Below are 48,091 nucleotides of genomic sequence, written 5' to 3'. Positions count from 1 at the left end.
GGCTCGCACCGGGGGGCCCCGCCCCGGCGTGACCGCGGGGGGGGGGCGGTACGGCCGCCGCCGTACCGCCCCCGCCCGCGTTCCAGGGGAATCAGGGGAATCAGGGGAACCGGGGAATCAGCAGTACAGGTTGCCGCCCGTCGGCACACCCAGGATCTGTGTGAAGCGCGTGTAGTTGTCGACGCGGCTCTGGACCTGCGCCGGGTTCCTGCCGTCGCACTCCAGGGAGCCATTGATGGAGCGGATGGTGTGGCCGAAGCCCGCCTGGTTGACCATGGCGTTGTGGCCGGTCATCGTGCCCGGGCCGCTCTGCGTGTTCCAGTACCAGAGGCCGGTCTTCCAGGCGACGGCCGACTCGCGCTCGACCCGCCACGGGTTGTTCAGCAGGTCGATGCCGAGGGCGTCACCCGCGGCCTTGTAGTTGAAGTTCCAGCTGAGCTGGATCGGGCCGCGGCCGTAGTACGCGGCCTGGCCGGCCGGACAGCCGTAGGGCCGGCCGGCGTCGCAGTAGTGGGGGTAGTTGGCGGTGTTCTGCTCGACGATGTGGACCAGGCCGCCCGTCTCGTGCGAGACGTTGGCGAGGAAGGCCGCGGCCTCCTGCCTCTTCACCGTGTCGCTCCCGGTGTTCGCGAAGGCGGGGTAAGCGCTCATCGCCGCGGTCAGCCCGCTGTACGTGTAGAACGCGTTCCGGTTCGGGAACATCTGGTTGAACTGCGCCTCGGTGACGACGAAACCGGAGGGGGACGGGCCGGGACCGGGATCGCCGCCGCCCGTGCCGCAGGTGCCCTGGTCGGCCCAGACGCCCCACTCACCGGTGGTGCCGGGCGTCTCGCCCTGGGTCCACCACTTGGCCTGCCAGTTGTGGCCGTTGTGGGAGGCGACCATGCCGCCGGTGTACACGGCGGAGGAGTTCCAGGTAGCGGCACAGGCGGCCGCCGCAGCGGAGGATGCGGGCAGGAAGACCGCGAATCCGAGGATCGCCGCGAAGGCGGCGAACAAGCTCACCATGCGTCGTGACAACGTTATCGACCTTTCCCTGTGGGGGTTCGGAGCCGTGGGAGGTGCAAAGGGTGTTGCCATGGGACGTGTTGAGCACTGAACCGGGAATGGTCTGGACCTGTCAAGGGTCTAGACCATGATTGTCGCGATGGTGGCGGACTTCGGCCGGGGACGGCTTCCGGCCGGGGACGGTCACCGCAGTGTGCGGTGTGCGAGGATCCCGCCGTGGATCCGCTGATGCCCGAAGACCCGGCCGTCATCGGCCCGTTCCGACTTCTCGGCAGGCTCGGCACCGGCGGAATGGGCCGCGTGTTTCTCGCCCGGTCGGAGGGCGGGCGCACGGTCGCCGTGAAGGTCGTGCACGCGGAGCTGGCCGCACAGCGGGAGTTCCGGCTGCGGTTCACGCGCGAAGTGGCCGCGCTGGAACGGGTCGGCGGGGACGGGACCGCGCCCCTGATCGACTCCGACACGGCGGCCGACGCGCCCTGGGTGGCGGTCTCGTACGTACCGGGGCCGTCGCTGCGGACCGTCGTGGACGACCACGGGCCGCTGCCCGCCGATTCGGTGCACACCCTCGCGGCCGGGCTCGGGCAGGCCCTGGACCGCATTCACGCCGCCGGGCTCGTGCACCGCGACCTGAAGCCGTCCAACATCCTGCTGGCCGTGGACGGACCGCGCATCATCGACTTCGGGATCGCGCGCGCGGTGGACACGGTCACGGACGGCGGGCTCACCAGCACGGGAGCGGTGGTCGGTTCGCCCGGCTTCATGTCTCCCGAGCAGGTACGGGGCGAGAAGGTCACCCCGGCGTCGGACATCTTCTGCGTGGGTGCGGTGCTCGCGTACGCGGTCACCGGACGGCAGCCGTTCGGGTCGAGCGAGAGCGGCGTCCACGCCGTCCTGTTCCGGATCGCGCACGACGAGCCCGACCTCGAGGGGCTGCCGGACGAACTCGGCCCGCTCGTACGGGCCTGTCTGGACAAGGACCCGGCCCGGCGGCCGACCGCCGCCGAACTGGCACGTACCGCACCGGGCCGCGGTGACGCCTGGCTGCCGCCCGCGTTGCTGGCCCGGCTCGGGGCGCACGCGGCGCAACTGCTGGACGCCGACACGCCGGTGCCGGGCGAGGCCACCGCTCCGGGCGACGGTCCCCTGCCGAAGGTACGGCGGCGGCGGGGGTGGCGCACCGTCCTCGCCGTCGTGTCCGCGGTGGCGGTGCTCGCGGGCGGAGGCGTGGCGGCCAGGGCGCTCTGGCCGGACCAGGATCCCGAGTCCTACGAGAAGCCCAGGGGCAGCGACAGCGACAAGCCCACGGAGGGCCCAGGCGGCGGAGACAAGGGCGAGGACAAGAACAAGGGCGGCGACGTACCGGACGTGTTCATCGGCGCCTGGGAGGGAGTACTCGAAGGCACCGACGAGCACCCCAGGTCGACCGGCCGCATCGAGATCAGCCAGGGCGAGAAGGGCCGCAAGACGGCCGTGTACGTCCAGGTCACGGGCGAACGGCTGTGCATGGGCCGGTCGGTTCTCGTCTCGGCGGACGACGACGGGATCGTCTTCGGCGAGAGCGACGTGACCACCGGCGTTCCGGCCGAGCAGTGCCTGCCCGCCGCGCACCAGACCCTCAGCGTGCGCTCCCCGGACGTCATGCAGTGGACGTCCGGAGCCGTCTCCGCGACCTTCCGCAGGGCGAAGACCGGTCCACAGGTCGTACCCGCCGAACTCGTGGGCAGGTGGAAGCAGCACTTCGACGAGATCTCCGGCGGTGATCAGGGCGAGACGTTCAACAACACCGTCACCATCACCCAGGGCCCCGTCGGCGCGCCTCTCGTGCGCTTCGAGAACTCGTACCCGAGGACCGACCCGGACACCGGTCAACCGGTCGACGGCACCGTCAACTGTGCGAGCACGGCTGTGCTGGGCGGTGCCGGCGGCCCGTTGATCATCGGGCCGCAGACGCCGGACTCCGGTTCCTGGGACCCCGAGTGCTCGCCCCTTCCCGCGCAGTACCTGCGCGCCGACCGCTTCCAGGGCAAGGAACGTCTGCTCATCCACGGGATGAGTGCGGACGGGGAGCCCGGGGAGTACTACCGCGAGTAGGTGTACGTCCGCGCGTACTGCCGGAAACCGAGGCTCCGGTAGAGCTTCCCTTCGCACACCTCGACGAGGAGTTCTTCCGGCTGCGGACCGGCTTCGTGGGGGCGAGTTCGCGCAGTACGGCGTCGGCCCGGCCGTCGTCGGCGACATCGCCGCGCACACAGCCGCCGGTGAGGCGCTGCGCGACCTGGCCCGTGAGGGCAACCGGGGGAGGGATTTCCGGTTCGTCCGGGACCTCGACGAGGTCCGTGACCGGCTGCGCGGCCCGCGCTCGGAGGACAGGACGTCCCGCGCCTGAACGGGCGGCGAACAGCAGCCGACGGAGTCCTGCGGAAGCTCGCAACCGGCCTCGCACGCACGTACGGTGACGGTCCGTGGAATGGGTGAGCGCTGAGAACGTCGTGGCCTTGGGTACCGCTGTGCTCGGCATCCTGGCCTCCGCAGGCGTGCTCTGGTACGAGCGCCGGGTACCGAGCCGCAAACGCATCGGCTACCGCATCCAGCTCGACACGCCGATCGGCAGCAACGTACGCAACGGGCGCCCCAACATCCGGCTCGGGCTGTTCAACGACACACCCGACATGTCCGACGGGACACTCGTCCTCCTGCGCATCGAGAACGACGGCTCGCAGAGCATCGCCGACAACGACTACACCGGCCGTGAACTGCACGGCCTCACCGTCGACTTCACCGACCGCTTCGTGCGCGGCCTGGCCGTCACCCACACCGAGGAGACGGAACACCTGGGCGAGCACTTCACCCCGGCCGCGGGACTGCGGTTCGTCGGCAACACCCTCTACATCCCGCGTGTCCCGCTCAACCGGGGCGAGCACTTCAAGCTGCTCGTGCTGCTCTCCGGCGGCCCGGTGGGCTGCACGGTGAGGATCACCGGCGGCATCCGGGACGGTGAGGTGATGCCCAACCGCGCGATCCTGCCCGACGACAAGCCCCCGCTGTTCAGCACCGCGGCCCGCAACATCACGGTGCTGCTGACCGCCTGTGTGGTCGCGCTCGCCGCGATCATCGTCGTACGCGACGACACCCGGCCGCCGATCGGCTGCGCCAAGGGCGAGCTGACCGTCACGGGCTCGACGGCGTTCGCGCCCGTCGTGCGCGAGATGGCGAAGAAGTACGCGCGGGACTGCGAGGGTTCGACCATCACCGTGGACGCCCACGGCAGCGCCGCAGGGATACGGTCGCTCGCCGCGGCGGGCGAGAAGGCGGAGAAAGGCTCCCCCGCCGTGATCGCGCTCTCCGACGGGCCCAAGCCGGGCGGCTTCCCGCAGCTGCGCGAGAACCGGGTGGCGGTCTCCGCCTTCGCGCTCGTCGTCAACGACAAGGTGCCGGTGAAGAACCTCTCCCTGGCCGACATCCGCGCGATCTACCGCGGCGAGATCACCGACTGGGGCAGGTTCGGCCGCCCGGACCTCAAGATCCTCCTCGTCAGCCGCGACGCCAACTCCGGCACCCGCGAGGTCTTCCAGCGCCGGGTGCTGGGCCGCAACGAGCCGGCGAACTCCTCGCGCGACTGCGTGAACAAGGACGACCCCGAGTCGGGTGTCGTCCGCTGCGAACTCGACAGCACGGAGCAGGTACTGACCACGGTGGCCAGGCTCCCGGGTGCCATCGGCTACAGCGAACTGCGCGCCGGGTCCGGCCTGAAGGGGATCCGCCGGCTCGACATCGACGGCGAACCGCCGTCGATGGAGACCATCGGCACCAGCGCGTACCCGTACCGTGAGATCGAGTACGCCTACACGTACGGCCGGCCCCCGACCGACTCCCTCGCCTCCAGCTTCCTCGGCTACATGCGGCAGGGCGGCGGCCAGGACATCGTCACCACCCACGGCCATCTGTCGTGCGCGACGCCGAAGGGGCTGCGGATCTGCGGGGAGGAATGAGCCGGATCCGCGGACGGGGGCGGGCGGCCGACGCCCGCCATATAGGTTGAGCATTCAACTCCGCCTCTCTTGCCAGGGGTTGACGAGTCCATGACGATGGAACTCATGTCGCAGCAGACTTCAGAAGGCACCAGTGGCACCAGCGGCACCACACGACGCGCCGTACTCGCCGCGGCCGCCGGGACGGTGGCGGTCAGCGCCGCAGCCCCCGGCCAGGCGGTCGCCGCCGATTCCGGCCAGAAACCGGTCGGAGCGCCCGGCAGCGGACACGGCGGCCGGCCCGCCACGGCGCAGTCCCCCTCCCGCGAGCTCCGTGCACTCCTGCGAGAGATCGACCACGACCGCATCGAGGCGACCGTACGGAAGCTCGCCTCCTTCGGCACCCGGCACACCCTCTCCGTCCAGGACGACCCGACGCGCGGCATCGGTGCCGCCCGGGACTGGATCTTCGCGGAGCTGAAGAGCTACGCGGAGGCTTCCGGCGGCCGGATGACCGTCGAGCTCCAGTCGTACATCCAGGAACCGGCGTCCCGGATCCCGGTCGCGACCCGAATCACCAACGTCCTCGCCACCCTCCGCGGTTCGGTCACGCCCGAGCGGGTCTACGTCGTCTCCGGCCACTACGACTCCCGCGTCACCGACGTCATGGACGCGACCAGCGATGCCCCCGGCGCGGACGACGACGCCTCAGGGGTCGCGGTCTCGATGGAGCTGGCGCGCGTCATGGCCACCCGCCGCCCCGCCGCCACGATCGTCTTCGCGGCCGTGGCGGGCGAGGAGCAGGGCCTGTACGGGGCCGCGCACATGGCCGGCCGGTTCACAGCCGCCGGCGCGGACGTCCAGGGCATGTTCACCAACGACATCGTCGGCAGCTCAACGGCGGACGACGGCACCCGCGACCCATACACGATCCGGCTCTTCGCCGAGGGCGTGCCCAGCTCCGAAACCCCCGAACAGGCCGCGACACGACGCTCGGTGGGCGGCGAGAACGACTCCCCGGCACGCCAGCTCGCCCGCTTCGTACGCGACACCGCCGACAACGACGCGACCGGCATGAACGTCCGCGTGATCTACCGGCGCGACCGCTATCTGCGCGGCGGCGACCACATCCCCTTCCTCGAGCGCGGCTATCCCGCGGCCCGGTTCACCGAGCCGGCCGAGGACTACGCGCACCAGCACCAGGACGTCCGCGTCGAGGACGGCAAGCAGTACGGCGACCTGCCGGAGTTCTGCGACTTCGGCTACATCGCCCGGGTGGCCAGGGTGAACGGCGCGGCCCTGTGGACCCTCGCCGCGGCGCCGGGCACGCCGCGCAACGCCAAGATCGTCACCAGCACGCTCACCAACGCCACGGAGCTGGTGTGGGGCCGCGGCACGGAGCCGGACCTGGCGGGGTACGAGGTGGTGTGGCGCGAAACCACCGCGCCCGAGTGGACCCATGTCATCAAGGTCGGCGATGTGACGCGGCACGAGGTCGACCTGTCGAAGGACAACGTCTTCTTCGGCGTGCGGGCGGTGGGCCGGACGGGCGCGAAGAGCCCGGTGGCGTTCCCGGTGCCGCAACGCTGAACGAGCGGCCGGGCGACCGAGCGGCGCCCCGCGCGTCCGTCCTCACACCCCCGACGGGGCCCCGAGGGAGCCCCGTCGGGGCACGGCCCCGACGCCGGCGGCCACGAGTTCCGCGATCACGTCGGCGTAGCAGCGTTTCTCGGGCGCAGCAGCAGCCGAGCCGGCGGCCGCGCAGGGCAGGCAGGGCAGGCAGCCGGGCCGCCGGCTCCGGACGCGTCGGCGGACAGTCGCGGTACTTCCCGACCCCTTCGTCCCGCGTGCCGGCGCGGCACGGGCCGGCGAGCGGTGAGGCGTCGAGGTGCCGGCCCCCTCGGCGCAGGGTGCGGCCGACCTGCACCACGCCGGCGTACTCGGGGTCGTCGCGGTGTCCCTCGGGGTTGACCACGCTGGTGTGGCGCATGGGCCGACCAGGGCCGGCCACGAACACGCGAACACTCTGCCGATCCTGCTACGCGACCGCACCGGCACGACGGCCGGTACCCTGCGCGCCCGCCGGCCGGGAGCGCAGAGAGAAGCGGCCCGCGGGAACGGTGTCCCACGGGCCGCCTCGTGCGCCTCGCCTGCGCTTACAGGAAGGAGTTGATCTCGATCGTCTCGGTGCGGCCGGGGCCGACGCCGATCGCCGAGATCGGGGCGCCGGACATCTCCTCCAGCGCCTTCACATAGCCCTGCGCGTTCTTCGGCAGGTCGGAGAAGGTCTTCGCCTTGGTGATGTCCTCCGACCAGCCCGGCAGGTACTCGTACACCGGCTTCGCGTGGTGGAAGTCGGTCTGCGAGTACGGCAGCTCCTCGACACGCCTGCCGTCGATCTCGTACGCGACACAGACCGGGATCTGCTCCCAGCCGGTGAGCACGTCCAGCTTGGTGAGGAAGAAGTCCGTCAGGCCGTTGACGCGGGTGGCGTAGCGGGCGATGACCGCGTCGAACCAGCCGCAGCGGCGGTCACGGCCGGTGGTCACGCCGCGCTCGCCGCCGATGCGGCGCAGCGCCTCGCCGTCCTCGTCGAAGAGCTCGGTCGGGAACGGACCGGCGCCGACGCGGGTCGTGTACGCCTTGAGGATGCCGATGACACGGCTGATCTTCGTCGGGCCGACGCCGGCGCCGGTGCAGGCACCGCCGGCGGTCGGGTTGGAGGAGGTGACGAAGGGGTACGTGCCGTGGTCGACGTCGAGGAGCGTGCCCTGGCCGCCCTCGAAGAGGACGACCTTGCCCTCGTCGATGGCGTTGTTCAGGATCAGCGTCGTGTCGGCGACGTACGGCTTGATCTGCTCGGCGTAGCCCAGCATCTCCTCGACGATGCGGTCGGCCTCGATCGCGCGGCGGTTGAAGACCTTGGCGAGGAGCTGGTTCTTGTTCTCCAGCGCCGCCTCGACCTTCTGGGCCAGGATCGACTCGTCGTACAGGTCCTGGACGCGGATGCCGACGCGGTTGATCTTGTCGGCGTACGTCGGGCCGATGCCGCGGCCCGTGGTGCCGATCTTGCGCTTACCGAGGAACCGTTCCGTCACCTTGTCGAGCGTGACGTTGTACGGGGTGATCAGGTGGGCGTTACCGCTGATCAGGAGCTTGGACGTGTCGACGCCGCGCTCGTTCAGCCCGCTCAGCTCGGAGAGCAGGACAGCCGGGTCGACGACGACTCCGTTGCCGATGACCGGGGTGCACCCCGGCGAGAGGATTCCGGAAGGGAGGAGGTGGAGCGCATACTTCTGGTCGCCGACGACGACCGTGTGGCCGGCGTTGTTGCCACCCTGGTAACGCACCACATAATCCACGGATCCACCGAGGAGGTCGGTGGCCTTTCCCTTGCCTTCGTCACCCCACTGAGCACCGAGCAGCACAAGTGCGGGCACAGGCGTACACCCCTTCCGGGCGGGGCATGTCCAAGGTCAGGGGGCCTGAGCCGCCAACCGGTGTGCCCCGGAATAGACGAAGCCCCTGGCGCAATAGCGCAAGGGGCTCTTGCACAAAGATGCTACCCGAGGAAGGACCGAGGTGTCGGCTCACGACCAGCTCCTGGTGGTCATCGACCCGGTCGCCCGCCGTATTGACGGCGAGTCCGTTCGGATCGTGAAGGATGTGTTGTGTGCCGGGGCAGCGGCGAAAATCTGCCTGCCCGACGGGCCCGAGGAATTTTGCCGGGTACTGGCCCGAAGGGGTGCCCGGCGGCCTGTCGTGGTCGGTGACGACCGTGCGCTGTTGCGTGCGGTCGCCGCTCTGCACCGGGGGCGCGGGCTCGCGGACGAGGCGCTGTCGCTCGTGCCGGTGGGGGTCGGCGCGTCGGTGGAGCTGGCCGGGTCACTGGGTGTGCCGACGGGTCCTGTGGCGGCGGCGCGGGCGGTGCTGGACGGGGTGGCGCGGTCACTGGATCTGCTGGTGGACGACAGCGACGGGGTGGTGCTGGGGGAACTGCTGATCCCGGCCTCGTCGGCGTCCTCGGCTGCCGTCGCGTCGGCTGCGCCCGCCGGTTCGGTCTGGCACACCTGCCGCTCCCTCGTCCGAACGCTGGTCCGCCCGTCCTTGCCGTCCGCAGCTCCGGCCGCGCCCACGCACCGGCTGCGGGTCGAGGCGGACGGGGTGCTGCTGATCGACCTGGACGAACCGGTCGAGGACGTCCGGGTGCGCGCGGCCGAGGGCGCAGCGGAGGTGACCGTGCACCGCTCGGCGGGCGCGGAGACGCTGCGCACCCTGGCCAAGGTGATCACGGTCTCGGGCCCGAGCTTCCGCTACCGCGCGGACGCCCTGATCCTGGGCCCGGTCCGGCACCGGACGTGGACACTGCGGCCGAAGGGCTGGTCGCTGACGCTGCCGGCCGCGTGACCGCCGGAGTGGCCCCGCGCCGGCATCGGCAGGGTCCCGGTCGCTGGAGGTACGCGAGGAATCCGGCAGCCTCGACGGCGGTCACCGCTCCGGGCGGTCCCTGTCCGGCGATCCGCGCCTCCCGACTCTCCCCCACGGAGGCGCCGGCCGCGGCATGGGCCGCCGACGGTCGGGTCCGCGCCGCGGGAGCGGTGCGGCCCTCGACGGCCAGGAGCCTTCAGGAGCCCTCAGGAGCCGAAGACCTGCTCGCGGTGCTCCCGCCAGCGCTCCAGCATGCCGACGAGCTCCACCTGCATGAAGTCGAAGAACGCGACGGTCTCCGACAGTCGGCGCCCGGCCGGGGTGTCGGGACCGAGGCTGGTGACGCCCTCGCGCAGGGCGTCCGTCCATCGCTTCAGGATCGCGTCGCGGTTGGTCAGCGCCTCGTACCACTGGTTGTTGTGCACGCGGTAGCGCTCTCGCCGTGAGCCCGGTTGGCGCTCCCGCGAGACCATGCTGACCTGGGCGAGATAGCGGATGGCGCCGGAGACCGCGGCCGGGCTGACCTTGAGCTGTTCGCCGAGCTCGGCGGAGGTCATGGCCCCGGAGTCGGAGGCGAGCAGGGCGGCGAAGACCCGGGCGGGCATACGCGTCATGCCTGCCTCGACAAGTTGAGCCGCGAAGCGTTCGATGAAGTCGGACACTGCCGCGGCGTCCCGCTCGGCCCACCTCTTCGCGTTCTGTTCAGTCACCACCGGATCATCTCCCCTGTTCACAGACCCCGACCCGAGTTTATACGCTTCCTTAACTTCACAAATTTGTGAATCTAGCGTACGTTCCAAATCATGACGAAGGCAATCACGGTCGCCGGACTGCACAAGTCGTTCGGGCGCACACACGCACTGGACGGCCTCGACCTCGCCGTCGAGACCGGCGAGGTCCACGGCTTCCTGGGCCCCAACGGCGCCGGGAAGTCCACCACCATCCGGGTCCTCCTGGGCCTGCTGCGCGCCGACTCCGGCGCCGCCCAGCTGCTCGGCAAGGACCCCTGGAAGGACGCGGTCGAGCTGCACCGGCAGATCGCGTACGTCCCCGGCGACGTGACGCTCTGGCGCAACCTCTCCGGCGGCGAGGTCATCGACCTCTACGGCCGGCTCCGCGGCGGCCTCGACAAGGCGCGCCGGAACCGGCTGATCGAGCGGTTCGAGCTGGACCCGACCAAGAAGGGCCGTACGTACTCGAAGGGCAACCGGCAGAAGGTCGCCCTCGTCGCCGCCTTCGCCTCCGACGTGCAGTTGCTCATCCTCGACGAGCCGACGAGCGGCCTCGACCCGCTGATGGAAGAGGTCTTCCAGCAGTGCGTCGCCGAGGAGCGCGACCGCGGCAGGACCGTCCTGCTCTCCAGTCATGTGCTGAGCGAGGTCGAGGCGCTCTGCGACCGGGTCAGCATCATCCGCAAGGGCCAGACCGTCGAGAGCGGATCACTCGCCGACCTGCGCCATCTGACCCGTACGAGCGTGAGTGCCGAGCTCGCGGGAGCGCCCAACGGCCTCTCCCACCTGCCCGGTGTGCACGGCCTCGCCGTTCAGACGATCGAGGGGGGCCAGGGCAGGCGCGTCAGGCTCCAGGTCGACACCGACAAGCTGGACGCGGTGCTGCGCTCCCTGACCGAGTCGGGCGTACGGTCGCTGACCAGCACCCCGCCCACGCTGGAGGAGCTGTTCCTCCGTCACTACCAGGACGACGTACGCACGGAAGAGGCGATGGTCCGATGACCGCCGCAGCGGAGACCGGTGCGGTATTCGCGCCCCGGACCGGCGGAAGCCGGCCGCTGGCGGGCACGGGCGCGCTGCTCAGGCTCGCCCTGCGCCGCGACCGGGTCATGCTCCCCATCTGGGTCGTGGTGATCGGCGCGATGGTGGTCAGCGGCGTCGGCTCGCTCGAGACGCTGTACGACACCGACGCCGAGCGGGCACAGCTCGCCGCGTCGATGTCCACGAACAGCTCACTGCGCAGCCTCTACGGGCCGGTGTTCGACGACAGTGTCGGCGGGCTGGTCGCGTGGCGGTTCGGCACCTTCGCCGCCGTGCTCGCGGCCGTGATGAGCCTCGTCATCGTCGTGCGCCACACGCGCGAGGAGGAGGAGACGGGCCGTCAGGAGCTGCTGTCGTCGGCGATGGTCGGGCGGCGGGCGGCGCTGACCGCGGCGCTGCTGACCGCGGTGATCGCCAACGCGGCGGTGGCTCTGATGATCACCGCCGGCCTGTCCGGGCAGGGCACCGGAGGTGCACTCGCCCTCGGCCTCGCGATCGGCGGGACCGGAGTGCTCTTCGCCACGATGGCGGCGATCGTCGCGCAGCTGACCGAGAGCGCGCGGCTCGCCAAGGGTCTGACGGCCGGGGTGCTGGGGCTGGCGTTCGTGCTTCGGGCGGCCGGTGACGCCGGCACCGCTGGGGGTGCTCCCCCTGGCGAAGGCCTGGGGGGAGGATCGTCCGTGCTGACCTGGCTGTCGCCGATCGGGTGGGCAGAGAACGTACGGGCCTTCGCCGACGAGCGGTGGTGGGTGATCCTGCTGATCGCCGCGGCCGTGGCCGCGCAGTGCGTCGTCGCGTTCACCCTGGCCGGGCGCCGTGACGTCGGCATGGGCTTCCTGCCCACCCGCCCCGGACCGGCCGAGGGCCGGATCGCGACGGCCGGCGGACTCGCCTGGCGGCTGCAGCGCGCGACCCTCTTCGGCTGGGCGGCCGGCTTTCTGCTCGCCGGGATCGTCTTCGGCGGCATGGCGAGCGGCGCGGCCGACCTGGTCGGCGACAACGAGCAGGCCAGGGAGATCTTCCAGCGGATGGGCGGGCAGGCGGCGCTCACGGACGCCTTCCTGGCGGCGATGATCGGCATGTTCGGGATGATCGCGGCGCTCTACGCGGTGGGGTCGGTCCTGCGTATGAACGGCGAGGAGACCTCACAACGCGCCGAACCCGTGCTCGCCAACGCGGTCGGCCGGATTCCGTGGGCCGCCGGCCACCTGGCCATCGCCCTCGGCGGCGCCGGGCTGATCCTGCTGTTCGGCGGGGCCGGCATGGCGATCGGCCACGGCGGGGAGCCGGGGGCGATCCTGGGCGCGGCACTGGTCCAGGTTCCCGCGGTGTGGACGCTCGCAGGCCTGGCGATGCTGATGTACGGCGTCTTCCCGAAGGCTGCGCCGGCGGGGTGGGGAGTGGCGGGGCTGTGCCTGGCGCTCGGGTGGATCGGCCCGGCGCTGAACCTGCCGCAGTCCGTGCTGAATCTCTCGCCCTTCGGCCACCTGCCGAAGCTGCCGGGACCGGGGATGGACTGGCCGCCGGTGCTGGTGCTGACCGCGCTGGCCGCCGCCCTGGTGGCAACGGGCCTGGCCGGCCTGCGCCGCCGGGACCTGCAGACCTGAGCCCGGACGGCTCCCCTCGGACGCGCGGCGCCCGGACCCGTAGCGGAGTCCGGGCGCCGCGTGCCGTCCGTGTGCGGGCCCCGCGGGAGAGGGTCAGAGCTCCACGCGCAGCTCCCGTACCCCGCGGATCACGAACCCAGGCTTCCACTCGGGCTCCGCCGCGAGCCGCATCGTCGGTGCCTCCCGCAGCAGTTCACCGAAGGACGCGGCCAGTTCGATGCGGGCGAGCGGGGCGCCGAGACAGTAGTGGATGCCCGCGCCGAAGGAGATGTGCGGGTTGTCGGGGCGGGACAGGTCGAGCTCGTCGGGCCGCTCGAAGCGGGCCGGGTCACGGTTGGCGGAGCCGAAGAGGAGCCCGAGCTCGGAGCCGCGCGGGATGAGCGTGCCGGCGATCTCGACGTCGTCGAGGACCCAGCGCTCGAAGAGCTGGAGCGGCGTGTCGTAGCGCATCAGTTCCTCCACAGCTGTGGACAGCAGGGAGTGGTCGGCGCGCAGGGCGGCCAGCTGCTCGGGGTGGCGGAAGAGCGTCCACCAGCCGTTCGCGGTGGTGTTGACGGTCGCCTCGTGACCCGCGTTCAGCAGCAGCACGCAGGTGGAGATCATCTCCTGCTCACTCAGCCGTCCCGTATGTCTCCCACCACCGCCCTTGCACAGAGGCCGTTCGGGCCGCACCTCTTCACCCTCCTCGTACGCGGCGATCAGTGCCGAGATCAGGTCATCGCCCGGGGCCCTGCGGCGCTCGGCGATCAAGTCCCTGAGGTATGCCGAGAATTCGAGCGAGGCGCGAACGGCCCGTGCCGCTGTCTCCTCGGACGGGTTCAGCTCGTACATCCCGCAGATGTCCGCCGACCAGGGCCGCAGCAGTGCCCGGTCCGCTTCCGGGACACCCAGCATCTCCGCGATCACCGCGACCGGCAGCGGCTCGGCGACCTCCGCGAGCAGATCGCCCCCGCCCGCCTTCCTCAGGTCCGCGACCAGCCCGGCCGCGAGCCGCCGCACGGTCGTGGCGAGCGCCTCGACGGTGCGCGGGGTGAACGCCTTGGTCACCAGCCGCCGGATCCGCGTGTGGTCCGGGGCTTCGAGGTCCAGCATCCCGTTGTCGTTGAGCGTGTGGAACGGCTCGTGCGCGGCCGGCGGGGGCGTGCGGCCGAACTCCTCGTGCGTGAAGCGGTGCAGGTACGTACGGCCCAGGCGCCGGTCCCGGAGCAGCGCCGAGACATCGGCGTGGTGGGGGACGAGCCACTGGCGGGTGGGCTCGAACCAGTGCACGCGGCCGCGGGCGCGCAGGTCCGCGTACGCGGGGTAGGGGTCGGCGACGAAGTCAGGGGACCAGGGTGCGAAGGCTGCGTCCATGCCCGGACGCTAGCCCGCCCGGGCCGGCTCCGGCGACCCTGGGCGGGCGCCTGCGGCGCTTCTCTCCCCGCCCCTTCCCGAACGGGAGGCATGCCCCGACCCCCTACGCCCTGCGGGCTTGGGGCGCAGGTTGCGGTCGACCGGGCCCGTTCGTCTGCCCCCAAACGGGCTCCACAGGAGGCGTTGGGGGCAAGGGCGGTACGGGGCGGTCAGGTGCGGAGCCGTCGGGAAGGGGGTCCGGGGCGGAGCCCCGGTTCAGGAAAGGGCGAGCGGGGCGAAAGCCCGCCGCAGCGCTCTCCGTCACGCCCTAGGAGGGCGTCACCAGCCGCGCCTCATAGGCGAAGACCGCCGCCTGGGTGCGGTCGCGCAAGCCCAGTTTCACCAGGATGCGGCTGACGTGCGTCTTGATCGTGGACTCGGCGACGACCAGGTGCGAGGCGATCTCCGCGTTCGACAGGCCCTGCGCGATCAGCACCAGCACCTCCGTCTCGCGCTCCGTCAGATCGCCGATCTGGGCCATCGCCGGGGGCCGCGGGGCCGTGGAGATGCGTGAGAACTCGGTGATCAGACGTCGTGTGACCGTCGGCGCGAGGAGCGCCTCGCCCGCCGCCACCACCCGGACGCCGTCCGCGAGCTGCCGGGCCGAGGCGTCCTTGAGGAGGAAGCCGGAAGCCCCGGCGCGCAGGGCCTGGTAGACGTACTCGTCGAGGTCGAAGGTCGTCAGGACCAGCACCTTCGCGTCGGTGTCCGTCGCGACGATCTCGCGGGTCGCCTCGATGCCGTTGAGCTCGGGCATCCGGATGTCCATCAGGACGACGTCCGGGCGCAGGGCGGCGACCTGGGCGACCGCGTCCCGCCCGTTGACCGCCTCGCCGATCACCTCGATGTCGGGCATCGCGTTCAGCAGGACGGAGAAGCCTTCACGGACCATCATCTGGTCGTCGACGATCAGGACACGGATGGTCATGCGGTCTCGTCCCTCGCAACGGGGAGGAACGCGGCGACCTCGTAGCCGCCGTCCTCCGTCGGCTCGGCCGTCATCTCACCGTTCAGCATCGTCACGCGCTCCCGCATGCCGGTGATGCCGTGACCGGCGCCGGGCGAGGGCTTGACGAGTCCGCGCGCCGGGCCGTTGACGATCCGCAGGCCGAGACCGCCGAGAACGTAACTGACCTCGACCTTCGCCGACGCGCCGGGCGCATGCCGCAGCGCGTTGCTCAGCGCCTCCTGGATGATCCGGTACGCCGACAGCTCGACGCCCTGTGGCAGTTCCCGCACCGCGCCCGTGATCGCCAGGTCCACCTCCAGGCCCGCGTCGCGGACGTTGCCCAGCAGTCCGTCGAGGTCGGCGAGCGTCGGCTGGGGCGCGTCCGGCGCCTCGTAGTCCTCGGCCCGTACGACTCCGAGTACGCGGCGCAGCTCGGTGAGCGCGGCCACCGCGTTCTCGCGGATCGTCGCAAAGGCCTGCTCCAGCTCGGGCGGCGGGTTCTCGACCCGGTACGGCGCGGCCTCCGCCTGGATCGCGACGACCGACATGTGGTGGGCGACCACGTCGTGCAGCTCGCGGGCGATGGTGGTGCGCTCCTCCAGCAGGGTGCGGCGGTCGCGCTCGACGGCGGTGACGCTCTGCTGGACGGCGACCTCGCGCTCCGCGTCCCTGCGAACCTGTGCCAACGCCACGACGAGCAGCGCGACGGCGGAGACGAACATCAGCGGTGCGGTGTCGCTGGCGTAGTAGCCGCCGAGTACGGCCTCGGCGAACAGCCCGTACGCCCCGGTCAGCAACCACATCCAGAAGGCGGCCCGCGGCCGGGTCCGCGCCGCGACGACGGTCAGGACGATGAGGTGGGAGGCAATGGTGGCCGGTGACCACGGCCACCCGCCCCAGGAACCGTCGAGGACTGCGAGGAATGGCGTCGAGGCGAGCGAGGCCCAGAAGGCCAGCACGGGACGGACCAGCGTCATCAGCACCGTGGCCGCGGGCACCGCCCCGAAGACGAGGGCGACGAGGCCGAAGACCTCGGATGACATGCCGGCGCCGATGAGCAGCACCAGCAGGGCGCCGCCCGCGACGACCGCGTGCGGGGTCCAGACGGCGTACCGGCGGATCCGCGCCGGGAGCCGCCGCATCACCGGTCCGTCGCCCGCGGACGGAGCCAGCGGCCGGTACGCGAAGGCGTCGCGGAAGAGATCCTGCCGCAGACCGCTCAGCGCCCCCATGGCCAGGCGGAACTCGGGGCTGCGGCTGTCGGTTTCGGTGCGCGGTATGCGCTGCGTGGTCGGCGTGTCGGTCACGTCAGCAAAGGTACGGCCGCGGTACGGACGCGGTCGTCACCTGTGATGCGGATCCTTCCGCGTCCGTCCCAGGTACTACTCGGGTTCTGCCGGGTCAGGCTCGGAACGCCGACGCGTGCTCGGCGGCCCAATCGGCGAAGGTCCGCGCCGGGCGGCCGGTGATCCTCCGCACGGTGTCGACGGCCGTCCGGCCTTCGGGCGGGGTGTTGCCGTACACGCCGAGCAGGAAGTCGATCACGTCCTGCGGCAACCCGGCGGCGCGCCACCTCCCCACGGCCTCCTCGGGGGTGAGCTCGACCAGCTCGACGGCCTTGCCACGGGCGGCCGCGATCGCGTCCACCTTGTCCCGCAGGGTCAGCACCTCGGGGCCCGTGATGACGTACGACCGTCCGCCGTGGCCGTCCTCGGTCAGCGCGACGGCCCCGACCGCGCCGATGTCCGCCTCATGGACCATGGCGCTCAGCCGGTCCGTGAACGGTTCGCCGACCGTGTCCTCGGTGCGGACGGACTCGGCCCACTCCAGCGCGTTCGCCATGAACTCGACCGGCATCAGCACCGTCCAGGCCAGGTCGCTCGCCATCACCGCGTCCTGGAGCGGCGTGCGGTCGCCGCCGTGCAGGACCGTGACCCGCCGGACGCCTGCCTTGCGGGCGAGTTCGACGATCCGCGGGCCGGTCTCCAGCGGGGCCATGTACTCCCCGCCGAAGGTGATCAGGTGCAGTCCCGCGATGCCTTCCAGGGCCGGGATCAGACTGTCCGGGTCGGTGAGATCGCCCTGGACGACCTCGACGACGGCCGGAAGGGACGCCTTCGCCTTCGCGGGGTCGCGCGTGAGGGCGCGGACGGCATGGCCACGGGCGAGGAGCTCGGCGACGACCTGGCGGCCGACCGTGCCCGTGGCACCGGTGACAAGGGCCTTCTGGTGGTGCGCGGTGTTCGTCATGGCATGACCGTACGAAGCCTTGCGGTCAGGCTCTGTCCGCAAGGCCAGGCGGTTCACCAGGCGAGCTGAGCGATCTCCTCCGCCACCACCGCGCACGCGTCCGCCGCCGGATCGATCAGCGGGAAGTGCCCGACGTCCTCGAGGAGCGTGAAGCCGACCGTCTCGCCCGCCTTCGCCGCCGCGTCCACGTACGCCTCGGCGACCGCCTGCGGCACCACGGTGTCCTCGCGGCCCTGGACGACCGCCGTCGCGATCCCGGTGGGCAGCAGCGCCGCCGGGTCCGCGTGCGCCGCACGGTCCTCGAAGCGGTCCTTTCCGCCGAGCAGCTGGTGCACGGCGCCGCCGCACACGGACAGCTCCGCCGCCCTGCCGAGGTCCGCGATCGGAGCCAGCGCGACGACTCCGCGCAGCAGCGGCGCCGCCGCGAGCCGCCACGGCGACCCGACGGGCAGCACATGGCGCGCGGCCGCCCACAGCGCGAGGTGGCCGCCCGCCGAGTGGCCGGTGAGCACGATGCGCCGCGGGTCGGCCTGGGGCAGTGCCGTACGGGCCAGCTCCGGCAGCGCGTCCAGCGCCGCCGCCACGTCGTCGAACGTCTCCGGCCAGCGCCCGGCCACCGGACCGGTGGCGTCCTCGTCGTCGCGCTGCTGCGGCAGCGAACCGCCTCTTCGGTACTCCACGTTCGCCACGGCGAAACCGCGCCGGGCCAGGAAGTCCGCGAACGGGGTGATGTGCTGCCGGTCGTACGGAGCCCGCCATGCCCCGCCGTGCAGCACCACGACGAGCGGCACCGGGTCCCGGCCGTCACGCGGCGCGTAGAAGTCGACGACCTGGTCGGGGTGTTCGCCGTACGCGGCGGTGGCGTCCGGGGCAACGGCCGGATGCGACAGGGCCGAGGCCTCTTCGGCGGCGTCGCGAGCGGCTGCGGGGTCCGGCATGCTGCTCCAACCTTTCGGTGAGGGGGCCGAATTGGCCTGACCAGCGGGGACGGTATCAGGCCCCCGGCCCCCCGCGATCAGCCGTGCGCCTCGGTCAGGACCTCGGCGAGGACCCTGGCCGCGCGCTCGGTGTCCGCGAATCCGACGTACAGCGGAGTGAATCCGAATCGCAGCACGTCAGGGCGGCGCAGATCGCCGACCACGCCGCGAGCGATCAGGGCCTCCATGACGGCGGGCGCCCCCTCGCACGACAGCGCGACCTGGCTGCCGCGCTCGGCGTGCGCACGGGGCGTCAGTGAGGTGACCCTCCCGTCGGGGACGTACGCCTCGACGCACTCCAGGAAGAAGTCGGTGAGGGCGAGCGACTTGGCCCGTACCGCCTCCACCGAGACCCCGTCCCAGACGTCGAGGGCGGCCTCGAGTGCCAGCATCGAGAGGATGTCGGGCGTACCGACCCGGCCGCGGACCGCACCGTCCGCCGCCGTGAACCCGGAGGCCATGGCGAACGGGTCGGCGTGCGAGTTCCAGCCGGGGAGCGGCGAGTCGAAGCGATCCTGGTGGCGCTCGGCCACGTACAGATACGCCGGCGCACCCGGGCCGCCGTTGAGGTACTTGTACGTGCATCCGACCGCGAGGTCCACGCCGTGCGCGTCGAGCCCGACGGGCAGCGCGCCCGCGCTGTGGCACAGGTCCCAGACGGCGAGCGCGCCCGCCTCGTGCACGGCCGTGGTGAGCGCCGGCAGATCGTGGAGCCTGCCGGTGCGGTAGTCGACGTGGTTGACGAGCGCGGCGGCCGTACGCGGTCCGAGCGCGGTGGGCAGCTCCGCCGGGGCGACGGGCACGAGACGGCGGCCCGTCAGCCGGGCGGCGGACTCGGCGATGTATCCGTCCGTGGGAAACGTCGTCGCGTCGACGACGATCTCGTCCCGGTCGTCGCCCGCCATCCGGACCGCCGCGACCAGCGCCTTGAAGACGTTCACGCTCGTCGAGTCGCCGACGACGATCTGCCCGGGCGCGGCGCCGACGAGCGGGGCGATGCGGTCGCCGATCCGCTCGGGGGCGGTCCACCAGCCGCTCTCGGTCCATGAGCGGATGCGCAGCTCGCCCCACTCGCGGGTGATGACGTCGGCCATGCGCTCGGGGACGTGGCGGGGCAGCGCGCCCAGCGAGTTCCCGTCGAGGTACACGACGCCCGCGGCATCCGCCGCATGATCGGACACGGTGAGCGCGAACAGCTCGCGCTGCTTGGCCAGTTCGTCCGCGGCGTCCAGCCCCGCGGCCTTCTCGGCCAGGTCCGTCGAGGAGTCAGACATGGCTGCGCGCCGTCCAGAGCTCGGGGAACACGTTCTTCACGGCTCGCTTCTCCAGCCACGCCACGCCCGCCGAACCGCCCGTGCCCGTCTTGGAGCCCATGGCGCGGCGGGTGGCGACCAGGTGGTCGTTGCGCCAGCGCCAGACCAGCTCGCCGACGTCGGTCAGCGCCTCGCCGAGGCGTACGAGCTCGGTGTGCTGGTCGTCGTCCTCGTACACGCTCGCCCACACCCGCTCGACCTCGGGCGACGGCTCGTACCGCTGGGACAGATCGCGGTCGAGGACAGCCTGCGGGACGGGCAGCCCACGGCGCGCGAGCAGCCGCAGGACCTCGTCGTACAGGCTCGGCTCGTGCAGGGCCTTCTCCAGCTCGGCGTGGACGCGCGGGGCGCCGCGGTGCGGGACGAGCATCGACGCCGACTTCTCGCCGAGCAGGAACTCCATGCGCCGGTACATCGCCGACTGGAAGCCGGAGCCCTCGCCGAGGGCGCCGCGGTACGAGTTGAACTGCATGGGGGTGAGCTGCGCGAGGGGCCGCCAGGAGGCGTTCAGCGCGTCCAGCTCTCGCACGGACCGCTTGAGTGCGTCCATCGCGACGGGCAGATCGTCGCGGCGCAGGGCGCGGGACGCGGTCTCCCACTCGTGAACGATGACGGTGAACCAGAGCTCCATCACCTGGGTGGTGACCAGGAAGACCATCTCTCCGGGATCGTCGGAGCGAGGGTGCTGGAGATGGGTGAGGACGTCCGCCTGGACGTAGTCCTCGTACGGGGTCGTGCCCGCGAAGTCGAGGTTCGGGGTGTCCGAACCGGCTCCGGCGGCATCGGGATACTGCGACATTCGCTGTCTCCTGACACAAGTGTCCGGGTAGCGGTCCGCCCCTTTCCGTTGGTGGTATCGGAGCTCCGGTCCCCTGCGGGCATCATAAACAGAGGCTCCGACCCCTCCGCCAGGGGCGGACGCCAGGGAGAGGGCGCCCGCCCCGGTCCGCCGGGAGTCGCGGTCGACCGAGGGCCTGGATCAGTGGAAGGCCCGTATCGGCCGAGAGGCCGGATTCAGCCGAGGGTCTCAGCGGCCGTCTCGGACGAGTCGCGCAGGAACGTCGTGCAGCGCTCGTACTGTTCGGTCCAGGCCGACACCTGCCTGTCTGATATTTTCGCAGGTCAGGGCCCTGATGGCAGTGGGTTTCGCTGGTGCCGCAAGGGCTTGGCGAGCAGGTCGGCTCCCGGAGAGACGCCCGTCGCCTACCTCAGGATCCCGACGACGGGCACTCGCGCGATCGTTCCGTTCGGTGGGGCAGTGGTCGACGGAGCTGAGACCTGCGCATTGCGAGGACCTGCATGACCGTGACGGCGAATGCCAGCATGTGGCACAGCATCCCGTTTCCCCTGGCCGGGGACATGCTGTCTCGAACCGCGTGGCACCCGGTCCACCATGGGCTGCGCCGTCAGCTCACGCATACCGGTGGCCTGGCCACGCAGGCAGCGCCCACGGGCTACCGCCACGACCCACGGCTTGGTGCCGGCCGATGCAATCGACCTCTATCGGGAGCGGACCAGGGAGGACTCTTTTACGGTGAAGACGGTGTCACATCCGTCGCGGACGTACTCGTTGTGGGTGGCGATGACCACGGCGCATCCGGCCTCGCTCATCTCACGGAGGATGTCGACGACCATGGTGGCGTTGGCATCATCGAGGGCGCCGGTCGGCTCATCCGCGAGCACGAGGGTTGGCTGCTTGACCATGAGCCGGGCGAGGGCCACCCGCTGCTGTTCTCCGCCGCTGAGGTGGTAGATCGTCTCCTTCCCCCGCCCGCCCAGACCAACACGATCGAGGGCTTCGACGATGGTCGCACCGACCTCACGGACATCCCGAACACCTGGCCACAAGTGGCAGACTGCATCCATGACGACTCAGAAGAACCTGCTCGGCGGCCCGGAGCCGACGTACCTCCCGGAGAACGAAGAGGCGTGCCGCCTGCTGGGCGAGGAATCCCAGCCTCCGGCCGAGGTCGCTGCGAAGCACCCCACGTTCTCGCTCGCCTGGGCCATGCTCGCCGACGACGCCTTCGAGGGGGGGCGAGTGGTCGAGTCGTACGCGTACGCGCGCACCGGCTACCACCGCGGTCTGGACGCGCTCCGCCGGGCCGGGTGGAAAGGACATGGCCCCATCCCTTGGGACCACCGAGCCAATCGCGGTTTCCTGCGGTGCCTCGCCGCCCTCGCCCGCGCCGCCGGCGAGATCAACGAGAAGGACGAGACGGAGCGTTGCTGGCAGTTCCTTCAGGACAGCAGCGCCGAGGCGTACGCCGAGCTGAAGCGGTAGTCACCGCGGCAGAGTCGACTGTGCCGCCGTCACTCAGCAGGGGACGGCGGCACGGAGCGCATGATTACATGTAGCACCATTCTCCCACGGCACCGGGCCGTGGCCCTTCCAGCCGCTGCGGCGCAGCGCGTCGAGACCGCGGTGGTAGCCGGTGCGGGCGTAGGCGTACGACTCGACGACACGGCCGGCGTCGAAGGCCTCGTCGGCCAGCTGGGCCCAGGCCAGCGAGGACGTCGGGTACTTCGCGGCGACATCGGCGGGGGCGGTGCCGTTCGCGAGCAGCTCCCGGGGCTCCGGGTCGTCGGGCAGGTGGGTGGGGGGCGGTCCCCCCAGCAGGTTTTCGTTGATGGCCATGCCCTCAAGTGTCACAGAAGCGGTGGGACGGCCCGGTGCACATCCCGGCGGGGTGCGCACCTCCGGCGCTGGGCCCGCAGGACCGGGCCCTGACCCTCCGGATACAGCCGGCGCCGCAGCCGTCGGCTCAGCCTGGCATGACGACGTACGTCAGCAGGGGCGCGAGGAAGATCGGGAAGACGAGCGTGGCCGGCGGCAGCGGCCGGCGCTCGAAGTAGCGCGCGAGGACGGCGCTGAACAGCAGCGCGAACGGGTAGACGGCGACGATCGTCACCGGGGTCATCTTCCAGCGGGCCGGCGGCACTGCCGCGGTGTGCGGGACGTCGAACCAGGTCTCCAGACCGTTGGTGGTCAGCTCCGGATGCGCGGTGCGTGCCGGCGGCAGCACCCTGTCGTGCCGGGTGGCACGGTCCGCGGATGTCATCCAGTGGTCGAGGGAGTCGGGGTCGGCCCACCCGACGACCGCGTGGTGGAGCCGGATCCTGTCCTCTTCGGGCCGCAGCCATGTCACTTCCTCGTTGCCGGGGAAGCCTGCCGCCGCGTGCTGGAGCCCGTACGCCCACTGCTCGAACTCGGCCTCCTTGCCCTCGGCGACGTCCCAGGTGAAAACCACGGTGACCGGTCTTCGCACGCCAACTCCGCCGTCTCGCATGTTCACTCCGTCTTCCGCACCCCCGTGCGTGGCGACCCGACCCGTGACGGACATCCGGTTGCGACCCATTTGTCACTGTATGAGCATTGGGGGGAAAGTGCCCAGGAGGAGCTCATGCCTGCACGTCGCTCGGCCATCACCGAACGTGGTCGCACGCTCGAGGAGCGGGGACCCGGCCCGGTCGAAGTCACCCTGAGGGTCAACGGCGCCGAGCGCACGATGGAGATCGAGCCGCGTGTGAGCCTGCTCGACGCCCTGCGCGAGCGCCTGTACATGACCGGGGCGAAGAAGGGCTGCGACCAGGGCACGTGCGGCGCCTGCACGGTGTGGGTGGACGGGCGGCGCGTGCTGGCCTGCCTCACTCTCGCGATGACCTGCGAGGGCCGCGAGATCACCACCATCGAGGGGCTTGCGGAGAAGAACGAACTGCACGACATGCAGCAGGCGTTCATCGCGGAGGACGCGTTCCAGTGCGGCTTCTGCACACCCGGCCAGATCATGTCGGCCGTGGCGCTCCTCAAGGAGGGGCACTCAAGCGACGACGCCGAGATCAAGGAGTGGATGAGCGGCAACATCTGCCGCTGCGCCGCGTACCCGCACATCCGGGCCGCCATTCGCGCAGTCCGTGACGGGCCGGACCGAGCCGGCTAGTCCCTCACGGTCCGGCCCGGACAAGCGCGCAAGCACGCCGCCGCCCCACAAGCACACCGGCCGACGAGCACGCCGATCGAGCAGAGCGCGACCGACCCCGACATGTGACCGACCCGAGCACAGGGAGCCCGCCGTGCGGCCCATCACCTACTCCCGCGCCCCTGACACGGCCAGCGCGATCGCCGCCGTCAGCTCCGACCCCACCAGCGACTTCCTCGCCGGCGGCACCACCGAGGTCGACCTGCTCCGCCAGAACGTCCTCACCCCCCGCCGTCTGGTCGACATCAACGACCTTCCCCTCACCGGGATCGAGGCCACCCCCGAGGGGGGCCTGCGCATCGGTTCCCTGGCCAGGATGAGCGAGGTCGCCGCGGCACCCGTCGTCCGGGACCGCTTCCCGGTCATCGCCCAGGCTCTGGAGCTCGGCGCCTCGGCGCAGCTTCGCCACATGGCCTCCATGGGGGGCAATCTGCTCCAGCGGGTGCGCTGCTCGTACTTCCGCGACGCCGAGTCACCCTGCAACAAGCGAGATCCTGGCACCGGCTGCTCCGCGATCGAGGGCTTCAGCCGCGGGCACGCGGTGCTGGGCACCAGCGACCACTGCATCGCGACGCACCCCTCCGACGTGGCCGTGGCCCTCATGGCCCTCGACGCCAAGGTGCTCACCCAGGGGGCCGACGGCGAGCGCGCCTACGCCGTCGACGACTTCTTCCTGCTGCCCGGCGACACCCCGCACCGCGAGCACCCCATGGCGCACGGTGAGCTGATCACCGCCATCGAGGTGCCGGCCGCGCCGGTCGCCCGCACGTCCCTGTATCTGAAAGTCCGCGACCGCGAGTCCTACGAGTTCGCCCTGGCCTCCGTGGCGGTGGCGCTGTCGCTCGTGGACGACACCGTGGCGGACGTACGGATGGCCCTCGGCGGTGTGGCCACCAAGCCCTGGCGTGCCCGGCGCGCGGAGGACTTCCTGATCGGGGCGGTCGCGGAGCGGGTGAACTTCGTACAGGCCGCTCGGGTGGAGCTCGCCGACGCGCGGCCCACCGCGATGAACGCCTTCAAGGTCGAACTCGCCCAGCGCGCGATCGTGCGCGCCCTCGAAACCCTCGCGGGGAACGGGAGCCCAGCATGACCACGGCAACCCCGGCCATCGGACAGGCCCTCGACCGCGTCGACGGCCGCCCCAAGGTGACGGGTGCGGCACGCTATTCCGCCGATGTCCCGATCCCGGGCCTGACGTACGCGTACATCGTCGGAGCCAGCATCCCCAGCGGCCGTATCACCGCCGTCGACACGAGCGCCGCCCTGGCCGAGGACGGCGTGCTCGCCGTGCTGACCCACGACAACCTGCCGAAGATCGCCGCCCAGCCGCCGCTCATCCCCTCGCTCGCCGGCTCGGCCGCGCCCGGCCAGACGTTCTTCCCCATGCAGGACGACGTCGTCCACTACGCGGGCCAGCAGGTCGCCCTCGTCGTCGCCGACACCTACGAGCGCGCCCAGCACGCGGCGAGCCTGGTGCGGATCACCTACGAGGAGACCTCCTCGGTCACCACGATCGACCAAGGACGCAACCAGGCGTACGAACCCGAGAGGATCTTCGGTGGGTTCCTGCCCGGCCGCATCGAGCGCGGGGACGCCGAAGCGGGGCTCGCCCGGGCCGACGTGCGGATGGAGGCCACGTACACGTACGCCGCGAACAACCACAACCCGATCGAACCCTCGACCACCACCGCCGAGTGGCAGGGTGACGAGCTGGTGCTGTACGACGCGACCCAGGGTGTCAACGCCACCCAGATCACCGTCGCGCAGTTGCTCGGCATCCCGCTGGCGAAGATTCGCGTCATCGGTCACTTCGTCGGCGGCAGCTTCGGCTCCAAAGCCATGATCCACAACCATGCGGCGCTCGCCGCGATGGCCGCGCGCGCGGTCGGCCGTCCCGTGAAGCTCGCCCTCACGCGTGAGCAGATGTTCACGTCGGTCGGTCACCGGGAGGAGCAGGAGCAGCACCTCACCGTCGGCGCCACGCGAGAGGGCCGGCTGACCGCGATCCGCCACCACAAGATCTCGGTCAGCTCGCACTTCGACGACTGGGCGGAGCCGTCGATGGGTCTCTCCTCGCAGATCTACGCCGCCCCCGCCTACGAAGGCGTCTACCGGCTGATCCGCGGCAACACCATGACGCCCACCTTCATGCGCGCACCCGGCGAGGCGTCCGGGATGTTCGCCCTCGAGTGCACCATGGACGAGCTCGCGTCGGAAATCGGCCTGGACCCGATCGAGCTGCGCCTGCGCAACGTCAGCGACCGGGACCCCAACACCGGCAATCCCTGGTCCAGCACCGGCCTCAGGGAGTGCTTCGAGCGCGGCGCCGCCCGCTTCGGCTGGGACCGGCGCTCCGTGGAGCCCGGCTCCCGGCGCGACGGGAACTGGCTGATCGGCACCGGCACGGCCACGGCCGGATACCCCGTCTACCCGCCCGCCAACCCGCAGCGCGCCCGCGCCCGCCTCTACGCCGACGGCACGGCCGTCGTCCAGGCGGCGACCCCCGACTTCGGCACCGGCGTGGCCACCGTCATGGCCCAGGTCGCCGCCGACGGCCTCGGTATGGCCTTCGACCGCTGCCGCTTCGAGAACGGCGACTCCGACCTGCCCAGCATCGCCGCCGCCGTCGGCTCCTCCGGCAGCGGGATGATCAGTGCAGCGGTGCACAGCGCGGCCACCGCCCTGCGCAACCAGATGATCGCCCGGGCCGTAGGCGATCCCGGATCGCCGCTGCACGGCGCGGCTCCGGCCGATGTCGTCGTCCGGAACGGCGTCATGACCGCGGGGACGTCGAGCGAGTCGTACGCGGCGCTGCTGCAGCGAAGCTTCCGGCCGGACGCGGAGGCCACCGGCTCCTGGAGCCCGCCCGGCCCGGACGCGGAGTACGGCATGCTCACGTTCGGCGCGCAGTTCGCCGAGGTGGCCGTGGACCCGGAACTCGGACTGATCCGGGTGCGGAGGATGACGGGCGCCTTCGCCCCCGGGCGGGTGCTCAACCCCAAGACGGCCCGCAGCCAGCTCATGGGCGGCATGCTCTGGGGTCTGGGGCAGGCACTTCTGGAGGCCAACTACATGCAGCCGGGGACGGGGCGCTGGGCCAACTCGAGCCTCGGCGAATACCTTGTCGCGGTGAACGCCGACGCCCCCGACGTGGACGTCGAACTCATCGAGGTCGAGGACGCGGTGGTCAACCCGCTCGGGGTGAAGGGCGTCGGCGAGATCGGTCAGGTCGGCGTCGCGGCGGCCATCGCCAACGCGGTCCACAACGCCACCGGTCGCAGGATCCGCAAACTGCCGATCACGATCGAGGACATGCTCTGACCAGGACTGGGCCTGGACACTGAAGCAGGACTGAGCCAGGGCCTGAGCAGGACCCCTGAGCAGCGGCAGGCTCTGACCTCATCCGGTGGCCCTGCCCGGCCGTTCTGCGCCGCCGCCCTGCGCGGAGGCCGGCCGCGCAAGGTGTTCCAGGGCGGGCGCGCCGACCCCGCACTGCACCCTGCACTCGGGTCGGGCGCATGTCGGCGACGGCCGCCGTACCGTCGCCCAGGCGATCACCGCGCCCAGCACGAGCACACCCGCGCACATCGGCATCGCCCGCCGGAAGGTCGCCGCGAACTCCTCCGGCACCCGGTACGCCTCCGGCCCCATCCCGGCCAGCAGCGGCAGCGCGGCCACCGCGAGGAGGCCCGCCGCGCGGGCGGCCGCGTTGTTGACCCCGCTGGCGATGCCCGCCCGCGCGGTGTCGACGGACGCCAGGACGGTGGCGGTCAGCGGGGCGACCAGCGTCACCATGCCGAGCCCGAGCACCACCACGGCGGGCAGCACGTCGGCGACGTACGAGGCGTCCGCGCCGACGCGCAGCATCAACAGCATGCCGACGGCACAGAGCAGCGGGCCGACGGTGAGGGGAATACGGGGGCCGATCTTCTCCGCAAGCTCCCCCGAGCGGGCGGAGAGCAGGAGCATCAGCACGGTGGTGGGCAGCAGGGCGGTACCGGCGGCGAGGGCCGTAAAGCCCGAGACGACCTGGAGCTGAAGGGCGGCGAGGAAGAAGAACCCGCTGAACGCGGCGTACACGCACACCGTCACCACGTTCACCGCGGTGAACTGCCGCGAGGCGAAGATCGAGGGCGGCAGCATGGGGTGGGACCTGCGCCGCTCGACGACCACGAACGCGGCGCCCACGAGCACACCGGCCGCGCCGGCCCACCACGACTTGTCGATGAGCCCGTAGGTCACGAGCCCGAGGCCCAGCGCGCCGAGCACCGCGCCCAGCACGTCGAACCGGCCGTGCGCGGCCGGATCCCGCGACTCGGGTACGTGCCGCAGCGCGATCGGTACACACAGCGCGGCCAGCGGCACGTTCAGCAGGAACACCCACCGCCAGCCGGGCCCGTCGACCAGCCATCCGCCGACGAACGGCCCCACGGCCGCACCCACCCCGCCGAACCCGGACCACAGGCCCACGGCCCGCGGCCGGTCGTCCGCGTGGAAGCTCGCCTGGATGATCGCCAGCGACCCCGGCGTGAGCAGCGCCCCGCCGACGCCCTGAAGGGCCCGGGCGATGATCAGTACGGGTGCGGTGGGCGCCAGCCCGCAGGCCAGCGAGGCGAGTGCGAACCACACGACCCCGATGACGAACACCCGACGGCGCCCGTACCGGTCGCCGAGCGCACCGCCGAGCAGAATCAGCCCGGCGAGGGTGAGCATGTACCCGTTGATGGTCCACTGCAGTTGGGCCAGGTCGGCGTCGAGATCGTCGCCGATGTGCGGCAGTGCGACGTTCACGACGGTGGAGTCGAGCAGGGCCATGGTGGACCCCAGGACGGTCGTCAGGACCACCCACCGACCAGTTCCCGACGCCAGCCTGATGTCCATACGCCGATCATCCCCGCTGCTGCCGCCCGCGGCCATCGCGCGGGGCCCTGCGGCGCGCGTTGGCCTTCGCCGCCCCTGCGCGCCCCTTCCCCGGGCCCGCCCCTACGCCTGGCCGGGCACGCGGGTCCGTTCCGAGCCCGTCCGGCGTTCGAGGACGGGCGCCCGGGCTCACCGGACGGCACCGGTCACGAACCGGGGGCGGCCTGGGGGACGCCCCGGGCCGGGAAGGGGCGGGGTGGGGTGGGGTGGAAAGACGTCACACCAACCGCGACAGCGCCCGGACCAGCGCATCGGTCCCCGCCTCCGCCTTCGCCCGTGGGCAGCCCGCGTTGAGGCGGACGAAGCCGGGCGCGCCGTACACCCCGCCGGGCATGATGGCGACCTTCTCGCGTTCGATCAGCTCGCGTTGCAGCGCCTCGTCGGGCACACCGAGCGCCCGAAGGTCGATCCACGCGAGGTACCCGGCCTGCGGCGGAGTCCAGCCGAGCTCGGGGAACGCCCCGTTCAGCCGGTCCGCGATCATCGTCAGATTGCCGGCGATGTACGACCGCAGCGCATCCAGCCACTCCCCGGCCCGCCGGTACGCGGCGATGTGCGCGGTCAGCGAGAGCGCCGCGGGCGAGGCGAGGCCCTCACCCGTCTCCATCCGCCGGACGAAGGCCGCGCGCTCCTGCGGATCGCCGACGATCCCGTACGAGCCCGTCAGTGCGGGGAAGTTGAAGGACTTCGACCCGGACGTGATCACCGCCCACCGACCGCGCTCCCCCGCGAACCGCGTCCACGGCAGATGCCGGTACCCCTCGTGCACGAAGTCCGCGTGGATCTCGTCGCTGATCACGGCGACGTCGTACGTCTCGGCGAGCCGCGCCATCTCGCGCAGCTCCGCGTCCGTCCACACCCGACCCGTCGGGTTGTGCGGCGAGCACAGCAGCAGGACACGGCTGTCGCCCCGGGCCAGCTCCCGCTCAAGGCCTGCGACATCGCCGACCGGCACCCCGCGCAGCTCTCGCCCGAGCCCGTCGACCGCCTTGCGGAAGCCGTCGTACGTGGGCGTGTGGACGACCACGCCGTCGCCGGGCTCCGTCCACATCCGCAGCAGCTGCGACAGCTGGTTGAGCACGGACGGCCCGTACACGATCCGCTCCGGGTCGAGCTCCGTCCCGTACCGCGTCGCGTACCACTCGCATATCGCCGCGCGGAAGTCGCCGAGCCGCCAGTCGGTGTAGCCGAACACCCCGTGCGCAAGCCGCTCCCGCAGGGCGTCGAGCACCTGCGGCGGCGACGGGAAGTCCATGTCGGAGATGGTGAAAGGCAGCAGTCCGTCCACCCCGAAGCGGTCGGCGACACCGTCCCACTGCACACTCGCCGTACCGCGCCGGTCGACGGCGGCGTCGAAGTCGTACTCCACGATGACCCTCCGGATGACATGCCGAGGGCCCGGCACCCGCGTGGGTGCCGGGCCCGTCGGACGTTCAACGCCTACTTGAGCTTCGCGCCGGCCGAGCGCAGCGACGCGCACGCCTCGACCACACGCTCGGCCATGCCGGCCTCGGCCGCCTTGCCCCAGGTGCGCGGGTCGTACGTCTTCTTGGAGCCGACCTCACCGTCGACCTTCAGCACACCGTCGTAGTTCTTGAACATGTGGTCCGCGACGGGGCGGGTGAAGGCGTACTGCGTGTCGGTGTCGAGGTTCATCTTCACGACACCGTTCTCCAGCGCGGTGGCGATCTCCTCGGCGGTGGAGCCCGAGCCGCCGTGGAAGACGAAGTCGAACGGGTCCGCCTTGCCGAACTTCGCGGCGACGCCGGCCTGCAGGTCCTTCAGCAGCTCGGGGCGGAGCACGACGTTGCCCGGCTTGTACACACCGTGGACGTTGCCGAAGGACGCGGCCAGCAGGTAGCGGCCCTTCTCGCCCAGGCCGAGCGCGTCGGCGGTGCGGATGGCGTCCTCGACGGTGGTGTACAGCTCGTCGTTGATCTCGTGGGTGACGCCGTCCTCCTCGCCGCCGGTCGGGGTGATCTCGACCTCAAGGATGATCTTGGCGGCGGCGGCCTGGGCCAGCAGCTCCTGGCCGATGGCCAGGTTGTCGGCGAGGGTCTCGGCGGAGCCGTCCCACATGTGGGACTGGAACAGCGGGTTCTGGCCGTTGGCGACGCGCTCGGCGGAGATCGCAAGCAGTGGACGTACGTAGCCGTCCAGCTTGTCCTTGGGGCAGTGGTCCGTGTGCAGCGCGACGGTGACGTCGTACTTGGCGGCGACGATGTGCGCGAACTCGGCGAGCGCGACCGCGCCGGTCACCATGTCCTTGCTGTGCTGGCCGCCCAGGAACTCCGCACCACCGGTGGAGATCTGGATGATGCCGTCGCTCTCGGCCTCCGCGAAGCCGCGCAGCGCAGCGTGCAGGGTCTGGGACGAGGTGACGTTGATGGCCGGGTAGGCGAACTTGCCTGCCTTCGCCCGGTCGAGCATCTCGGCGTAGACCTCGGGGGTTGCGATGGGCATCTGTCCGCTCCTTGTGATGTGCGGTTTGCGTTGCTTGGCCCTGACCTGGGGGCGACGACATCGTCGCACCTATCTTTCCAGAAGCCGACGGGGGCTCCGGGGCCAAGGGGCGGGACGTTTCACGTGAAACTCCCACCCCTCGGCGAAACCGCAGGTCAGGCGAGACCGAGGTCTTCCAGCGAGTACGCGTTGACGTAAGGGAGTCCCGCCTCTGCGATCTTGGGTGCGGCGCCCCGCTCCACGATCACAGCGACCGCGACAACCTCGCCGCCGGCCTCCCGAACCGCCTCGACGGCGGTCAGCGGGGAGCCACCGGTGGTGGAGACGTCTTCGACGACCAGGCAGCGACGGCCCTTCACGTCCGTGCCCTCGATGCGGCGCTGCATACCGTGCGCCTTGCCCGCCTTGCGGACGACGTACGCGTCAAGACGCTGCCCGCGAGCCGCTGCGGCATGGAGCATCGACGTGGCGACCGGGTCGGCGCCGAGCGTCAGACCGCCCACGCAGTCGTAGTCCAGCTCGGCGGTGGCGTCGAGCATCACCTGGCCGACCATCGGCGCCGCCTGGCCATCCAGCGTGATCCGACGCAGGTCGATGTACCAGTCGGCCTCGAGCCCCGACGAGAGGGTCACCTTGCCGTGCACCACGGCCTTGTCCTTGATCTGCTGGAGCAGCTCAGCGCGTACGTCAGTCATGGCCACGAGCTTAGGCCAGGCGGCGCCACGTCCAGGTCGTGGCGACTTCGAGGGGGTCGATGGGGGTGACCAGGCGCGGGTGGGTGTTGAGGCCGTTCGGCGGGCCGGACTGCGGCTCGACGCACACCGCCTCCGCCTCCTCGTCGTAGATCACGACCCACTCGGCGCGGCTCTTCACGGTGAGCTCCAGGCGCTCCGGCCAGGTGAGGGTGACATCGACGCCGTCGGGCATGCCGAAGCAGTCGTCCCAGGGTCCGGGAGTGGGCCCGATGCGGCGGCCGGTGGGGAGGTGGTCAGCGCCGCGCTCCTCCTGCCAGTCGGCGGTGAACGCGATCTGGACGTCCTTGTCGCCGGGGAAGGCGTTGCGCAGGAACCAGGGGTGCCAGCCGGCCTGGGCCGGGAACGACACGTCGTACGTCTCGATACCGAGCTGGAGCGTGAGGGAGTCCTCGGTCAGCTCCACCGTCTGGGTGACCACTCCGCTGTACGGCCAGGGGTCGCCGAGCTCGTACATGAACACGGCGGAGGCCGGGCCGGTGCGGGCGGTGCGCCAGGCGGTGTCGCGGCCGGTGCCGTGGATGGCGTGGGGCGGGGCGTTGACGGGCAACTGATGCGGTACGCCGCCGTTGATGAACCGGCCGTTCTCGGTCCTGCCGCACCACGGGACCATGGGGAAGGACCCGTACCGCTCGCCCTGGCGCAGCAGTTCGGTCCCTCCGATCCGCAGGCTGCTGATCCGGCAGCCGTTGGCCGGGCCCATCGTCAGCTCGACGTCGCCGGCAGTGAGCCGGACGCTCTCTTCGCTACTCACACCCCGACACTACTGGGGCTCTATCTGCGGCGCCGCAGTGCCCGGCCCACCACGACGGCGGACGCGAGGGCGACGGCGGCGGCGGGCGCGAGCCAGCGCAGGGTGCCTCCTGCGGAGGCGGGCTGCGGCGCGGGGACGGGTGCGTACCGCCCGCGCGGCGGGGCATGGTCGACCTCCTCCGCGCTGCGCCCGATCATGGTCCGCCGCGCGTGGGCGGCCTCCGCCGGTGGCTCGTCGCCGTCGCCGAACTCCTCCTGGGCCATCGGGTCCAGGGCGGACGGCGGTACGTCGACCTCGAACACGGACGCAGAGTCGGTCTCGTCCACCTCGGTGCCTTCGACGCCGCCGGCACCTTCGACGTCCTCGACAGGTTCGGCCTCCGCGACGACCTCGGGCTCCTCGGCGTCCTCGGCGTCCTCGCGAGCGGACGCCTCATCCGCGTCGGCCGAGACCACCTCGTCGTTCGCCGTCGCCTCTGCCACCGCCGCTGCCGCCGCCGTCGCCAGCGACGAGGCAAAACGGTCCAGAAGGCGGGTCGCCGCCTGGGACGTGGTGTCCGCGGGAAGGTCCGCGAGGCGGCCCTCCGCGTGGGACGTCCCACCGAACGTGAGGGTGGTGCCGCCTTCCGCCGGGGTGAGCCGGAGGGTCAGGGCGAGCTTGGCGGAGCCCGGGCCGCGGGCCTCGGTGCCCTCGCCCTCGACCGCGAAGTCGCCGCCCTGCTCGGTGATCCGCAGGGCGCCGCGATAGGTGATCGTGTGGCCCGCCACACGAATCTTCAGCCGGCCCGCGAGAGGGCCCGCCGAGGCGTCGGCGTCCTGCTGGAGTCCGGGGACGCAGCGCGCAAGGCGGGCGGGGTCGGCCAGCGTCTGCCGGAGGGTCTCTGCCGGAACCGGAACGAACACCTCATGCTCCATGACAGCCGAGCCTACTCAGCCCAGGCCCGTGTGGAGCGGTTCTGCGCAGAACCGGCACCGTTCACGCCGTCACTCGGTGTACCGCGGTCGCACCAGCGTCGACTCGGGCAGCCCCCGGAGCCGCCGGTCCGCCACGCTCACCGCGCCCGCCCCCAGCGTCGGCGGCGTGCCCCTCCCCGCCAGGACGAAGCCGCGGCGCGGCAGGCCCGGTGCCCGGTACGGCACGGTCGCGAGGCCCGCCGCGCGCACGGTGGTGTCGACCGTCCAGAAGACGCGCGGCCGCTGCACAAGCGCTCCCGCGTGCACGGCGATACGGCCGCGGTCCGCCAGAACCCCCACCGCGAGGCCGTAGAACTCCTGGGAGTAGAACTTCGCGCTGGGCGTCGTCCCGGGGTCGGGCAGGTCCGAGAGGACCACGTCGTAGTCGCCGTACGCCGCCGAGCGGAGCCAGACGAACGCGTCCGCGTACTCCACGCGCAGCCGGGCGTCCCGGTACACATGACCGTTCAGCCCGGCCAGGGCCGGGTCCGTGCGCGCCAGCCGGACCATCCCCGGGTCGCGCTCGACGAGGGTCACCGAGCGCACGCCCGGATACCGCAGCACCTCGCGGGCCGCGAGTCCGTCACCACCGCCGAGGATCAGCACGCGCGTGTGCGGCCCGCGCATCGCGGGGTGCACCAGCGCCCCGTGGTACCGCGACTCGGCGCGGCCGCTCACCCTCAGGCGCCCGTCCAGGAAGAGGCCGGGCGGACCGTGCCGCGTCCCGGTCAGCACGACCTCCTGCATCCCGGTCCGCACGGCCACCCGCACCGGCTCCCCGTACACCGCCCGCCGGGCCGCCGCCTCGAATTCCCCGACCAGCACCGCCGCCGTGGCCAGCACCGCCAGCACCGTCGCGTTCGCGACGATCAGGCACCACCGGCCCCGTGCCGAAATGTCACGCCTGAACAGCCACAGCACCAGTGCCCCGCCCGCCACCGCGTTCACCGCGCCCGTCAGCAGCGCGCCCGTGAGCTGGCCGAGCCACGGCAGCAGCAGGAACGGAAAGGCGAGCCCGCCGACGAGCGCGCCCACATAGTCCGCCGCGAACAGGTCGGCGACCGTGCCCGCCGCGTCGGGCTCCCGGTCGCCGCGCCGCGACGCCCGCTGGATCAGCGTCATCAGCAGCGGGATCTCCGCACCGATCAGCACCCCGATCGCGAGCGAGAACCCCACGAGGGCGTACCGCGCCTCACCGAGCCAGGCGAACGCCGCGTACAGCACGAACACCGAGCAGCCACCGACCAGCGCGAGCGCCGCCTCCACCAGGCCGAAGCCGACGGCCGCACGGCAGCGCAGCCGCTTCGCGAGCAGTGAGCCGAGGCCCATCGCGAAGACCATGACGGACAGGACCACGGAGGCCTGGGTGACCGGGTCACCGGTCAAGTACGACGCGAGGGCGACCAGTTCGAGTTCGTACACCAGCCCGCAGGCGGCGCAGACGAAGACCACGAGAAGGACGAGGAACCGGCCCGCGCCCGGACGGACGGGCAGCCGCACCCCGCCCTGAAGCGGTCGCGCCTCGCCCTGAAGCGGTCGCGCCTCGCCGCCCCGGAGCGGTGTTGGCGCAGACGGGTCGATCATGCCGTAACGCTACGTTACGCACTCGTCGCAGCACGTCACCCACACGAGTGCAACTGCCGCAAAATGCCGCCCTGATGTGTGGAATCAACGCCCGGCGGGCACTCGCATGCCCACGCTCGTCCGGGTCACGACGAGCTGCCCCTCCTGCGGGTACGCATGCCACGTACGCCATCGCACCTGGCCGTCCAGGCGCTGCGCCACCATCGCCGTGAACGCGTGCGGCGAGCCGGGGAACGTGCCCGCGAGACCGTTCGGATGGTCCGCGACCAGCGCGAGGAGTTCCTGCGCGCGCCCCGCGAACGACCCCTTCGACAACGTCTCGACGCGCGCCGCGAACTCGTACTCCCACAGGCCGATCCGCTTGGCCACGCCGAGCGGCAGCGGCGTGCTGCTGCCGGGAATGCAGGCGACGGTCTCCGAGCAGACGCCCTGATCCTCCTCGAGGAGCACCTGATGGGATGCGCCCAGCAGTCTCAACTGCATTTTCGCGCCGCTCAGTTGGAGGTCCAGCGCAGCGAGAGCAGGGAGCGGCTCCCGACCCAGCGCCCAGGCCAGATCGGCCGCGCGGGTATCGGTGTAGGACGTTGTCAGGGTCGTGAGCATGGGTCGGCTCCGCAAACACGCGTAACGGGTAGACGGGCGGTCCAGGGCGTCCCGGAGGAAGCACAGAGGGGGGTGGGACCGCCGGCTCGGGTCCAGATGGAGGTCCGAGGACTGGACGTTCTCGACAGCGAGGGAACCATGAAGTGCGCGGCGCTCACAGCGCTTTTACCCAACTTGACGTGGTTTCCATCCCGTCGGGGGCCTTACGGTTCAACTGTTCAACAGAAAACCCGTCCGATCCGTGCGGGAGACCGGCAGATATGTGCATCGCGCGTCAACAGGACGACGCCCGGGGGGAGTTACGTTCCTCTCCCACCCGGGCGTCCTCCGCGCGCGACGGACCAGCTGCCCCGTGTCAGCTGCCTCCGCCGCAGCCACCCCCTCCGCCCCCGCAGGAGGAGGAGCCGCACGACGAGCCCCCGCCGCAGCCGCCTCCGCTGCCTCCGCTGCCCCCACCGGCCCACCAGCTGCCGCGGCCGGAGCGGCTCCGGCCACCCCGGCCGGTGTTCCTGACCGCGAGACCCATGGCCCCCAGCAGCACGATCCCCGCGAGCACAATGATCACTGCTTCCATCGTCCTCACCGTCCCCCTTCGTTCTCGCTCCTTGCGTGTGAGGGGGATGCCCTCCGCCCCGGCGGCCCAAAGAAGACTTGAGCAAGTCCAGAGGTTGCGCGCAGGATGGCCGCCATGACCTCCAGCGCGCGCCCCCTGCTGAACCGCCGCCTCGCCGAATTCGGAACGACGATCTTCGCCGAGATGTCGGCCCTGGCCGTGCGCACCGGCGCGATCAACCTCGGTCAGGGCTTCCCCGACACCGACGGCCCGGAGGAGATCCGGGAGGCGGCGGTGCGCGCTCTGCGCGACGGCCGCGGCAACCAGTACCCGCCGGGCCCCGGCGTCCCCGAACTGCGCACCGCGATCGCCGGGCACCAGCGGCAGCGGTACGGGCTCACGTACGACCCCGACACCGAGGTGCTGGTCACGGCGGGGGCCACGGAGGCGATCGCGGCCGCGCTGCTCGCCCTCGTCGAGCCCGGCGACGAGGTGATCGCGCTGGAGCCGTACTACGACTCGTACGCCGCCTGCATCGCCATGGCGGGCGGGACCCGCGTGCCCGTGACGCTGAGGCCGCGCACGGTGCCACGCGAGGGAGTCGCACATCGACGCTTCCAGCTGGACCTGGACGAGCTGCGGGACGCCGTCACCGCCCGCACCCGGCTCATCCTGCTCAACACGCCGCACAACCCCACCGGCACCGTCCTGACCCGCGAGGAGCTGGCGGCGGTCGCCGAGCTCGCCGTCGAACGGGATCTGCTGGTCGTGACCGACGAGGTGTACGAGCACCTCGTCCTCGACGGCGAGCACACGCCGATCGCGAGCTTCCCCGGGATGCGCGAGCGGACGGTGACCATCGGCTCTGCGGGCAAGACCTTCTCGTTCACCGGCTGGAAGGTCGGCTGGGTGACGGCGGTCCCCGGGCTGGTCACCGCCGTCCGCTCGGCCAAGCAGTTCCTGACGTACGTCTCCGCCGGGCCTTTCCAGTACGCGGTCGCCGAGGCGCTCGCGCTGCCGCAGGACTACTTCGACGGGCTCAGGGACGATCTGCGCGCCAAGCGGGATCTGCTGGCATCCGGCCTCGCCGCGGCAGGCTTCGACGTGTACCGGCCGTCCGGGACGTACTTCGTCACGACCGACATCCGGCCGCTCGGCGAGGACGACGGTTTCGCTTTCTGCCGGGCATTGCCTGACCGCGCCGGTGTCGTGGCCATCCCCAACGCGGTCTTCTACGACCACCGGGAGCAGGGCGCGCCGTTCGTGCGGTTCGCGTTCTGCAAGCGCGTGGACGTGCTGGAGGAGGCCGTCGCGCGGCTGAAGGGTCTCGCTACCCCCTGAGCGGGGGGCCGTCAAGGCGGCACTCGTACGCACCGCCCAGCCGGGCCACGGTTCACCTGGACGGCCGCGCAGCACTCGCGCCGCCTCCACCTGCCGCTGATCGTCGGGTTGACTGACCGATCACGCGCGCACGGAGGTGTCCCCTGTCCGCCGAGACGCTCGACAAAGCCCCGTCAGTCGATGCCCGGCCCGTTCCCCGCTGGCGCGCCGCGCTGCACCGGGCGGCCCCCGCGCTCGGGATGTTCGCGGCGGCGCGGCTCACCGGGATGGGCCTGATGGCCCTGTGGGCCTGGCACATCGGCAAGTCGCCGCGGGCCCTGCTCGCCACGTCGTGGGACTCCGACTGGTACGTCCGCATCGCCGCGCACGGCTACGGGCGCACGCTGTACTGGCCGGACGGCGCCGTCCAGTCCGACCTGGCGTTCTTCCCGCTCTACCCCGCGCTCGTGCGGGCCGGGACGACGGTCCTTCCGGTGACCGGGGGCACGGTGGGCCTTGCGTTGTCGTGGCTGGCCGCGGGCGCCGCCGCGTGGGGCATCTACGCCGTCGTCGAGCGGCTGTACGACCGGGCCCTCGCGACCGTCCTCGTGCTGCTGTGGGGACTGCTGCCGCACGCGATCGTGCTGTCCATGGCGTACACGGAGCCGCTCCTGACCGCCTTCGCGGCGTGGTCGCTCTACGCCCTGGTGACCCGCCGCTGGCTCTGGGCGGGCTCTCTGGCGGCGTTGGCCGGGCTGACCCGTCCCAACGGGATCGCGGTCGCGGCGGCGGTCGTCGCCGTCGCGGCGTACGAGCTCGTCAGACGCAGGGGGAAGAACGGACGGCGGCGGATGTGGGCGGCCGCCGCGCTGGCGCCGTCCGGGTGGCTCGGCTATCTGCTCTGGGTGGGGGCGCGCCAGGGGGATCCGCTCGGCGGGTACTTCGCCGTGCAGGAGGGCTGGACGTCGCGGTTCGACCTGGGCCTCGGCTCCCTGCAGGTGGTGCGCTCGATGGTCACCACGCCGGTGTTCTTCGGCTTCCCGATGGCACTGGTCATCGTCGGGGCGGGGGCGCTGCTCTTCGTGCTGTTCGTCCTGGACCGGCCGGCCCTGCCCCTGCTGGTGTACACGGGTGTGCTGGTGCTGATCACGGTCGGCGGCTCGGGCTTCTTCGAGTCGAAGCCGCGCTTCCTGCTGCCGGCGTTCCCGCTGCTGCTGCCGCTCGCGTCCGCACTGACGAAAGCCCGGCCGAGAGCCGCGATCACGGTGATCGCGGCCCTGGCCGGGCTGTCGTTCGGCTATGGGGCGTACCTGCTGACGCTGGGCCCGATGGCGCTGTAGCGGTACGGCCCGGGGTGGGCCTCAGGAGGCGTCGTCGGCCGGCTTCTCGTCGTCGCCGCCCGCGGGCTCGAGGCCGAACTGCTCCACGAGCCACTTGTCGAACTCGATCGAGGCGCGCACCCAGCTGACCGTCGACGACACGAAGTGCTCCAGGCTGACGCCCGTGCCGATGAGCATCTGCGCCTCGCCGATGAGGCGGACGGAGGCGGGCTCGCCCTCCTCCTCGTGGGTGTGCGTGTAGACCTTCGGCCACAGGGTGCGGCGGTTCCAGTCGTCGATCGCGTCGAGGACCTTGGCCCGGTCCTCGATGGCGTGCGGGCGGTCGTAGAACGTGCGCACCGAGAAGACCTGCTGCTCGTCCTCCCCGCGGAACATGAAGTACGTGCGGAATTCCTCCCACGGCGCCGCGAGGTCACCCTCGTCGTCGACGACGTACTTCAGCTCCATCTGGTCGAGGAGCTGCTTGACCAGGTCCTGGTCGGGAATGACCGGGCCCGCCGGTGCTTGGGCCTGAGGCTGGGGCTGGCCCCCGAAATTCGGAATCGAGGACGGGTCGATGCTCACGGGGTGTTTCCCTTCGTACGGATGCGGCCATCCTCCCCCATCCCGGGCGGTGACTGGCAACCCCCACCGGGCCTTCGGCGCGACGTGTCCGGATCGAGTCCCCCGGGCCGCCGCGGGACGGGGGCGCGGGGCGGTGCCCCGCGCCCCGGGCGTCACTGCGCCCGGCCCACGATCAGGCCGCCGTCGAAGCGGTCGACGCGGACCGTGTCGCCGTCCTTGATCTCGCCGGAGAGGATCTCCTTGGCGAGACGGTCGCCGATCGCGGTCTGGACGAGCCTGCGCAGCGGACGGGCGCCGTACGCCGGGTCCATGCCTTCGTCGGCGAGCCACTCCAGGGCGGCCGGGGTGACCTCCAGTGTCAGCCGGCGCTCGGCGAGACGCCTGGCGAGGCGGTCGATCTGGAGCTCGGCGATACGGGCGAGCTCGTCCTTCGACAGGGCCGAGAAGACGACCAGATCGTCGAGGCGGTTGAGGAACTCCGGCTTGAAGCTGGCCCGCACCACTTCCAGGACCTGCTGCTTCTTCTCCTCCTCGCTGGTCAGCGGCTCGACGAGGTACTGGCTGCCGAGGTTGGAGGTGAGGATCAGAATGGCGTTCCTGAAATCCACCGTCCGGCCCTGGCCGTCGGTGAGCCGTCCGTCGTCGAGGACCTGCAGCAGGATGTCGAAGACCTCGGGATGGGCCTTCTCCACCTCGTCGAGGAGGACCACGCTGTACGGACGTCGGCGCACCGCCTCGGTGAGCTGGCCGCCCTCCTCGTACCCGACGTAGCCGGGCGGGGCGCCGACCAGGCGGGCGACGCTGTGCTTCTCGCTGTACTCCGACATGTCGATGCGGACCATGGCCCGCTCGTCGTCGAAGAGGAAGTCCGCGAGCGCCTTCGCCAGCTCGGTCTTTCCGACACCGGTCGGGCCGAGGAAGAGGAAGGAGCCGGTGGGACGGTCGGGGTCGGCGATGCCCGCACGGGAGCGGCGCACCGCGTCCGACACGGCCCGCACCGCCTCGGTCTGGCCGATCAGCCGCCTGCCCAGCTCGGACTCCATGCGCAGCAGCTTCTGGGTCTCGCCCTCCAGCAGCCGGCCCGCCGGGATCCCGGTCCAGGAGGCGACCACGTCCGCGATGTCGTCCGGGCCGACCTCCTCCTTGACCATGGTGTCCTTGGCGGCCTCCCGCTCGGCCTCGGAGGCCTCGGCGAGCTCCCGCTCCAGCGCGGGGATCTCCCCGTACAGCAGCTTGGACGCGGTGTCGAAGTCGCCGTCGCGCTGGGCGCGCTCGGCCTGGCCGCGCAGCTCGTCGAGCCTCTCCTTCAGCTCACCGACGCGGTTGAGGCCCTGCTTCTCCTTCTCCCAGCGGGCGGTGAGGCCGCGCAGCTCCTCCTCCTTGTCGGCGAGGTCGCGGCGCAGCTTCTCCAGGCGCTGCTTGGACGCCTCGTCGGTCTCCTTGGAGAGCGCCAGCTCCTCCATCTTCAGCCGGTCGACGGCGCGCTGGAGCTCGTCGATCTCGACGGGGGAGGAGTCGATCTCCATCCGCAGCCGGGACGCCGACTCGTCCACGAGGTCGATGGCCTTGTCGGGCAGGAAGCGGGACGTGATGTACCGGTCGGACAGGGTCGCGGCCGCGACCAGCGCGCTGTCCGCGATCTGCACCTTGTGGTGCGCCTCGTACCGCCCCTTGAGGCCGCGCAGGATCGCGATGGTGTCCTCGACCGTCGGCTCGGTGACCAGCACCTGCTGGAAGCGCCGCTCCAGCGCCGGGTCCTTCTCGATCCGCTCGCGGTACTCGTCGAGGGTCGTCGCGCCGACCATGCGCAGCTCGCCGCGCGCGAGCATCGGCTTCAGCATGTTGCCCGCGTCCATCGCGGAGTCGCCGCCGGCGCCCGCGCCCACGACCGTGTGCAGCTCGTCGATGAACGTGATGATCTGGCCGTCGCTCGCCTTGATCTCGGAGAGGACGGTCTTCAGCCGCTCCTCGAACTCGCCCCGGTACTTCGCACCCGCAACCATCGCACCCAGGTCGAGCGCCACCAGCCGCTTGTTCCGCAGTGACTCGGGCACGTCGCCCTTCACGATCCGCTGGGCGAGCCCCTCGACGACGGCGGTCTTGCCGACGCCGGGCTCACCGATCAGCACGGGGTTGTTCTTGGTACGGCGCGACAGCACCTGCACGACCCGGCGGATCTCCTGGTCGCGGCCGATGACGGGGTCGAGCTTGCCCTCCCTGGCCGCGGCCGTGAAGTCCGTACCGAACTTCTCCAGGGCCTTGTACTGCCCCTCGGGGTCGGGTGTCGTCACCCGGCGCCCTCCCCTCGCCTTCTCGAACGCCTCCAGCAGCTTCTTCGCCGTCGCGCCCTGTCCGGACAGCACCTCGCCGGCCCTGCCGCCCTTGGACGCGACCCCGATGAGCAGGTGCTCGGTCGAGATGTAGTCGTCACCGAGCTCCTTGGCGCGGTTCGCGGCGTCGGCGATGACGGCGAGCAGCTCGCGGTTGGCCTGCGGCGGCGCGACGGTCGACCCGGTCACGCTGGGCAGGTCGGCGAGGACCCGTTCGGCCCCGGACCGTACCGCGGCCTGGTCCGCGTCGACGGCGGCGAGCAGGTCGGTGATGTTCTCGTTGTCCTGACCCGCGAGGAGTGCGAGCAGCAGGTGCGCGGGGGTCAGATCGGGGTGCCCGTCGGACACGGCTCGGCTGGTGGCGGCGTTGAGCGCGTCCCGGCTCCTGTTGGTCAGCTCGGCGTCCACGTGCGGTCTCTCCTCCTCGGCTCGTCACGACTCGTCACGTCACGACTCTCGGCTCGTCACGACTCGTCACGTCACGACTCGCCACGTCATTCACATGTGACCCTTCCAACGTACACAAAGTTGAGTCCATTCCGCTCAAGGTGAGGGAAGAACAGGCTCCGCCGAGATAGATTTCCGGGTATGGCCATCGACCCACGCAACCCGGACGCGTCCTACCTCGGCTTCTGGCGCGAGTACCACATGTGCACCCTGACCACCCCGCGCCCGGACGGCACCCCGCACGTCGTCGCGGTGGGGGTCACGTACGACCCCGAGGGCGGCGATCGGGGCATCGCCCGCGTCATCACCAACAAGCACAGCCGCAAGGTCGCCAACGTCCTGGCCGCGTCGCCGGAGCCGGCACGGGTCGCAGTCTGCCAGGTGGACAAGGGGCGCTGGGCGACGCTGGAAGGCCTGGCCACCGTACGTACGGAGCCGGAGGTGGTCGCGGACGCGGTCGCGCGCTACGCGCAGCGGTACGGACGCACTCCGGCACCGAACCCGGACCGGGTGGTCATCGAGATCGCCCTGACGCGCGCGATGGGCCGGGCATAGGCACACGCCCCGGCGGCCCGCCGCACGCACACAGCACAGCGGCGCCATCGTGTTTCAGGTCCACGATGGCGCCGCTGTGTGGGGGAAGCGCCTGAGCGATCTTGAACGACGGGGGAACCGCTCAGGCACTGCGGGGGGTGGCGGTGGTGGTCTGCGGTTCGACCAGCTGGTGGTCGCGCTGGTCGAGATTGACGAAGATCATGCCGTACCTGATGGCACAGCGGACGGGTTGCGGAGCCCCGCGGGGCCTCCGCAGGCAGCGGTACGCGCGGATCTCCTCGTCATCGCCACGGTTGATCACGACCGGCTCACCGAAGAGGGTCACCATCAACGAATCGCCACGGTGCGGCACCGCCGTGGCAAGGTCGATGAAATGCCACCCGGAGCGGTATGCGGTCGCCATCTCCCGTCGAAAGCGAGGGTCCTCGGGAACCGTCATGCCTCGACGTCCGCCGGCGCGCTCTCCCAGGTGGGTTCACCGGGCGTCGTGAGTACCGAGGCGGGCACGGTCTCCCAGGTGGGTTCACCGGGCGTCGTGAGTACCGAGGCGGGCACGGTCTCCCAGGTGGGTTCACCCGGGGCCGCGGTCACCGACGCGGGCGCAGTGCCCCACGTGGGCTCGCCGCTCACCGCGAGACCACCGAGAGCAGCCGCAACGGCTATAGCGCAAAGTGCACGAACCATCCTGGTCATCGCCGATCTCCACCTCTTTTTAGTACTACCTCCTCCCCCGCGCCTATGACGATGGCTCACTCCGAACGCTTCCACCAGCGAGTGCAGGCATCATGTTCCTGTAATTCAGGACCCTGAGGGGGGTGCAAATGCAGGCGAAAAGGGGCGATTCCGGAGAGAAGCACAGTCACGACGAGCTGTGCGAGGCGGGGAGAAACCTCTATGCGTCCGCTCTGCGCAATGGCCGCATAGCCCGCTCCGAGGTGGCCGACGCCCCCTGCCTCATCGATCTGGCCATGGTGCGCCCGGATCCAGAGGACAGTGAATGGCTCCGTCCGGTTTCCCCGGCCGTCGCTCTGCATCAGCTGATACACCCCATAGAGCGGGAGATCCAAGAGCGAAGACGACGCACGCTGTCGCTGACGGATGCGTTTGAGCCATTCATGGCCATCAGCGCGCACGACGCACCAACGACGCACGCGATCACCGTGCTCGAGGGCCTGGGCATGATCAACGCGACGCTGGACCGCGTCATCGTCGAGTGCACCGAGGAGCTGCTGACGGTGCAGCCCGGCAGCGGACGCAGGCCCGCGACCCTGCAGGACGGGCTGCGGCGCGTGGAGATGCTCGTCGACCGCGGCGTCGGGATGCGCACGCTCTACCAGCACACCGCGCGCCACCACCCCGCCACGATGGCCTACGTCGAGCGGGTCGCCCCGTACGGCGCGGAGGTCCGCACCCTTGAGGAGATCATCGACCGGCTCATCATCGTCGACCGGAAAGTTGCCTTCATTCCGGCCCGCAGCGACCGCCGGGTGGCCCTGGAGCTGCGCCACGAGGGCCTGGTGCAGTATCTCGTCGGCGTCTTCGAACAGTTCTGGCTCCACGGCGTCCCCTGGGACGACCAGGTCGTCTCATACACGCCGGAACTCGACGGCATAAGCGGCGTCCAGCGCTCCATCGCCAAGCTCCTCGTCGAGGGCCACGTCGACGAGGCGATCGCCCGTCGGCTCGGCATGAACGTCCGCACCTGCCGCGCCCACATCGCCAAGCTCGCCTCGGCGCTCGGCAGTGGTTCGCGAGCGCAACTGGGGTATCTGATCGCCCAGTCCGGGATCCTCTCGGCCCCGCCGGAACAGGGCTGACAGCGGTCGGGCCGGCGTGCGATCATCGCGGCTGCCGGCGCTCCTCCCACGTCCCCGGGTGCCGCCCCCACGCTCCCCACGACCGAGAGCTACGCCACCCACCCGGACGGCGACGAGCGCTGCTTCTTCATCGACGCCGTCGACGACGACTGGAACTCCCACTACAAGTGGACCCGTTCGCCCGAGATCGTGGTCGCGACCGAGCTCGACACCACGCCGAGCGTGGCGACGCCCGAGGGTTCGCCGCTGTCCGTCGAGGTGTGGTCGGCCGAGGGCGACGAGGGCAACCAGGTGACATGGCGTGGGCTCGGCGAGGACTCCCCCGAGGCTGCGGGCGGCTACCGCGTCTTCCGCTGGAACCCGGCCACCTACGAGAAGATCGCCGACCTCGACAGGCACGGGTTCGAATACTTCGACACCGGTGGCAAGCGCGGCACCACGTCCTACTACTGGGTGACCGCCGTGGCCGCCGACGGCACCGAGTCCCTGCCTGCGGGCGACTGGGCGGTCACCGCACCGGCGCAGTGACCTGACGTGAACGACACCGAAGGGGCCGGGAGGTCACGCCTCCCGGCCCCTTCGTGCGTTCTCTCCAGCGCCCGGGCGGCGTCAGCCGTCCCGCTTCTGCTTCGGCCGCCACACCACCAGCGCGCTCGCCTGCTGCACGTCCTGATACGGCACCAGATCGCGCCGGTACGACGCGTGCACCTGGGCCTCGCGCTGCTGCATCGCCGCCGCCGCACCCTCCAGTGCCGCCGAGAGCTCGGCGACCCGGGCCTGGAGCGCCGCGACCTGGTTCTCCAGTTCGATGATGCGCTTGATGCCGGCGAGGTTGATGCCCTCGTCCTGCGACAACGCCTGCACCTGGCGGAGCAGTTCGATGTCGCGGGTCGAGTAGCGGCGGCCCCGGCCCGCCGTGCGGTCCGGGGAGACGAGGCCGAGGCGGTCGTACTGCCTCAGGGTCTGCGGGTGCAGTCCGGACAGCTGAGCCGCCACCGAGATGACGTACACCGGCGTCTCGTCGGTCAGTTCATAAGGGTTACGACGTCGGCCGTCCATCGCGTCATGCTCCCTTCGCAGCCTGGAACAGTTCTGCCCGCGGATCCTCACCCGCAGTCGCCTTCCGGTACGCCTCCAGTGCCTCACGCGCCTCGGGATCGAGATCCGTCGGCACCGCGACCTCCACGGTCACGAGGAGATCGCCGCGGGTGCCGTCCTTGCGCACGGCGCCCTTGCCACGGGCCCGCATCGTACGGCCGTTGGGCGTGCCTGCGGGCAGCTTCAGCGTGACCGGGGGCCCGCCGAGCGTCGGCACCTTCACCTCGCCGCCGAGCGCCGCCTCCGTGAACGAGACCGGCACCGTGACGGTGAGATTGTCGCCCTTGCGGCCGAAGACCGGGTGGGCGTCGACATGGACGACGACGTACAGATCGCCGGCCGGGCCGCCGCGCTCGCCCGGTGCGCCCTTGCCGCGCAGCCGGATCCGCTGGCCGTCGCTCACCCCGGCGGGGATACGGACCTGCATGGTCCTGGACGACTTGGCGCGGCCGCTTCCGTGGCAGACCTCGCAAGGGGTCTCCGCGATGAGTCCGCGGCCCTTGCAGTCCACGCAGGGGTCGGTCAGGGAGAACGAGCCGCTGCCGCCGCGCGAGACCTGTCCGGTGCCGACACAGGTCGGGCACACGCGCGGTGTGCCGTTCTTGTCGCCGGTGCCCGAACAGGCCTTGCAGGGCTGCTGGCTGGACATCCGCAGCGGGACCGTGGCCCCGTCCACCGCCTCGGTGAAGCTGAGCGTCACCTCGGACTCGATGTCCTGGCCGCGGCGCGGCTGCGTCCGCGCACCCGGCCCGGTGCCGCGGTGGAACAGCCCGCCGAACACGTCTCCGAGGCCGCCCCCGAAGCCGCCGGCGCCGCCGCCTCCGGCCTGGGTGCCGCCGAAGAGGTCACCCAGGTCGAAGTTGAACGTTCCGCCGGGGCCGGGGCCGCCTGCCCGGAAGCCGCCGTTGCCGAAGAGGGCGCGCGCCTCGTCGTACTCCTTGCGCCGCTTGGGGTCGCCGAGCACGTCGTTGGCCTCGGAGATCTCCTTGAAGCGCTCCTCGGCCTTGGCGTCGCCCTTGTTGGCGTCCGGGTGGAACTCACGGGCGAGCTTCCGGTACGCCTTCTTGATCTCCGCCTCGGTGGCGTCCTTGGGGACGCCGAGAACCTTGTAGTAGTCCTTCTCCACGAAGTCCTTCGTGCTCACCGACGTCCCTCCTCTCGGACAACTCCGAATCCGTACCCGTAATCGATCACGTCAGCCCTCGTCCGGGCCACCGCTCTCCTCGCCGGCCGACTGCTCCTCCTTCGGCGCCGCGGGCGCCGCGCCCGGCTGGGGCTCGGCCACCGCGACCCGCGCGGGGCGGATGGTCCGCTCACCGATCCGGTAGCCCGGCTGCAGGATCGCGACGCAGGTCGTCTCCGTGACGTCCGGTGCGTACGAGTGCATCAGGGCCTCGTGGATCGTCGGGTCGAAGGGCTCGCCCTCCTTGCCGAACTGCTGCAGACCCATCTTGGCGGCGACCATCTCCAGCGATTCGGCCACCGACTTGAAGCCGCCCACCAGCTCGCCGTGCTCGCGGGCACGGCCGATGTCGTCGAGGACGGGCAGGAGCTCGGTCAGGAGCTGCGCGACGGCGATCTCCTTGACCGTGATCCGGTCCCGCTCCACCCGGCGGCGGTAGTTCTGGTACTCGGCCTGGAGCCGCTGGAGGTCCATCGTGCGCTCGTTGAGCGCGGTCCGGAGCTGATCCAGCTGCGCCGTCAGGGCGGCCGACTGCCCGGCCTGCGTCCCCGTCTGTGCTTCGTCCCCGGCCGGGGCCGCCCCCTCGGAGGGGGCGGCCTGCGCCGCTTCGTCAGGAGTGGCGCCGGAGGGGACGTCGGGCTTCTCCTCGAAGCCCGGGGTCTCCTCCGTCATCAGGCAGCGCCACCCTTCTGGTCCTTCTCGTCGTCGACGATCTCGGCGTCGACGACGTCGTCCTCGGCCTTCGCCTGGGAGGCACCGGCGTCACCGGCACCGCCCGCGGCCTGCTGGCCCTGGGCGTCGGCGTACATGGCCTGGCCGAGCTTCTGGGAGACCGCCGCGACCTTCTCGGTCGCGGTGCGGATCTCCGCTGTGTTGTCGCCCTCGGCGGACTCGCCCTTGAGCTTGTCCTTCAGCTCGGCGACGGCACCCTCGACCTCGGTCTTGATCTCGCCCGGGACCTTGTCCTCGTTGTCCTTGAGGAACTTCTCGGTCTGGTAGACGAGCTGCTCGGCCTGGTTGCGGGTCTCGGCGGCCTCGCGGCGGCGGTGGTCCTCCTCCGCGTACTGCTCGGCCTCCTGGCGCATCCGGTCGACCTCGTCCTTGGCGAGCGAAGAACCGCCGGTGACGGTCATCTTCTGCTCCTTGCCCGTGCCCAGGTCCTTCGCGGTCACGTGCATGATGCCGTTGGCGTCGATGTCGAAGGAGACCTC

General features: G+C 71.4%; 44 protein-coding genes and 1 pseudogene. 16 read left to right on the top strand and 29 right to left on the bottom strand.

From position 1 onward, the window contains the following. Positions 1-117: 117 nt before the first annotated feature. Entirely contained in the window at positions 118-1,008 is an 891-nt protein-coding gene (locus ABT078_RS34540; RefSeq protein ID WP_502981456.1) for a glycoside hydrolase family 19 protein, read from the bottom strand. A gap of 216 nt (positions 1,009-1,224) precedes the next feature. On the opposite strand from ABT078_RS34540, the gene ABT078_RS34535 reads away from it, so the two are divergent. From ABT078_RS34535 to ABT078_RS34520, 4 genes are all read left to right on the top strand, one after another. Next, the gene (locus ABT078_RS34535) at positions 1,225-3,099 is read left to right on the top strand and encodes a serine/threonine-protein kinase (RefSeq protein ID WP_502981454.1); all 1,875 of its coding nucleotides are present in this window, start codon (positions 1,225-1,227) and stop codon (positions 3,097-3,099) included. Next, complete coding sequence (locus tag ABT078_RS34530) at positions 3,062-3,394, top strand: DUF4180 domain-containing protein (RefSeq protein WP_351234887.1); 333 nt, start codon at positions 3,062-3,064, stop codon at positions 3,392-3,394. Before ABT078_RS34535 ends, ABT078_RS34530 begins: the two co-directional genes overlap by 38 nt. A 76-nt stretch (positions 3,395-3,470) precedes the next feature. Then, a complete protein-coding gene (locus ABT078_RS34525) occupies positions 3,471-4,997 on the top strand; it encodes a substrate-binding domain-containing protein (protein ID WP_351234885.1) in 1,527 nt (508 codons plus the stop codon). A 105-nt stretch (positions 4,998-5,102) separates the two neighbouring features. Continuing rightward, positions 5,103-6,566, top strand: a complete 1,464-nt coding sequence (locus ABT078_RS34520) for a M20/M25/M40 family metallo-hydrolase (protein WP_351234883.1) — start codon at positions 5,103-5,105, stop codon at positions 6,564-6,566. A 566-nt stretch (positions 6,567-7,132) separates the two neighbouring features. On the opposite strand, the gene ABT078_RS34515 is transcribed toward ABT078_RS34520, so the two are convergent. Continuing rightward, a complete protein-coding gene (locus ABT078_RS34515; RefSeq protein WP_351234881.1) occupies positions 7,133-8,416 on the bottom strand; it encodes an adenylosuccinate synthase in 1,284 nt (427 codons plus the stop codon). Positions 8,417-8,558: 142 nt separating this feature from the next. On the opposite strand from ABT078_RS34515, the gene ABT078_RS34510 reads away from it, so the two are divergent. Beyond that, a complete protein-coding gene (locus ABT078_RS34510; RefSeq protein WP_351234879.1) occupies positions 8,559-9,383 on the top strand; it encodes a diacylglycerol kinase family protein in 825 nt (274 codons plus the stop codon). 227 nt (positions 9,384-9,610) lie between these two features. Here ABT078_RS34510 and ABT078_RS34505 read toward each other — a convergent pair whose 3' ends face one another. Beyond that, positions 9,611-10,117, bottom strand: coding sequence for a GbsR/MarR family transcriptional regulator (locus ABT078_RS34505; protein ID WP_351234877.1), 507 nt, complete (start codon positions 10,115-10,117; stop codon positions 9,611-9,613). A gap of 90 nt (positions 10,118-10,207) precedes the next feature. Between ABT078_RS34505 and ABT078_RS34500 the strand changes: the two genes are divergently transcribed. Continuing rightward, positions 10,208-11,137, top strand: a complete 930-nt coding sequence (locus ABT078_RS34500; RefSeq protein WP_351234875.1) for an ABC transporter ATP-binding protein — start codon at positions 10,208-10,210, stop codon at positions 11,135-11,137. Continuing rightward, entirely contained in the window at positions 11,134-12,783 is a 1,650-nt protein-coding gene (locus ABT078_RS34495) for an ABC transporter permease (RefSeq protein ID WP_351234873.1), read from the top strand. Before ABT078_RS34500 ends, ABT078_RS34495 begins: the two co-directional genes overlap by 4 nt. Positions 12,784-12,876: 93 nt before the next feature. Here ABT078_RS34495 and ABT078_RS34490 read toward each other — a convergent pair whose 3' ends face one another. The 8 genes from ABT078_RS34490 to ABT078_RS34455 form a co-directional block, all read right to left on the bottom strand. Next, the gene (locus ABT078_RS34490) at positions 12,877-14,136 is read right to left on the bottom strand and encodes a cytochrome P450 (protein ID WP_351234871.1); all 1,260 of its coding nucleotides are present in this window, start codon (positions 14,134-14,136) and stop codon (positions 12,877-12,879) included. A gap of 307 nt (positions 14,137-14,443) precedes the next feature. Further along, positions 14,444-15,103: a response regulator gene (locus ABT078_RS34485; protein ID WP_351234869.1), complete on the bottom strand. Its 660-nt coding sequence runs from the start codon at positions 15,101-15,103 to the stop codon at positions 14,444-14,446. Then, positions 15,100-16,431 (bottom strand): sensor histidine kinase, encoded by a 1,332-nt coding sequence (locus tag ABT078_RS34480; RefSeq protein ID WP_502981453.1) that lies wholly within the window; start codon positions 16,429-16,431, stop codon positions 15,100-15,102. Before ABT078_RS34480 ends, ABT078_RS34485 begins: the two co-directional genes overlap by 4 nt. Positions 16,432-16,525: 94 nt before the next feature. Continuing rightward, on the bottom strand, positions 16,526-17,374 hold the full coding sequence (locus ABT078_RS34475; RefSeq protein WP_351234867.1) for an NAD(P)H-binding protein: 849 nt from the start codon (positions 17,372-17,374) through the stop codon (positions 16,526-16,528). A gap of 53 nt (positions 17,375-17,427) precedes the next feature. Then, a complete protein-coding gene (locus ABT078_RS34470; protein ID WP_351234865.1) occupies positions 17,428-18,312 on the bottom strand; it encodes an alpha/beta hydrolase family protein in 885 nt (294 codons plus the stop codon). 77 nt (positions 18,313-18,389) lie between these two features. Next, positions 18,390-19,625, bottom strand: coding sequence for a kynureninase (kynU, locus tag ABT078_RS34465; RefSeq protein ID WP_351234863.1), 1,236 nt, complete (start codon positions 19,623-19,625; stop codon positions 18,390-18,392). Then, on the bottom strand, positions 19,618-20,463 hold the full coding sequence (kynA, locus tag ABT078_RS34460) for a tryptophan 2,3-dioxygenase (protein ID WP_351234861.1): 846 nt from the start codon (positions 20,461-20,463) through the stop codon (positions 19,618-19,620). The genes kynU and kynA overlap by 8 nt, the downstream gene beginning before the upstream one ends. Before the next feature lie 701 nt (positions 20,464-21,164). Beyond that, positions 21,165-21,512, bottom strand: coding sequence for an ATP-binding cassette domain-containing protein (locus ABT078_RS34455; RefSeq protein WP_351234858.1), 348 nt, complete (start codon positions 21,510-21,512; stop codon positions 21,165-21,167). Between the two features lie 16 nt (positions 21,513-21,528). Here ABT078_RS34455 and ABT078_RS34450 point away from each other — a divergent pair, with 16 nt between their 5' ends. Beyond that, positions 21,529-21,948, top strand: coding sequence for a DUF3151 domain-containing protein (locus tag ABT078_RS34450; RefSeq protein WP_351234856.1), 420 nt, complete (start codon positions 21,529-21,531; stop codon positions 21,946-21,948). A gap of 78 nt (positions 21,949-22,026) precedes the next feature. On the opposite strand, the pseudogene ABT078_RS34445 reads toward ABT078_RS34450, so the two are convergent. Together ABT078_RS34445 and ABT078_RS34440 are read right to left on the bottom strand one after the other, a co-directional pair. Further along, positions 22,027-22,302, bottom strand: a pseudogene (locus tag ABT078_RS34445) (DUF3151 domain-containing protein); the annotation flags it as partial. A gap of 127 nt (positions 22,303-22,429) precedes the next feature. Beyond that, positions 22,430-22,933, bottom strand: coding sequence for an antibiotic biosynthesis monooxygenase (locus tag ABT078_RS34440; RefSeq protein WP_351234854.1), 504 nt, complete (start codon positions 22,931-22,933; stop codon positions 22,430-22,432). Between the two features lie 135 nt (positions 22,934-23,068). Here ABT078_RS34440 and ABT078_RS34435 point away from each other — a divergent pair, with 135 nt between their 5' ends. The 3 genes from ABT078_RS34435 (at position 23,069) to ABT078_RS34425 (ending at position 26,965) form a co-directional block, all read left to right on the top strand. Further along, positions 23,069-23,605: a (2Fe-2S)-binding protein gene (locus ABT078_RS34435; protein ID WP_351234852.1), complete on the top strand. Its 537-nt coding sequence runs from the start codon at positions 23,069-23,071 to the stop codon at positions 23,603-23,605. 133 nt (positions 23,606-23,738) lie between these two features. Beyond that, positions 23,739-24,734, top strand: coding sequence for an FAD binding domain-containing protein (locus ABT078_RS34430; protein ID WP_351234850.1), 996 nt, complete (start codon positions 23,739-23,741; stop codon positions 24,732-24,734). Further along, a complete protein-coding gene (locus ABT078_RS34425; RefSeq protein WP_351234848.1) occupies positions 24,731-26,965 on the top strand; it encodes a xanthine dehydrogenase family protein molybdopterin-binding subunit in 2,235 nt (744 codons plus the stop codon). The genes ABT078_RS34430 and ABT078_RS34425 overlap by 4 nt, the downstream gene beginning before the upstream one ends. 78 nt (positions 26,966-27,043) lie before the next feature. Here the strand turns inward: ABT078_RS34425 and ABT078_RS34420 are convergent, their stop codons facing one another. The 8 genes from ABT078_RS34420 to ABT078_RS34385 form a co-directional block, all read right to left on the bottom strand. Continuing rightward, positions 27,044-28,525, bottom strand: a complete 1,482-nt coding sequence (locus ABT078_RS34420) for an MFS transporter (protein ID WP_351234846.1) — start codon at positions 28,523-28,525, stop codon at positions 27,044-27,046. A 256-nt stretch (positions 28,526-28,781) separates the two neighbouring features. Beyond that, on the bottom strand, positions 28,782-29,933 hold the full coding sequence (locus ABT078_RS34415) for a MalY/PatB family protein (protein WP_502981452.1): 1,152 nt from the start codon (positions 29,931-29,933) through the stop codon (positions 28,782-28,784). Between the two features lie 71 nt (positions 29,934-30,004). Then, positions 30,005-31,027: a class II fructose-bisphosphate aldolase gene (gene fbaA, locus ABT078_RS34410; RefSeq protein ID WP_351234844.1), complete on the bottom strand. Its 1,023-nt coding sequence runs from the start codon at positions 31,025-31,027 to the stop codon at positions 30,005-30,007. Between the two features lie 155 nt (positions 31,028-31,182). After that, complete coding sequence (gene pyrE / locus ABT078_RS34405) at positions 31,183-31,722, bottom strand: orotate phosphoribosyltransferase (RefSeq protein ID WP_351234842.1); 540 nt, start codon at positions 31,720-31,722, stop codon at positions 31,183-31,185. Positions 31,723-31,732: 10 nt separating this feature from the next. After that, positions 31,733-32,482 (bottom strand): aldose epimerase family protein, encoded by a 750-nt coding sequence (locus tag ABT078_RS34400; protein ID WP_351234893.1) that lies wholly within the window; start codon positions 32,480-32,482, stop codon positions 31,733-31,735. A gap of 71 nt (positions 32,483-32,553) precedes the next feature. Further along, positions 32,554-33,447: an SRPBCC family protein gene (locus tag ABT078_RS34395; protein WP_351234840.1), complete on the bottom strand. Its 894-nt coding sequence runs from the start codon at positions 33,445-33,447 to the stop codon at positions 32,554-32,556. Positions 33,448-33,516: 69 nt separating this feature from the next. Continuing rightward, on the bottom strand, positions 33,517-35,070 hold the full coding sequence (locus ABT078_RS34390) for a polyamine aminopropyltransferase (RefSeq protein ID WP_351234838.1): 1,554 nt from the start codon (positions 35,068-35,070) through the stop codon (positions 33,517-33,519). A gap of 84 nt (positions 35,071-35,154) precedes the next feature. After that, positions 35,155-35,673, bottom strand: coding sequence for a DUF2617 family protein (locus tag ABT078_RS34385; protein WP_351234836.1), 519 nt, complete (start codon positions 35,671-35,673; stop codon positions 35,155-35,157). 679 nt (positions 35,674-36,352) lie between these two features. Here ABT078_RS34385 and ABT078_RS34380 point away from each other — a divergent pair. Together ABT078_RS34380 and ABT078_RS34375 are read left to right on the top strand one after the other, a co-directional pair. Further along, the gene (locus ABT078_RS34380) at positions 36,353-37,567 is read left to right on the top strand and encodes a pyridoxal phosphate-dependent aminotransferase (RefSeq protein WP_351234834.1); all 1,215 of its coding nucleotides are present in this window, start codon (positions 36,353-36,355) and stop codon (positions 37,565-37,567) included. 239 nt (positions 37,568-37,806) lie between these two features. Continuing rightward, on the top strand, positions 37,807-38,886 hold the full coding sequence (locus ABT078_RS34375; protein WP_351234832.1) for a glycosyltransferase family 39 protein: 1,080 nt from the start codon (positions 37,807-37,809) through the stop codon (positions 38,884-38,886). A 21-nt stretch (positions 38,887-38,907) separates the two neighbouring features. Here ABT078_RS34375 and ABT078_RS34370 read toward each other — a convergent pair whose 3' ends face one another. Both ABT078_RS34370 and clpB read right to left on the bottom strand, forming a co-directional pair. Next, positions 38,908-39,450, bottom strand: coding sequence for a type III secretion system chaperone family protein (locus tag ABT078_RS34370; RefSeq protein WP_351234830.1), 543 nt, complete (start codon positions 39,448-39,450; stop codon positions 38,908-38,910). A 152-nt stretch (positions 39,451-39,602) separates the two neighbouring features. After that, on the bottom strand, positions 39,603-42,188 hold the full coding sequence (gene clpB, locus ABT078_RS34365; protein ID WP_351234828.1) for an ATP-dependent chaperone ClpB: 2,586 nt from the start codon (positions 42,186-42,188) through the stop codon (positions 39,603-39,605). Positions 42,189-42,368: 180 nt separating this feature from the next. Here clpB and ABT078_RS34360 point away from each other — a divergent pair, with 180 nt between their 5' ends. Beyond that, positions 42,369-42,782, top strand: coding sequence for a pyridoxamine 5'-phosphate oxidase family protein (locus tag ABT078_RS34360; protein ID WP_351234826.1), 414 nt, complete (start codon positions 42,369-42,371; stop codon positions 42,780-42,782). Between the two features lie 121 nt (positions 42,783-42,903). Here ABT078_RS34360 and ABT078_RS34355 read toward each other — a convergent pair whose 3' ends face one another. Both ABT078_RS34355 and ABT078_RS34350 read right to left on the bottom strand, forming a co-directional pair. Then, positions 42,904-43,221, bottom strand: a complete 318-nt coding sequence (locus ABT078_RS34355) for a (2Fe-2S)-binding protein (protein WP_351234824.1) — start codon at positions 43,219-43,221, stop codon at positions 42,904-42,906. Then, a complete protein-coding gene (locus ABT078_RS34350) occupies positions 43,218-43,475 on the bottom strand; it encodes a hypothetical protein (RefSeq protein ID WP_351234822.1) in 258 nt (85 codons plus the stop codon). The genes ABT078_RS34355 and ABT078_RS34350 overlap by 4 nt, the downstream gene beginning before the upstream one ends. 128 nt (positions 43,476-43,603) lie before the next feature. On the opposite strand from ABT078_RS34350, the gene ABT078_RS34345 reads away from it, so the two are divergent. Next, positions 43,604-44,599, top strand: coding sequence for a helix-turn-helix transcriptional regulator (locus ABT078_RS34345; protein WP_502981450.1), 996 nt, complete (start codon positions 43,604-43,606; stop codon positions 44,597-44,599). Positions 44,600-44,788: 189 nt separating this feature from the next. Then, entirely contained in the window at positions 44,789-45,127 is a 339-nt protein-coding gene (locus ABT078_RS34340; RefSeq protein WP_351234820.1) for a hypothetical protein, read from the top strand. Between the two features lie 81 nt (positions 45,128-45,208). Here ABT078_RS34340 and ABT078_RS34335 read toward each other — a convergent pair whose 3' ends face one another. The 4 genes from ABT078_RS34335 to ABT078_RS34320 form a co-directional block, all read right to left on the bottom strand. Then, positions 45,209-45,658 (bottom strand): heat shock protein transcriptional repressor HspR, encoded by a 450-nt coding sequence (locus ABT078_RS34335; RefSeq protein WP_351234818.1) that lies wholly within the window; start codon positions 45,656-45,658, stop codon positions 45,209-45,211. 4 nt (positions 45,659-45,662) lie between these two features. Continuing rightward, entirely contained in the window at positions 45,663-46,841 is a 1,179-nt protein-coding gene (gene dnaJ, locus ABT078_RS34330; protein WP_351234816.1) for a molecular chaperone DnaJ, read from the bottom strand. Positions 46,842-46,892: 51 nt separating this feature from the next. Beyond that, on the bottom strand, positions 46,893-47,552 hold the full coding sequence (gene grpE, locus ABT078_RS34325) for a nucleotide exchange factor GrpE (protein ID WP_351234814.1): 660 nt from the start codon (positions 47,550-47,552) through the stop codon (positions 46,893-46,895). Beyond that, the coding region (locus tag ABT078_RS34320; RefSeq protein ID WP_351234812.1) for an Hsp70 family protein at positions 47,552-48,091 on the bottom strand (540 nt) is incomplete at its 5' end. The genes grpE and ABT078_RS34320, both read right to left, overlap by 1 nt.

The sequence above is a fragment of the Streptomyces sp. NPDC002133 genome (assembly GCF_040296405.1).
GTDB lineage: Bacteria > Actinomycetota > Actinomycetes > Streptomycetales > Streptomycetaceae > Streptomyces.
This window is presented reverse-complemented; position numbering and strand designations above follow the sequence as displayed.

Bases quoted from the DNA above. Each gene is read 5' to 3' on its own strand.
- ABT078_RS34540 (WP_502981456.1), bottom strand. From the start codon at position 1,008: ATGGTGAGCTTGTTCGCCGCCTTCGCGGCGATCCTCGGATTCGCGGTC.
- ABT078_RS34520 (WP_351234883.1), top strand. From the start codon at position 5,103: ATGTCGCAGCAGACTTCAGAAGGCACCAGTGGCACCAGCGGCACCACA.
- ABT078_RS34500 (WP_351234875.1), top strand. From the start codon at position 10,208: ATGACGAAGGCAATCACGGTCGCCGGACTGCACAAGTCGTTCGGGCGC.
- ABT078_RS34495 (WP_351234873.1), top strand. From the start codon at position 11,134: ATGACCGCCGCAGCGGAGACCGGTGCGGTATTCGCGCCCCGGACCGGC.
- ABT078_RS34490 (WP_351234871.1), bottom strand. From the start codon at position 14,136: ATGGACGCAGCCTTCGCACCCTGGTCCCCTGACTTCGTCGCCGACCCC.
- ABT078_RS34485 (WP_351234869.1), bottom strand. From the start codon at position 15,103: ATGACCATCCGTGTCCTGATCGTCGACGACCAGATGATGGTCCGTGAA.
- ABT078_RS34475 (WP_351234867.1), bottom strand. From the start codon at position 17,374: ATGACGAACACCGCGCACCACCAGAAGGCCCTTGTCACCGGTGCCACG.
- ABT078_RS34470 (WP_351234865.1), bottom strand. From the start codon at position 18,312: ATGCCGGACCCCGCAGCCGCTCGCGACGCCGCCGAAGAGGCCTCGGCC.
- kynU (WP_351234863.1), bottom strand. From the start codon at position 19,625: ATGTCTGACTCCTCGACGGACCTGGCCGAGAAGGCCGCGGGGCTGGAC.
- kynA (WP_351234861.1), bottom strand. From the start codon at position 20,463: ATGTCGCAGTATCCCGATGCCGCCGGAGCCGGTTCGGACACCCCGAAC.
- ABT078_RS34450 (WP_351234856.1), top strand. From the start codon at position 21,529: ATGACGACTCAGAAGAACCTGCTCGGCGGCCCGGAGCCGACGTACCTC.
- ABT078_RS34435 (WP_351234852.1), top strand. From the start codon at position 23,069: ATGCCTGCACGTCGCTCGGCCATCACCGAACGTGGTCGCACGCTCGAG.
- ABT078_RS34425 (WP_351234848.1), top strand. From the start codon at position 24,731: ATGACCACGGCAACCCCGGCCATCGGACAGGCCCTCGACCGCGTCGAC.
- ABT078_RS34420 (WP_351234846.1), bottom strand. From the start codon at position 28,525: ATGGACATCAGGCTGGCGTCGGGAACTGGTCGGTGGGTGGTCCTGACG.
- fbaA (WP_351234844.1), bottom strand. From the start codon at position 31,027: ATGCCCATCGCAACCCCCGAGGTCTACGCCGAGATGCTCGACCGGGCG.
- pyrE (WP_351234842.1), bottom strand. From the start codon at position 31,722: ATGACTGACGTACGCGCTGAGCTGCTCCAGCAGATCAAGGACAAGGCC.
- ABT078_RS34400 (WP_351234893.1), bottom strand. From the start codon at position 32,482: ATGGGCCCGGCCAACGGCTGCCGGATCAGCAGCCTGCGGATCGGAGGG.
- ABT078_RS34395 (WP_351234840.1), bottom strand. From the start codon at position 33,447: ATGGAGCATGAGGTGTTCGTTCCGGTTCCGGCAGAGACCCTCCGGCAG.
- ABT078_RS34390 (WP_351234838.1), bottom strand. From the start codon at position 35,070: ATGATCGACCCGTCTGCGCCAACACCGCTCCGGGGCGGCGAGGCGCGA.
- ABT078_RS34385 (WP_351234836.1), bottom strand. From the start codon at position 35,673: ATGCTCACGACCCTGACAACGTCCTACACCGATACCCGCGCGGCCGAT.
- ABT078_RS34380 (WP_351234834.1), top strand. From the start codon at position 36,353: ATGGCCGCCATGACCTCCAGCGCGCGCCCCCTGCTGAACCGCCGCCTC.
- ABT078_RS34375 (WP_351234832.1), top strand. From the start codon at position 37,807: ATGTTCGCGGCGGCGCGGCTCACCGGGATGGGCCTGATGGCCCTGTGG.
- ABT078_RS34360 (WP_351234826.1), top strand. From the start codon at position 42,369: ATGGCCATCGACCCACGCAACCCGGACGCGTCCTACCTCGGCTTCTGG.
- ABT078_RS34355 (WP_351234824.1), bottom strand. From the start codon at position 43,221: ATGACGGTTCCCGAGGACCCTCGCTTTCGACGGGAGATGGCGACCGCA.
- ABT078_RS34350 (WP_351234822.1), bottom strand. From the start codon at position 43,475: ATGACCAGGATGGTTCGTGCACTTTGCGCTATAGCCGTTGCGGCTGCT.
- ABT078_RS34345 (WP_502981450.1), top strand. From the start codon at position 43,604: ATGCAGGCGAAAAGGGGCGATTCCGGAGAGAAGCACAGTCACGACGAG.
- ABT078_RS34335 (WP_351234818.1), bottom strand. From the start codon at position 45,658: ATGGACGGCCGACGTCGTAACCCTTATGAACTGACCGACGAGACGCCG.
- grpE (WP_351234814.1), bottom strand. From the start codon at position 47,552: ATGACGGAGGAGACCCCGGGCTTCGAGGAGAAGCCCGACGTCCCCTCC.